Here is a 57,671-nt window from a genome sequence, read left to right as displayed (position 1 = left end):
AAATAAATCACCTCCCAGGCATCCACCAAATGGAACATCGACTTCCATTCCAGGTGGGAAGCTGATGCTAAGATAGTCTTCTTTCTTGAAAAGATCTTCTTTATGCTCCCATCGGGAAACAGTAAGTGCATGGACTTGCTTTTCTGTTGCCTCCTTTCGAAGATCAATGGCCATTTTAATTTCATTTTGCAACTCCTCTATATTCAAAACAGGAAGACGAATTTGAAAAAAAAAGCCCTTATAACTAGATGAACAATCGATTTGAACATAATTTTTATAATTAGCGTGTGCTTTTCGGACTACCCCACCCATGACAATTGGTCTTTCGGGATGAGAAAGATCTTCCTCTTTGCTTTGACAAAATAATCCCACTGATTTTGTTTTTTGGATAAACTGAAGAGAGAGCCCTCTCAAAGACAATTTATTAGAAGAACTTGATAGAAACCAGCCATCTTCAGAGATTAAGCAAGTTATCCGATTATGCGGAATAGCAAAACATTTTGCCTGATTCGACTTTTGTAGTGAAAAAACATCCTTTCTTTTTATAAGATTATTCTTAGTGCGGCTCCCGCTATTAGGAGGGAAGTACCAAAGAGAAAATCCTCTTTTTCCTATATCAGAAGAAAATAGCTTTAAATTGCATATAAGTTCTTGTTCTGTTAGTGGTCCTGGGAAAAAGAAAAGTTCATTCGGACTACTATTTAAAAGAATTTTGCAAACAATCTTTTCACCATCTTTTGAGGCATATTCATAGGCTCTTCCAAAACAATTTGACCCCTGAATACAAGCCTCTAACGTGCTAGGATCAAGCAGTGGAATCTCAAAAATCTTCGGGACTTGCGACCTAGACTCAATAAAGTAGGGGACAGATATTAATTGTTGTAAAGGAGGAGAGGGGGATCCTCCAGTTGATCTCGAACTGGGCATTGGGACAGAATCTACTGAAGAAGCAGTAGCAGATACGACTTCTTCTCTATTCGCAGAAACGAACAAACCCCAAAGACCTTTTGCTGCTGTACAAAGAAAATTTAGACAAGCACCTTGCATACGGTATTCTTTATCAGAACATGGCAAAAGTCGTACATGACGACTAGAAAGAATATGTATTTTTCCTCCAGGTAATTGAGACTGAGAGTAGGCTTGATAGCCAGTTTGCCAAATAGGGAAAACCCGAAAGGCCTTTATAGGAAGGGTCTCTCCCCTTTCAAAAGAATGTGGGAGAAACGCTATTTGAAAACAAGACTCCTCCCGATAAGAACATAAAACTTCTCCTCCAAAGGCTTCACCAGATGGAATTTGAATACCCATTCCCGGAGGAAAGTCGAAGATTCTAGGAAAAGGAGGAAATAATTGTTGCTGGTCAAGGCACTCTGTGTCTGTCAGATTAGTTCCCATTATCTGGCCACGAGCATGACAAGCTTCCTTGATTCTTTTTTCTAATTCATACTCTGTTAAAACAGGTATACGGACACAAAAAGAAAAATTTTTCCAACTGCTGAAACAATGTACTTTGATATACGACTGAGCCTGAATTGGCTTTTCAGGAAAAGGAAAGGCTTCTTCTGTTGTGCGACAAAAAAGGAATAATCCTTTGCTACTACTCCTCCGGACAAAGGTAAACTCTATCCCTTTTAAGGAAAGATCTCCTTTCTCATCCTTGGCAATCCATCCATTCTCTCCTATTAAACAGGAAACACGATTCATCGAAAAAGAAAAGAAAGGTGCCTCATGGAATCCTGGTAGACAAATCCCTTCCTCCAGGGTAGAGCTAGATGAAATCACGTCAATATTTGAATCTGGTAAAAAACAAAAAATGACTCCCCTTTGATCTGGCCCATTACAAAAAAGAGACAATTCCCCTGCTAGAGAGAACGCTACCGAATCGGCAGCTTGTCGTGCTCCAATCGGGCAAGAAAAGACTTCTCGTGAACCATCTTGGAATAACTGTCTCCCAACAGCCCATGAGCTTTCCAGCAGCCAAGAAACACGATTTCTTCGTACACGTGCAAAATCTTGAATACGTACATCGAGTGTAGCTCGATCAATTATGGGAACACGAATTGAACCAGTTTGTCCTTTAGAAGATGAAATAAAAGAAATACTTATCGAACTCACCAACAATCAACTTCTTGTAGCCCTAAGACGTGTTCATGATGCCTGAAACCAATAATAACCCACAGTATGGCTACTCAATCGTAAAACAGACTATCTTCTGTAGTCGTAGATGATTCCTCCTCATTGAAAGGCTTAGATAAGGTTTTTTGTTGTAATCCGACCTCTGGTATTCCTAAAAGCGTGAGTGTTGGTCCGCCAAGATAGGAAACCCTCTTTACAAATCGAGATTCCTCAAGTTTTATCCTACTACTTTGATCTAGCTCTAGAAGTGCTGTTACAGCTGGATCACCAGAAAAAACACCCGAGATAATGGGATATTGCATAAAAGGTATTGGACTGATCCTTTCCTCTTTAATTTGAGCTTCGTTCAAAGAACCTGTAGCCTCTTCTCCATGAGACGAAGAGATCGCCATTGTAAGTGATTCTTCACAGAATTTAAGCCTCTTAGAAGGGGGGACAAAACCTGAACTAGAACCTTTCGCTTCGTTCAAAGGGACAGTTTCTGGTTTCCTTTGCTTGGAGATAAGTAGACCCCAAAAAGAGTTTCGAGGAGCTATCATCAGCTGTAACATTGCACCTTCAACACAATATTCTGTTTTAGAGACTTGGACAAGCCGTACATCAGAGCTATCAAATAGATAGAGTCTGCTTGGGAAGCATTTCACTCTATGAAATGGTTTTGTTCCAACTTGCCACAAAGGATATTGTGGAGTTTTACGGTTATATCCACCTGACTTTCTTGTTCTAAAGACATCCGAAATCAGTGCTACCTTGAAATGAGTCCCGTCGAAAGAGAGAAACAGATCACCTCCCTGACACCCACCAAAAGGAACATCAACACCCATTCCAAATGGAAAATCTACAACAAGGCAATCTTCGTATTCAAAAAGACCTTCCTCATGTCTCAAGCAAGGAATAACAGATGCATTTTTTAAACCTTCTGCTGCATCACTACGCTGACTAATAGCTTTCTCAAGCTCACTTTTCAAGTCATACTTCGATAAAACAGGTAGACGAACTTGGCAAGAAAAGCCCTTGTGTTTCGATAAACAAGTTACCTTAACATACTTTTTGTACTGCGCATGTGCTCTCCATACCACTCCACCTGTTTCAATTGGTCTTTCGGGATTAGAAAGTTCTTCTTGAGCCTGACAAAGAAATCCTATAACTGTTTCTTCCCTTTTAACAAAATGAAAAGAGATTCCTTTTAACAAAAGCTGTCCCAAAGAGTCTGATACAAACCAACCCTCCTCATAGATTAGGCAAGTTGCAGAGTTGTATACGAGAGGGAAGCCTTTTGCCTGATTAATCTCTTTTGGAAAAAAATTTTCGTTAAAAACACATTTGAGGTTTCTAATGTAATTTTTGCTTTTTGATGGAAAATACCAAAGAGAAAATCCTCTTTTCTTTGTATTGGAAGAAAGTAGTTTCAAGTCAAGATTGAGTTCTCGCTCTGTTGATGAGCCAGGAAAAAAAAATAGTTCATGTGGTTCGTCTTGTAAAAGATTCTTGCATACAATCCTTTCTGCTTTTTCTAAAGAAAGTTTATTGCTTTTTTTGAAACCAACTGACTCTTGAATACACATTTCTAACGTCACAGGATCAACTAATGGAATATGAATGCTCCGAAGCGACTTACCTCCGGTAAAACAAGGAAAACATATGGATTTTTGAATAGGAGAAAATTCTTTTCGGGATGAACTGCCGCTCGGACCTGCATCAGTCTCTGTAAGAGAAGGACTAGGAGCTATTTTCATTTTTTCATTAGAAGAAATGAATAATCCGTATAGGCCTTCTGATGTCGTGCAAATCAAGCGCAACTCAGTATCTTGCACACAAGATTCCTCATCATTATCATGCTGAAGCTGTGCGTGATGACTAAAAATATGTATTTTATTTCCAGACAACTGCTCTTGGGAAAAGCATTGGTTCTTTAACTGCCAAGGTGGAAAGCTCCGAAAGCTTCTAACAAGCAAGGATTCCTCTCCACGTTCAAAAAAGCTTGAAAGAACTGCTATTTGGAAAGTGGGCTCACGATAAGAGCACAAAATTTCTCCACCAAAAATGTTACCAAACAAAACACTAATGCCCATACCAGGCGGCAAGTCGAATACCCTAGAAGAAGGAGGAAACAATCGTTGTCGATCAAGACATTCTTGACCTTGTCCATTATCAATACCCATAGCCTGAAAACGAGTATGACAAGCTACGCGTATTCTTTCTTCCAATTCCGTCTCTGTTAGTAAGGGAATGCGAACATAAAAAGAAAAACCCTTCCACCTGCTAAAACAATGCACTCTAATATACTTAGGTCCAGGCAGAGCTCCTGACATTGGTCTTTCTAAGGGAGGAAAGACTTCTTCTGTCTTGCGACAAAAAAGAGATAGTCCCTTACAGGTTTGAATGAAGGCCATCTCTATCCCTCTTAAAGAGGGCCCTCCTGCATCATTCTGAGCAATCCATCCATCCCAAATTAAGCAAGAAACACAGTTCGTCGGAAAAGAAAACCGATTAGCTTTGTTGCTCTCTAGTCTAGAACCTCCACCTTCTAGGGAAGGCGTGGATGAAGGAATATGAATGTTTTTTTCAGGAAAAAAACAAAAAGTAATACCCTTTCGATCTGTTTCATTGCAGAAAAGAAACAGCTCCCCTGCTAGAGGACACGTCACTTCATATATAGTTTTTTGCACCTTGGTCGGACAAGAAAAGACCTCTTGAGAACCATCCTGAAATAGTTGCCGTCCAACAACCCATGAGCTTTCTAGTTGGCTAGAAGCACGATTTCTTTGTATACGGGCAAAATCTTGAATACGCCAGTCAAGGGTCGATCGATCAATTAAAGGAATACGTATGGGGTCAGTCAACCTTCCAGGAGAAATAAAAGTAACGTGTATCGAACTCACAAATAATCAGCTTCTTGTTGTCTTGAGACGTACCAATAGCAAAAGAAAAAGTTTTTTTCTCCTTCGTGCTATTTCAACAATATTATTTGTATACTAAGAATTTGGGACTAAAACCAGTCATCCCCTGTTCGATTTCTTGCATAAAAAAGAATAAAGATAGTCTGTCTAATTCAGACTTTACGCCTCACTCTAGAACCGTAAGGCAGGTCTTCTATAACGAATCCAAGCTCTTCCAATTCTGCACGATAACGATCAGATTCTTTCCACTTCTTCCGCTCTCTTGCTTCCTTGCGTTTCTCTACAAGCTGCTGGACAGCATTTGGGATAGGATTCTGATCACGAAGGTCCAAAATGACATCACACTCTACCAGCATTTTCAAGATCTTTCCAGCTGTGACTTGATTCAAGGACTCTGTGTCAATCAAACGATTGACTTCTCGGATAAAATCAAACAGTGCCCCCAAAGCCATAGGTGTATTGAGATCATGAAGTAAAGCCTCCCAGAAACGATCAACATCACCTGCCAAAAGCTTGATCAAGTCATCTGATACAGTAGATGATTCACTTTGCACCTCTTCTAACCGAGAAAAAACAAGTCGATAACGTTCGACAGCCTGATGTGCTGCATGAAGAGACGCTTCAGTAAAGTTCATTGGAGAAGAATAATGGTGCTGCAAAAGGGCATAACGCAAGGCCGAAGGATCAGCTCCTTTCTCGAGAAGATCACGAAGAGTGTAGAAGTTGCCTGCACTCTTCGCCATTTTTTTTCCCTCTACTTGGAGATGTTCCACATGAAACCAATGTTTCGCTAAAGGAGCATTGTGACAACAGACAGATTGAGCAATTTCGTTTTCATGATGGGGAAAAATATTATCGACTCCACCACAATGAAGATCGAGAGTTGGTCCCAATAAAGCCTTTGCCATGGCACTGCACTCAATGTGCCAACCTGGGCGTCCCTTTCCCCAAGGACTATTCCAATAGATCGATCCGTCTCTATCCGCCTCAAAAGCTTTCCAAAGAACAAAATCGGCTATTGCATCTTTATCATATTCATCCTGAGACACCCTCTTGGATAAACCAGGCACTAAACCTTCTTTGTGTAAATGGCAAAGAGAACCATACTCAGGAAACTTATCCAAAGCGAAATAAACGCTCCCATCACAACTTTTATAGGCAAAACCACGTTCTTCTAAACAACGGATCATCTCAATCATTTCTTCGATGTAATCTGTTGCACAAGGATAGTACTTAGCTTCTTGGATTCGCAGAAGAGCGGCATCTTCTAAAAATGCATCTTTAAATTTTTTTGTAAATGCACCCAACGACTCTCCTGTAACAGACACCTTTTTGATGATCTTGTCATCTATATCCGTGAAGTTCATCACCTGGATGACACGAAATCCGACCCAAGTTAAAACACGACACAGCACATCTTCTACAAGAAAAGTCCGAAAATTACCTAAATGAGCAAAATCATAGACCGTTGGTCCACATGTATAAACGCGCAATACACCATCTTCAGAACCAGAAACAGGGCGGAGAGTCTTAGTAAACGTGTCTTTTAAAAGGAGAGTTTTCCTCAGCATTGTCTGTCCAACATATGATAAGCAACTTTTCCAACTTCTGTAAGCGGAATCGCCTCCAGTTTGCGAGTTTCCCCAATAATCTGCACGAGAAAAGGATACCGTTCTGTTATCTCCTGATTCACAACATCTTGATCTAGATCAAAGGTTGTAACAAGTAGGAGATTCTTAGAAAAACGCTTGTTTTTGCGAGTAAAACATAAGGCCAAGCAAGGCCCTGGAATAAAATGGGATTTTTGTTTGATCCATTGTTTCCTTAGAGCAAGCTGCATAATCATTTTTTCCAATTCTATGAGAGAAACAATGCGTGTTCCTACCTTGATCCACCTCCCATTAGGATGGGTTAAAGAAAGGACCTGGTCTCGATCTAAAGACCCTCTATCCCCCGTTTCAAACCATTTCTTATTCTGCAAATCGAAATGAAAACCTTTATGAGGATCGCTCCCTCCTAGATATCCATGAAATACGCTTTCTCCGGACAATAGGATAAGCCCCTCCTTTCCCGGCAAAACGGGTCTTCTACTTTTAGGATCCACTATAGCAACATCTACACCCTGTAAAAGAGGACCTACCCCTTTAGCTGTTGTTCCAATCCGATGAATAGCCACAACAGCACCACATTCTGTTAGGCCATAACTCATCATGGGAGTGGCCCCTAGTTCCTCAACCTTGGCCAGTAGCTCCCCTGAAGGGGATTCTCCACAAAAGATAAAATAGCGTACAGATTCGAGCTCTTTCCTCTTCGCAAACTGAAACAAGGACTCAATAATAAAGGGTGTCCCAATGAAAACGGTAGGACGGACCTGCTGGATCAAACAAGCAATCTGAACACTTTCAAACGGATAGGGATAGCAGAAAAACTTAACAGCACAGCAAATAGGCAAAACATTTAACAGTTCAAAACCAAGGGAATGAAAGGGAGGAAGAACAGCAAAAATACTATCCTGAGATGTAATGGGGATAGCCGAAAAAAGGCTGTTCGTGACGCTCAGGATGTTACGGTGCGTGAGAGGAATAACACAAGGATTCATCTCAGGATGGTTCTTACACAAAATTACAGCTGTATCGTCTGATTTAGCACACCATTCATCCCATTCATCCAGAAGAGCATCTGCCGTTCTATAAGATTCGAGATAAGACTTCATCCTCTTCCAAGGAGAGTGACGATGTTCTATGTCTTCTAGCATAAGGAGGAGCGGGGCTAACTCCTTGATAGCTACATGTTCTAGTTCATCAGAAAACCATCTCGAGCTAATCACGACATGTACATCTGCTAATCGCAGAAAGTCCCGAACAGACTGATTGGTAGCAGTCCAATCAATCAGAACGGGAGTTTTACCAGCCAAAAATGTAGCAAAGAGAACAGTAATAGCGTCTACGCTCGACGGCAGCATAACACCCAAATTATCTCCTGGGAGATATTTCATTTCCCTAGCAAGCAGCAAGACTTGTCTTTTAAGCCGTTTATAAGATACAGACCCACTTAAAAGATCAGCACACGCAATACTATTCCCTCCACGATCACAAGAACGCAAAAATGCCTCTTGCAAGATAGTCCCAACGGGGGTAGCTACAGGGACTCTTTCTCTCGAAGAAAACCATTCCCGAAAGGTTGGATCAAAGTAAGCCCCCTTTCTGCGATTAGGCAACGTTTTGATCTTTTGAGAAACAGAACGGACAAGATGCCCTACTGTGCTTGCATGGGCATCTCGGAGCCCAAGTTTGCCAAAACGTTGATGAATGGAAGCTAGAAGAGCAGCACGATCTGCTGAACCAAGGCCCAAATCGGCAACGAGATCAGCATGTGGGTCTAGAGCAAATAAAGAAACTCCAGTTAAACGAGACACTTCTTGAAAAATAGGTTCTTGTATTTCTCTAGGAATACACTCAAACGAGTCAAGCGGATCTGTATCTGCTTCTCTTTCTTGGGGAGTCTGAACAGTACGATTGTAGAAAGCCTCAGGAACAAAAGTAGGTGTTTCTCCTTTGTCCCCTTCTTTTTGCCCATCATGTTCGTACTGATTGAGCCAATCCTCAATGTACTGATTGAATTCGTCTCGAGAAAGAGAGTAGCCCGTCTTATTCATCTCTTGAAATGAGATGACGACTTGTCGTTTGATCGCAAAAAAGATCCCATTTTTAAGAATCATCTTGAGCCATTCCCAAAACATACGGAAAAAAGAGGGAGAGCGCTTTTCCCAGATGGTAGAGAAACGGCTACCCCACAACCCTGATATGCGAACAAGAACAACACGTAAACCTGGAACTTCTTGCGTCAAGCGATAAGCCCAAGAAGTCCCCTGCAGTGACTCCCTCCCTGTCATTTTAGGACGACCTGAAGGATGTAAGATAAAAATCTCCCCCATTTTGAGGGACTGAGCTAGCTTTCGAAAAGCCAGTTCACTCCGTTGTTTTTTAAGAGGATTTGCAGAAGAACTCAGATCTGGAATAGGAATACCTCGCAACCAACGCATAATGAGACGTGTCAAGGGTCTCCTACAATCTTGCTCATAGGCGAGGATACGAACGGGAACACCGTCCATGATTAAAAGAGAGTTCACAAGAACAGGGTCTAATACGGATGAGTAAGAGCACAAAAAAAGGATGCCCTCTCCACTCCTCTGTCTAATACGATCAATCCCCCGAACGTCCATGCGATAACGCAATCGCAAGATAAAGTTAAAAAGGAATGATAAAAGGGTAACGACAAACTGAAACATTTTCTTCTAACCACATGAACAAAGGATGGCAGAGACAAAGCAGACGATTTGTCCGTTTTTTCCTGATCTGTATGGTTTTTTCCTACAGTAAGGGAGAAATTTAGGCGATGAGAAGAAAACGTTTAAAGAGCAGGAAGGGGAAGGGATCAGTAGGAGGTGCTCCTTAAGAAAGCACAACCTCCTCTGTCAAATCACCCCAAAAAGTTTCGATTGAGTAATAAGACCGAGCCTCTGAAGTCAAAAGATGGATGACAACCAGTCCACAATCGAGCAAAATCCAGGAGGACCGACCTTCTACCCTCGGTCTCCTTCCTAATTTTTTCAAAGTAACAACCAGATGCTCAGCAACAGCTTTCAAATGATGGTCTACAAAAACCTCTGAAATAACCAAATAACGGCACAAAGCAGTGGGATCCTTCATATCCAGGACCCGCACGTTGAAAGCCTTCTGAGACAGAAGCTCTTCTACGATAAGACGTATAAAGGAAACAGAAACTAAAGCCCCCTCACTACCCATTTCTCGATTTTTCCTGTAGCACAAGCTCCATCTCAGAAATCACCCGCCTTAACTCGACAAGTCTCTCCTTATCCTGTTGCATCATTTGACCCAAATAAAGAGCGCGTTCAAGATCGAGACCAGAAGCCCCAACGCTCTTTTTATGGGCATCCAAACGCTCCCTTACCTCATCGCGACAAGCAACTAGTTGCTCTAACCTGCCTCGAATAGACTCAATAGACTCCCCTTCAGCAGAAGAAACCTCCATAAGAGGAGCACGACGACGATCCTCAAGGGCATGCTTGATCTGTTTCAGTAATTTGTCAAGCGTGACACGATCACTCCTCCAAATAAGAGGGGTCCTGCATCGCTCACAAAGATGACGATACTCCTCATCGAACAGTTCCAAGTCTCTTCCATTGAAGGCTAGGACACGATCCAACAATTCAGCGAGACGGACTCGAAGCTCCTGTAAACACTTCTCTCTTTCTTGGGCTGCCTGCCGATCGGCCTCCCTTCTCTGCTCCATTTCCTTCGCACGCCTTTCTACGAGGGGAATTTTCGCATCTTTTAACATCTTCTTGAGCAAAAAGACACTGTCACGATTCAGGTCCATCCCGCGCATCTCACGTTGAATCAGCCCCAACTCACGCTCGAAATTCTCGTCGGAAAGAGTGGCTCCTTGATAGGCCGAAATTAAACCCTCAATTCTTAAACGAAGAGTTTCACAGTTCGTCTTCGAGAGTTCCCGTCTTTCTTCGAACTTCTCCCTCTTTTGGGAAATAACGGCATTAAGACGGTCCCAACAAGCACTCAGAGAAACCCGAGCGTTCTTAAACGTTGTTCTGCTCAACTGAAGCTCTTTTGCAAGAGCTTGAAAACGTCGCACCTCAGAGAGTAAGTGAAGAGCTGGCTTCGCAGAGAAATGCCCATTCGTTACACCTTGGACAAAACGACCAACATCTTCCAAGAAGCGATCACCGAGAACACGGCCCAGCTCCCGTTTTTCTGGGAAAAGAATATTGCCGACTTCGGAAAGACCATCCAGGAGTTTCCTCTTTAGCTTTCCTCGCATGGAAATGGCCAAAACTTCCTCACGCAGTCCCCTCAAACGTTCAGCTAGAGCGGACAGACGCAGCAATCTCGAATGGCTTTCGAAGTAAAACCGGCTATCAGCCTCTAAACATTCCGGGAGAACTCCGGAATCCCAATCAGCAGGCACCTCAACAGCCTGGCCCAGCTCAACCTTCATGGCTTGAATAGCAAGCTCGATCTGCTGTGCTGCAAAGTTGGAAACTTCCTTGACACGATCCTTCAGGAAGAGAGCCTCCCGAGACAAATCCTTACAAATACCTTGATAATGAGTGCGATCCCCAGGAGCAAGAGAAGGGTCCGCAAACAACTCAAACAACAGCTTACGAGCTTCCCAAAAACCACGAAAGGAGGGCTTGTGCTGCTGAACAAGACACTTGCCCATTAAGTCTAGACAGCCCTCTATCTTTTCACCTACCCCAGACATCTCTTTGAATGAGGCTCGTAAGTCTGCTACCACGTCAGGAAGCCCTTTTGCGACAGAGTTCGTTGCCACGCCGCTCTCCACTCTATCAGAAACAGCACGCTCATCAACACTCACTTCAACCACGTCAATGGAGTCGACAGACTCCCCTTCTTGCCCCAGCATGAACTTCTACTCCTAAAGAAGGAGCCAAACGTAGCGAAAGGCCACGACGGCACATCGCGCAAGAATGGACTCCACCCTCTCTCGCAGAGAGTTTACTCATGCAATCCCTTTATGTAAACCTAACCAGACGAACAATTAATTTTTGCTTTTTGCTGGCTTCTTTTTCGGAAATTGTTTAGGACCCCATCAAGGCCACTTCTTCAATCGAAGAGTCTCTCTGTTCGCAGAAGGAAGAAATCTCATCCAAAAAGCCTTCTTGAGGAAGATGTTCGCTACTTTCTGCTCCAGAGTGAATACCGAGGAAGCAGACCTCTTCGGCATACACTCTTAATTTGCAACGTTTCTCTCCCTCTTTGGAAAACCAGACATCTAATTGTAAATGCCCAATGACAACAACGGATGACGAACACTCTAATCGAGAAACAGACTCTTCCGCTAAACGACCCCAGACAACAACATCAACAAAACAGGCTTCTCGCTGCTTTTTCCCACTGGAAGTTGTATATTCACGATTCAAAGCTAAAAGGAGATCTGTAACAGAAGTTCCCTTAGGGGTTCTACGTAAAACCGGTTTGCGCGTTAAATTTCCCGACAAAAACACTTTATTCATTGAAGCCATAAATCCCCCCTCCAGAGCCTGCAAAAGACAATTCGGATGTTAAGAATTTTTTATAATTCTGGCAATCAAAGAGAAGAGTCAAACACAGGTGCTCCATGAGCACATTTGCTCCATGAACCGATCTAATGCCTTGCGAGAAGCCAGAACTTCTACTGGGACGAACCGGTCCCTGGAACGTGACCAAGTTTCTTGCTTCTTGATCAATTGACAAGAAACTTGCTTAAAAAAATAGACGCTTTCGTCGAAAGAAACATGCCCATCAAGATATTCAAGAAAATGCCTATATCCAATGGCAGTACGAGCGGCCGGATTCTCCTTGATCCCCTGAGGAATAAGACCTTCCACCTCCTCAAGTAGTCCCCTTTCAAGCATGAGATCACATCGTCGTAATACTTAATGGCTTTCGAAGTAAAACCGGCTATCAGCCTCTAAACATTCCGGGAGAACTCCGGAATCCCAATCAGCAGGCACCTCAACAGCCTGGCCCAGCTCAACCTTCATGGCTTGAATAGCAAGCTCGATCTGCTGTGCTGCAAAGTTGGAAACTTCCTTGACACGATCCTTCAGGAAGAGAGCCTCCCGAGACAAATCCTTACAAATACCTTGATAATGAGTGCGATCCCCAGGAGCAAGAGAAGGGTCCGCAAACAACTCAAACAACAGCTTACGAGCTTCCCAAAAACCACGAAAGGAGGGCTTGTGCTGCTGAACAAGACACTTGCCCATTAAGTCTAGACAGCCCTCTATCTTTTCACCTACCCCAGACATCTCTTTGAATGAGGCTCGTAAGTCTGCTACCACGTCAGGAAGCCCTTTTGCGACAGAGTTCGTTGCCACGCCGCTCTCCACTCTATCAGAAACAGCACGCTCATCAACACTCACTTCAACCACGTCAATGGAGTCGACAGACTCCCCTTCTTGCCCCAGCATGAACTTCTACTCCTAAAGAAGGAGCCAAACGTAGCGAAAGGCCACGACGGCACATCGCGCAAGAATGGACTCCACCCTCTCTCGCAGAGAGTTTACTCATGCAATCCCTTTATGTAAACCTAACCAGACGAACAATTAATTTTTGCTTTTTGCTGGCTTCTTTTTCGGAAATTGTTTAGGACCCCATCAAGGCCACTTCTTCAATCGAAGAGTCTCTCTGTTCGCAGAAGGAAGAAATCTCATCCAAAAAGCCTTCTTGAGGAAGATGTTCGCTACTTTCTGCTCCAGAGTGAATACCGAGGAAGCAGACCTCTTCGGCATACACTCTTAATTTGCAACGTTTCTCTCCCTCTTTGGAAAACCAGACATCTAATTGTAAATGCCCAATGACAACAACGGATGACGAACACTCTAATCGAGAAACAGACTCTTCCGCTAAACGACCCCAGACAACAACATCAACAAAACAGGCTTCTCGCTGCTTTTTCCCACTGGAAGTTGTATATTCACGATTCAAAGCTAAAAGGAGATCTGTAACAGAAGTTCCCTTAGGGGTTCTACGTAAAACCGGTTTGCGCGTTAAATTTCCCGACAAAAACACTTTATTCATTGAAGCCATAAATCCCCCCTCCAGAGCCTGCAAAAGACAATTCGGATGTTAAGAATTTTTTATAATTCTGGCAATCAAAGAGAAGAGTCAAACACAGGTGCTCCATGAGCACATTTGCTCCATGAACCGATCTAATGCCTTGCGAGAAGCCAGAACTTCTACTGGGACGAACCGGTCCCTGGAACGTGACCAAGTTTCTTGCTTCTTGATCAATTGACAAGAAACTTGCTTAAAAAAATAGACGCTTTCGTCGAAAGAAACATGCCCATCAAGATATTCAAGAAAATGCCTATATCCAATGGCAGTACGAGCGGCCGGATTCTCCTTGATCCCCTGAGGAATAAGACCTTCCACCTCCTCAAGTAGTCCCCTTTCAAGCATGAGATCACATCGTCGTAATACTTTTTGCCTTAAGTTTTCTCTATCTGATTCCAGCCGAACAAGACGTGCACGCAGCTCTAATCCTTTTTTTTGCCTTTGCCTGCGCAAAGAACTGAGGAGCTGGCCTGTTACCTCGATGACTTCAAGGGCGCGAACAATCTTATGCCGGTCACCTTTCGACAACAGGGAAGCTGCTTGAGGATCTAAAGAGCAAAGCCTTGCGTAGAGGGAATGAACCCCTTCTTCTTCTAGCTCACGTTCTAATTTTGCGCGCGCCTCCTGATGCAGAGGGGGAGTAGGAGGAAGCCCACGGAAAAGCCCCTCGAAATAAAACCCAGACCCTCCAACGAAAACGGGAAGAGACCCACGCTTTAAAATCCCCTGAAGCACACTCTCTACCTCAGAAAGAAAAGCAGCCAAGTGATACGGGTCAGAAACAGAACGCACGTCAATGAGGTGATGCGGGACCCGTTTCCTCTCCTCTGCTGTTACTTTTGCTGTTCCAATATCCATCCCACGATACACTTGCACAGAGTCAACTGAAATAACTTCAAGGGGAATCTCTTTCGCAAGATCAAGGGCCAATTGTGTTTTACCCGAAGCAGTAGGCCCCATAATGACCAAGGCATCAAAAGTACATTGAGAAGAAGTTGGAACAAGAATCGGTTGTGACATGGGATACATTAGCCTTCCTTCCAAGTCGTCATACTGAAAAGCCAATCGCGGTACAAATGGTCCATTTTTTCTACCTGTAAAAGAGAAACTTCCGTAATTGAGTAAGGAGATTTTTCCCGAATCTTTGCGTTAATTGCCTTAAATAGAGACTGTCTGCTCTTCAAAAGAAGTTTCCATTCCTCTTCTTCTACCACTTGACCTTCCCAAAAAAAGAGGGAAGTTACTGGAAAAAGCGAAGCACACGCAATCAAATGACTTCCCAAGAGCTCTCTAATCAAAACGACCGCTACATCACGCGCAGGCAAAGTAACAAAGAGATAGACCGCAGCCTCTTCCCCTTTTTTAGAAAAAAGATTTTTTACCCAGCTAAGCATGCTTTTCTACAAAAAAATTCTTGGGACCAGCAGATTGTACACTTCGTTCCGTTTTCTTCTACAAATTGTCTACCGAGTTTAACAATTGACTTTCTCCATAGGATTAAATACATAAAAAGAATTTGAAATCTCCGAAGGAAACACCAGCGTGTACGATCTGAAACAGTTCTCCCCCACCACAAGAGACCGAATTATAACTTGGTTGGCTAAAGATGAACTCGATTTATCAATTAGAGAAAAAATTCTTCATCTCCTAAAGAGCAATACAGAGGAAATCGAAGACGCTTTTGGGTGTGATCTCTGTTTTGGAACAGCAGGTATTCGTCGCAAACTTGGTCCTGGACCAAACAGAATAAACATCTATACTATTCGTGCGATTACAAATGCCCTTCTTGAATGCTTTTCAAAAGAAAAACAAGGATGCCTTCGCTTAGCTATTGGCTACGATACACGACAGGAATCATCTCCTTTCGCGCATCTTATAGCCCAAATAGCAGTAGAACAAGGGCATACCGCTCTGCTTTTCCCTCAACCTGTTCCGACTCCTTTGCTCTCTTTCGCAATACGTTATAGGTCGTGTGATCTCGGAATTATGCTTACGGCTTCCCACAATACACCAGATTATAGTGGCTACAAAGTTTATCTGTCAGACGGCAGACAAATTCAATCTCCTCTAGATCAAGAGATCTGTAAACGTATTGAAATCACATTAGATGTACAACAGGGAAATAGTTCAAAAAAGGAATCAGGACAGTTGCTGACACTGGAAGAGGATGTTTTTGATGCTTACTTGGAGGCCATTGACGCATTGCCCTTTCAGAAAGGTCCTAAGAAAGCTCGCATCGTCTATACCAGCTTAGAGGGATCTGGATTTCCTTTTACTCTTAGAGCTTTAACCCGATGGGGTTTTCAACCCCAAACAGACCAAAAAGAACAGAATATCCTGACAAGAAAGAAAAGCAATCCAGAAGAAAGAGAAGCTTTGGAGGAGGGCATTTCTTTCCTGAAAAGAGAACATGGTCACATCCTACTGGCAAACGATCCAGATGCAGACCGAATTGGTCTTGTTTCTAGAGAGGGAGAGGAGGTCTACCATTTTTCGGGAAATGAGATTGCTCTCTTGATTCTTGACTATTTAGGGAGAACACTGGGTTCCTCTTGTCAAGGAAAGTGGATCGCCAAGTCATTTGTCAGCACAAAAATGATTGATGCGTTAGCCAAAAGCTTCCATCTACAAGTACAGACCGTTCCAACAGGATTTAAATACATTGCCCAATACATTGCCCAGTTAGAAAGGGAAGAAAAAGCCAGTCAGTTTCTCATGGGGATGGAGGAATCCTCAGGTATTTTGGTCGGGACACATGTCAGAGATAAGGATGGGGTCTCTACCTGTTGTGTATTAGCGGCTCTCACAGAAGATGCTTTAAAACGCAACAGCTCACCCCTGAAAGAACTCTATCGTATTACCGATACAATTGGTTTTTTTTTCGAGGAAACATTGTCTTTTCCTCTCTCCCCTAAACAGTCTTTCGAATCGATCCTCAATTCTTTACGAAAAAAATTGACAACACTAGGCGGACTGCCATTCACTCAAGCGACCCATGAAATTCCCCTAGGGGCAAGAAAGGATTCTTCTCTGTGGGAAATAGAAAAAAAAGGGCGCCTTATCATTCGAGCTTCAGGGACAGAGCCCAAACTGAAATGTTATCTTTCCCTCAAAGGGAAAAGAGAGAAATGCGAAGTTTTTCAAAAAGTTAAACAAGACCTAATTCAGATAATGAACTCTTGTCTTTTGTAAAGGGAGCTTTTTCCATTTCGAATCGAAGCTGTTGGCTTAACTGTTCGAATTCATCCGAACGTCCCATGGCATGCAAGCAGATTTTGATGTTGTCTCCTGTGTGTTTCTGCCCCCCGTCGAGAAAGAAGACACGCAATAAGACATCCAAAGATTCCCTCACAGCGCCCATTTCAAAAAGCGCTACTCCAATGTCTCCTAAAAGAGGATAGTCTCTTGGAGTAAGTGGAAAAAATGTTTTAGACACCCGTACCAAACAATCGATCCAAAACCGTTTTTGACTTGGAGACAGGGAAGGAAGTTCGGCCCGAAGGAAATTAAAGTGAGCAAAAAAGACCGCGGGATCGTACTCACTTAAGCGCAAAATGTTTTCGATAAAGTCTAAAGACTTGTCTTCAAACTTTGCGACATCATTGATGGTCTGCCAAAATTGAAAAATACCAAAAGAGTCGAAAAAGTGAGAAAAGAGCGGAAAGAGACAGCTAGAACTCGAGCGGTCCGTTGCCATTGCAGTCACCAGTACAGTTTGTTCACTCGACTCCGTTGTTACAACATCTTGCTGGCTAGCTTGAAGGTAATGTCTTAAAGCCAAATAATTAACAGATAAGGAGCCCATTGCAGGAGACGACACACAATGACCCCCTAAGGTCTCAAGGGCTTGCGGCACGGCAGAACCTTGATCAGAAGCAAGCAAACAATAGCCAGGTGGGGACCAACTCATAACAAGATCCAGGACGCGAAAGGCCCCAACAGGGACATTGAAGTCTTTCGTCCACTGGACTTCAGAGGTCGTTTTCAGGGCATAATTCCAAGAAAGGGAAGGGTAATAGCTATTCGGATCTACCTCTCCACCGCTTGTCAAATTCAGTCGCACCTCCCGCATCGATTCAGCCAAACTCTTCTCCCCTTGAGACCGAACGAGATCAGCATGGACCTCGTACAATTTACCTTCTGACATTGCAAAAAGATCGTGAGGCAAGCTATCAAAGAAATAATTTGAAATAATAAGCAAAGGATTTGTTAATCGATCAGCTTCCAAAGTCTCATGGCTTAGTTGCAAAACCATTTTCTCGTCTCTCATAGCATCGAAGAGGGCGACATCCGCGTAGCCCTTCTCAAAGAAGGGTTTTAAGTCTGGATGATACAAAACGAAGCTAAGATTTTCCTCTGAAATATCCACGAATACATATTTGAGACGAACTGGAAACGACTGAAACAATTCTTGCATCAAACTTAGGATAAGGTAGCCACAGCGCCCAACCCCACAACCCATATCTAGAATATAGATCACATCATCTGGGTTCAAACTTCCCATGTGTAGCCAAAACTTCAGTTGCAAATCGAAGAGGTGTGCATATCGGGAAACAAGAAAGGGAGACGTGGTCAAGTAAAAAGGCATACCCTCATGAGTCCATACTTTTGGACCCAAGTCTGAATAAACTTGCCTATGGAGTCCCCAAAATTCTGATTCTGAAAAACGTTTGTTCATAATTACTCACATTGATCCCAATATGCCCTTGAAAAATCAACCAGAAGCATGTCACTAGTATGAACACCCCTCAATCTGGGCTGCATACCAAAAACTTCACGACCGAAAGCAATGGGGATTAAAGGCATTTCTGCCAAGAAAAAATCTTCCATGATTTCGACATGCCGTTCTCTTTGTTCTCCTTTTAGGCTAAGACCCTCCTGGAACAAACGGCAAAAATAAGATGGACTCCATCCCGTATAATTACTCGGGTAGTCACTCTGGGTGAAGTTTTCGAAGAAGGTGTAGGGATCACGGTAGTCAGCAACAGAACCTACAATAGCAAAATGAAAGTCCCCATCAGACATACGAGCGAGCAAGGAACGAAACTCTATCGTTTCAATACTGACAAGAACGCCAAGGTATTCTGCCCATTGCTGTTGTAAGGCTTGAGCTAGTTTGCTCCCTGCCTCTGAACAAAGCAACCTCATTTCCCCTATATCAGCTAGAGACAGCCTCAACTCATCCATTCCCTCCTGAAGAAGTTTTTTGGCTATCTCTGGTGATTCTTGAAGAAGGCGCCGTTCTTTCCTAGGAGAAAGTGGTGGAGGCAAATAAGAATAAGCTTGTAAAGAACGTTTAAACAAAGCACGAGCCAATTCATCTCGATTTAAGCCAGCTGAAAAGGCATGACGTACCTTTTCAGAACGAAAAGGCCCTGATAAAGTATTTAAAGCAACATAAGTCACACTAGAGACATTGTAAGGGTCAGAAAGCAACCCCGTCTCCTTCATGTTTTCCGAAGCCTCGTGAGGAATATTTAAAAGCCCTCCCCCGATACAATCAATTTCTCCTCTCTCGAAAAGAATGGTTTGTGTGGAAGGTTCCTCAATGAAAAGCACTCTGATTTCCGAGAGTTTTACAGAAGCGGCATCCCAATAAAAAGGGTTTCTTTCCAGAACCATTCCTTCTCCCCATTTTGAATCTTTCAAGCGAAAAGGCCCATTGGTTACGACCTCATGACTTTTGTAATCAGGATGAACAGGAAAGAAAATAGGAAGAGTGAGGAGTTTGTCAAAATAAGGGACTGGATGCTTAAGAGAAAAAACGAGTGTCTGATCATCTTCCGCTACAAGTGCTACACTTGACCAACTTACTGCGCCCAGTCGGAATCCTTCTACTCCTGAGATCAAGTTGAAATGCATCCCATGAGGACAAATTCTCCCTTCAGGAGCAATAGCATTCCTCCAACTTCTTACAAAATCATTAGCTGTTAAAGGCAATCCATTAGACCAAAAAGATTGACGCAGCGTCACTCTGTAATGCAGGCCATCTTCTGAAAGATGCAGCTGCTCCGCCAATCCAGGCAACAAAACACCCCCTGGCCCACTACGAAACAGCCCCTCATAAAGATGGATGGCCAAAAGAGCGCTATGCGTATCACGTAAAAAATGGGGATGCGGCTCTAAAGGGACAAAGCCTAAATTGACCACAATATGATCCTTCTTCTCATATTGCTTCTTTTGAGAAGAAGCCTTTGCTAAGAAGAAAAGACCAGCACAAGCTAAGGCCCCAAATAACACCCCGAGAATGCTACGCGTCTTCAATGTCACCCTCTTATCGTCAAGTTTTTCTGTTTCCCTCCTAGCAAAAAGCCAGATCGGAGGCGAATCGTAGCAAAAGGGGCAAGTTTCAGCAACCTGGAGTCCATCTCTATTCTTCTAAAAGCTCTAATAAGCTCCGAAATGTCAACAGGAAGCATATCATTAGCTTGGCCTGAACACCAAGCCGTGTAGTTGACAACGTAATCACGTTGAGTAAAAGCTTCAAAAAAGCATAAAGGGAGCCTAAATTCACTACGATATGACTTTCATGCTCTACGTCCTTGGTACGAAAACAAGAGCAGAGATTTCAACTGCCTTTCCAGGAAGCTCTGGAAAAATCAATAGAAAATAACTCATTGACAAGTACCCCGTGTAATCCTTCCTGCATAGCATAGGTTCTGTTCCCAAAAAACAGAGGAATGACTGGTAAATGGGATAAGATTATTTTTTCCAATTTCTGAATTTGGCAGAGACGCTCCTTCTTCTTTAAGGCTAAACCTTCGTTCAGGAGATGACGAAAGACAGGAGGACTCCATCTTGAGAAATTGTTCAGCCCCACTGGATCTCTGAAAATCTCAAGGAGGGCATACGGATCAGCGTAGGAGCTGACCAAACTGCTCACAGCAAAGTCAAAATCCCCATTTTCCAATAGGGAACAAAACGAATTGAAACTAACTAACTTAGCTTTTACCCGAATGCCGAGATTTTTTAGCCACTGCCCTTGAATGGCTTTGACAAGAGAAGCTTGCGAAGGATGACACAACAAACGCACTTGAGCAAAGTCGTCACATGTACAACCTACTTCCTCTAGTCCCCTTTGTAAAAATTGCTGAGCCAAACTAGGTGATTCCTTAAGAGAAGCAACAGTCGTCCCATAAGAAAGAACTGGTGGAAGATATCTATAAGCAGGAATGAGGTGTTGATACGAGGATTGTGCTAAATAGTTTCTGTCCAAAGCCAAGGAAAGAGCTTGGCGAATTTTCTGTGAGCGAAACAGTTTGGAGACCGTATTTGTAACAATAAAATCAATAGAAGCCATTGCGCGCTCTTGAAAAGTTGCTCTAGTTTCAGCAGAATCTTGGGGGAAGGGCAAAAGGCAGATTCCAATAAAATCGAGATCCCCTCTTTCAAAAAGAGTCATTTGAACACGATCATGCTTAACAAAAAGGCACTTAACTTCTTGAAAAGATACGGAAGAACTGTCCCAATAAAACGGGTTTTTTTCCCAAAGTAAGTATTGGCCCATTTGACTCTTTTTCAGGCGGAAAGGGCCGTTCGTAATAGTTGCATCTGCTTGTCCATCCGGATGAACAGGGTAAAATACGGGCAAGGCCAAAAGACGTAAGAAATGGGGGACAGGGTGCTTCAAGGAGAAACAAAGTGTGTCTTCACTTTGTGCATAAAGGGCAACCTTAGACCAGTCTGGATGAAGCGGATCGATTTCATCAACCCCCCTAAAAAAATAAAAATGCGAAGCAAAAGGCGACCGTTTTCCGGAAGGGGAAATGACAGATCGCCAACTGCGCACGATGTCATGCGCTGTGAGAGGGGTACCATCTGACCAAAAAGATCGACGCAGTTTAATCCTGCAATGTAGTCCATCTTTTGAAAAGGCTACCTGCTTAGCTAAGCCTGGTAAAAGGTTTCCGTTTTCTCCCATACGAAACAATCCTTCGTAAAGATGAATGGAAACCAGTCCGCTGTGAAGATCTCGAATCAAATGAGGGTTATATTCTTGAGGTTTCTCCCCTATATTCAAAACAAGTTGTGTTTTCGGCATCCGAACACACTTTCTCGAATGGGTCATGAAAAGCAAGGTTCCCAAAGCCGCACAGCAAATGGTTCCTGCCAAAGCGAAAAACTTGAAACTCTTCATTCTCTCAAGACTCCCTTGCTTATTGGTTCCCATGCAAATGCTTACTCTTCCCAGTAAGCCCTTGAGAGATCAACCGTCATAAGCCCGTTTGTCAAGACCCCTTTGAGTCCCGGTTGAACCACGTAGACACAATAACCGAAAGAGAAGGGAATCACAGGAAGCTCATCCAATAACAGCTGCTCCATACGGGCAACATAGAGCATGCGACTCTCTTCATTCAAAGATAAACCTTTTTGGAAAAGGGCGTGAAGTAGGGAAGAGTCCCAGGTAGACTTACCACCTCTATCACAAACAAAAAGATCAAAAAAAGCGTAAGGATCTTCATAACTACTGATAAAACGAGAGAGAGCAAGATCAAAGTCTCCGTCGGAGATCCTCTTGAAAAAGTCTGGAAGATCTAAAAGATCGACCTTGATTGTAAGCCCTAAATTTTCCAAAAACTGCTGCTGGATAGCCTCCGCTAGGTTCTTGCAAAAATGGAGACAGCACAAACGCAAGTCGCCTAAAGCAGAAAGAACAAGTCCCTCTTCTCTCAAACCTTCCTCTAGCAGCAGTCTTGCCCTCAAGACCGACTCTTCTAAACGGACGACATGACCTTGAGGGAAGACCGTAGGCGGAAGATAACGATAAGCAGGGGGCATGAGCCCGGAAGAAAGATCCGACAGAGCTTGCCTATTTAAACACATGGAAAGCGCTTGTCGAATTTTCCGAGACCGAAGCCCTCCCTTCAGGGTATTAACACGAATAAAAGAAATAGAAGAGACATGATCCGTGCTAAAAATCTTTTTAGAAGGCAAAAGTTTTTCTTTAATTTCTTCTGCATAGAGAGGGACAAACTGAGATCCTATCACGTCAATCTCACCCTTTTCAAACAGGGAAATTTGAGCCTGTTCCTCAATGTAAACTATCTTAAGTTGATCGAGACGTACAGAAGCTTGATCCCAAAAAAAAGGGTTCTTTTCTAGGACCATTTCATGAAAATGATCGGATTGCTTTAAGCGAAAAGGACCATTACTCACAAAAGTATTCCGATCAAAAAGAACAGGATAAAACACCGGTAAGGCCAGTAATTTAAGAAAATAAGGAACACGCTGTTTTAAAGAAAAAACAAGAGTTTGTGAATCCTCCGCAACAAGTGAAGGAGAGGACCCTCCAGCAATCCAACGGAAATGAAACCCCAAGGCAGGGAAACGTTTTTTGGGCTGGAGTACTCCCTGCCAACTCCTAACAAAATCGTGTGCTGTCAAAGGGGTTCCATCCGACCAATGAGATGGGCGCAGGGTTATTCTATAGTGCAAACCATCTTCCGAGACGGAAACGTGTTGAGCTAAACCAGGCACCACTTTTCCTCCTCGTCCCACACGAAAAAGACCCTCATAAAGGTGAGAAGCAAGAAAATGGTCTCTTGATCCTTGAGCAAACTGGGGATTCAATGTTGTAGGCAAAAGGCCCAAGTTAACAACGAGACAGTCTCTTTTCTTTGAAGAAGTTCCACTCCAATTGTGAGCTGTCCAAAAGCAAAAGAAAAAAATAACGGGGATTAAAAGAAGAGGGCGCGTTTTGAAGAAAGACATAAATTTTCATCCCAAGAAATCTTCGTATCCAGGGATAGGGCAGAGCCTCCAAGAAAACAATAAATTGAGTTAACCCCTGCATTAAAACGCTACCGTTCCCAATAAGATCTTGAAAAATCAACAAGGGCTAGCTCACTTACAAGGACACCTTTGAGAGAAGGGTGCTTCCCGTAGACCTCACGCCCAAAAGCATAAGGGAGTACAGGGCATTCAGAAAGGACTATCTTTGTCTAAAGAAAAAAGATGTTCCTCTCTCTCTTTTTTATCCAAAAAAAAACTTTTTTGCAGCATCACCCTTACTTCTGGAGGACTCCATCCAGAAAAGTTCACGTCCTGGTCGGAAGAATGAAACGGATAGAATAAAGCATAAGGATCGAAATAATCCGTATCTCTGCTATAGGAGGAGACGTCAAAGTCACCTTCCGTCAATCTCCTATAAAGAGTAGATGCCTCTAGTACCTCTATCTTAATATGAATACCCAAGTGTTCTAACCACTGTTGTTGAAAAGCCTCTGAAACGTATGAAGTAACGGGCCAACAGGAGAGTGTGACTTGACCCAAATCAGAAAAGGAAAGATCTAATTCTTTCAAGCCTTCACGCAAAAGCCTTTGGGCTTCTGTTTTTGACTCTTCGATAAGCATTCTTGATTCGAAACCAGGGAACACAGAAGGAATATAACTGTAAGCAGCAAGTGCTCTTTTGAAGACTCCTTTTGCTAATTGCTCCCGATTGATTCCTATAGAAAAGGCTTTTCGAATTTTCTGAGAACGAAAAGGACCTCGTTTCGTGTTGAAAACTAAAGCATAACAAGAGGCCAAAGGGTAACGTTCAGAAAGAAGACCTGTCTGATGCATGTTCTCTTCAGACTCCTTGGACAGAGAAAAAAGGCCTCCACCAATGAAATGGACATCCCCTCTTTCTAGCATTCCAACTTGAGAATCGGCGTTGTCAACGAATATAAATCGAATGATTTCCATTTGGACATGACCATGGTCCCAAAAGAAAGGATTCTTTTTTAAAGAAATATGGTCATTCCACTTCTGACTCGCTACGAGAAATGGTCCATTCGTCACATCTTCTTGTTTCTCTTCCAGGCAATAAACAGGATAGAAAATAGGAATACATAATAACTGCAAAAAATAAGAAACCGGATGCTTAAGAGAAACACATAAGATATGATCCCCTTCAGCACGGAGACCAACATCGGACCAACTTGCTTTTTCCGACCGAAAAGCTTCCACCCCTTTAATCAAATTAAAATAAAACGCTTGAGAAGATGGATAATGCTCTGCCTCAATAACGGCTTTCCAACTTTTGACAAAATCATGAGCAGTGAGTGGTTCACCATTTGACCAGTACGATGTTCTTAGGTGAAAGCGATAGTGGAGACGGTCTTCTGAAACCTCAAAGTCTTCTGCAAGTCCAGGTAAAACCTGGTCACTCTTCCCAAGACGAAACAAACCTTCGTAAAGATGAGAGGCAATAATAACTCCGTGCCGCTCTCGTACAAAATGAGGGTGCGTTTCAACAGGTGGAGACCCCATATTCGCAACCATAGTCCTAGGCTGTCCTCTTTTCCAGTTCCCTAAAAAAAGATTTCCTAGTTTGACTAAGCCAAACAGAGCCAAACAGACAAAAGCCATTCTCCTAAAGGAGCAAAACGTCTTAGTACAATGCAAATTCATCTTTTTTCACAAAAAAAGTTTGGACCCTTCATCTAACAAGGTTATAGTTCACTTTTCTTCCAATAAGCTCTAGAAAAATCGATCCTAGAAGGAATTTGTGTGTGTGGCTGAACAAAAAAAGACAATTTTTTATGTCTGAATAAGCGTAAGAATCCAAACACATTCTAATAATAGATTTAGGATCAGCTTAGAGACATTTTGAATGACTCAGAAGAAAAAAACAGATAGGATGACCATAAAGGAGATACGGTAGTGAGATGTCCGAATCACTCTGCAGACTTTCTTATTTTCCCTTTTGATACAATAAGATCAAGCCCTTCCTCTAAGAGTGACTCGACCTCTGTCGTTAGATTGAGAGGAATCCTGTGCCCTGCATAATGATCCAAAAAAGTTTTTTAAAAAAAACGGTTTTCTTATCTAGTCTGGGACTTTTCTGGTTTTTCTGTCCTGTCTTAGCTAAAACAAGCAAGCCTCCTACCCTTTTTTTGAAAGGCATCGAAGATCCTGAGTTATCCCTTCATCTAGAAAATCAGGTTAAGAAAGACATAAAAACGTGTCAAAAAATGGCTCTTCGCCTTGGAGAGCTTGAGCTTCAACTAGCTCAAAAAAAAAACAATGGCTCGATTCTTTGTATTACTTTGGGTACTTGTCCTCGAGCTTAAACATAAACTACGATCCTAAAACACATGCCTTGCACATCACAGTCATCCAAGGCCCTCTTTATTCTGTGCACTCTTTTTCCATTTTAGAAAACGACTCTCAAGAATTAAGCACGATTCCTCCGAATTTTTCTTTTCCTTTCCCAGCACGAACGAACTTAATTCATCTTTGCCTTGATCAAATTAAAGATAGTTACTTGAATAGCGGCTTTCCATTTGCAGACCTCTCGCTGAAAAAGTTTGATCTTATTCCTAACAAGAATCAAGTCGATCTTATTGTCAATGTTGTACCAGGCACAAAGTTTTTTTTCGGAGAAACTTCTTTTTTACAGCAGAATCGTTGTTCAAATAAGTTTTTAAGAGAACATTTGACGTTCAAGAGAAATGAAGTGTACTCCGCGAAACGTGTAGCCGAAACACTTAAAAACCTTGAAAAAACTGGGCTCTTTGAAGAAGTTCGTTCAGAATTTGGACCACCTGATCATTTAACACATTCTCTCCCTATTATATTTCGAGTGCCGGAAGCATCTCCTAGATCAGCAGGACTCGGTTTTTCTATTAGTACACACAATGGCCTTGGAGCTGTCCTAGACTGGTCACACGAAAATTTATGGGGAGCACACGAGCAAGTCCATTTTTATACTATGCTCAATCAGTCTGAACAAGAATTGCACATCAGTTACTTGAACCCTTTTCGAAAAGCACAAGACCTCTCTCTCGCTGCAGCTATTTCAGCTAAAAGAAGGTTGTGTTACGACGCGCTAGAGCACTCTGGTGCCCTCTCCTTGGATCTTCTCCTGGGCCCCAGGTCCTTACAAAAAATTGGCATCAAAATAGAAAAGTTTTACGATACTCTCGTTGGGGAGTCGTTTCTTTTTAGTGTTCCCTTTGAAGGCTCACATCCTTATTTCGACCGAACAGGGCAAAGCCTCTCCACCATCCGATTTTGGTGGACAGGTGAACCTATCCTCTCTTTTGCCGCCAAACAGGTCTATTTCCTTAAACTCCAAGGTGGACTAGCTCTTCGCCTACCTCTTCTTAAAGATGGATATGTGGCGTTTCATACCCAAGCCCATTCTATAATGGGTACGGAGAGGGACCAGGTCCCCCTAGCCCTCCGTTGTTTTGGTGGATCTTCCCACATTTTAAGGGGATATGCTTATCGCAGCGTCAGCCCTCTTAGCACAGAAGGGATGCCAATTGGTGGAATGAGCCTATTAGCCTTCTCGATAGAGCCCAGGATCCCCCTGTCAAAAGATCTTGATTTCGTGTCATTCTTAGATATGGGGCAAACATACCCTCAGTCATGTCCTAATCGGAACAACTCCTTTCTTTATTCTGTGGGGGTAGGGCTCAGAAAGAGAACCCCACTTGGATTTATCCGCGCAGATGTTGGCTTCCCTTTAAACAGGAGAGCCCACTTAGACAATCCGATGGAATTATACATTCTTTTTGGAGAAAATTTTTAATCTTTACCTGATTCCACCATGAAACGCTTTTTCCAAGCTATACGCCTTTTTTTCTTCTCCCTGTGCATATCCACAGCTGCCCTTGGAACATGCTTCTATTTAGCCTTTGAGACCCGTCCTGTACAAAATATAGTGCAAAGACTCTCCCGTATCTATTTCCCTGCATTGGTTTATGAGTCTGTTCAGTGGAAACTGCCTTTTACTTTTACACTACACTGTATCTACCTAAAACATTCCCTAGAGCTATCAGCTGAGCGCGCGATCTACGAAGGACACCTTGGCCTTTCTCCAAGTAGCTTGACCTTGGAGAAACCTCACTGGACCCTTATCCACCGCTCAGGAACAAAAAAAAATCATTTCCTAGCCCTCTCGCAAACAAGATCCTTTCCAAGAAGATGGCCAGTTTCAAAAATTTATATCAACCAAGGAGATTTCTACATTCAGAGAGAAGAAGAAGATCACCGATTCTTCTCTCTACAAGCTATAAAAGGCACTATTGAATCGTCCTCCTCCTATCCCTTACTTGAGATTCAAGCAGAGTGCACATATGTCTCTCCAAGACTTCCAGGGGACATTCAAGCTCAAGTTATTCTTTCCTCAGTTCTCTCCTCTGGAGACTCTCTCTGTTCTTATTCAGGGACATTTAAAAATATTCGTCTGGGTGGCATGCAAATTGAACAAATGCCTTCTGTTCAATGTTCCTATGAGATCAAACGAAAAGGAACAGAACATACTTTACAGGTTCATCTGCAAAATAGGGAATTTGCTACTTGCCATTGGACACATCTACAAAACAAAGATCATCTACATACCATTCCCTTAAAGCTTTTCATTACAGAGATGGATGTTCAATTTGATGGAGCCCTTTGCATTCAAAATGAGCAATGGCAGAAAAACAGTGCACTTCAGGTCAAAATAGGAAGCAACTCACCCTTCTTTCATTTGATGGGAGAGGATGGTGGGAAGATTTTTATTTCAGGGAACTTATTGAGTCCTCGTATCGTATTCTCTGACAGTAGTCAACAACAAGCCCAAGCCGAAGAAAGATCTCTCTCTTTTTATCCGACCGCTCTAAAAACAAACTCGAAATCTTGGTCTTATACCCATGTATTCGACACAGCAGAGAAGAGTCATCAGCTTCATGTTCAATGGAGCTACCTCTTCCACAAAGAGAGTCGTACTTATAGACTAGAACTTCATCTCCTAGGAGAAATTCCCCTTTCTACTCAAACTCATTTTTTCCTTTGGATTGATAGTCAAACCTCTCTGGAAGGCATCTGGAATAGGAAATTGGACTGGAGCGAAATACGCTCTTCTACACAACTTTATTCCAATTTACATTCTTTCCCACGTGTGGCCTTTACTTTTTTAGGACAAAAAGACCCTTTTCAAGAGGTTCAAAATGGAGAAAGCCTTCCTCTTTTTCGGGCGACTTTGCACAGCAAAGATATGGTAACGGAGAGGTATTCCTTCAAACAGTTTTGGGTGAGCCTTTCTAATCAAACAGGAAAGATAGTACTAGACCTGTCTTCTATCGGTCGACTGAACCATTTCCCTTTCCACATCAATGGAACTTGTTTCTTAAACTCGATTCATCCATATCTTTTAAAAGCTTCTTTTTCATCATTAGAAGGATTCTTAGATGATATCTCTCTTGCTCTAGACAAACCTTTCTGTCTCTCTGTATCTCCAGGATACCTTCAGATCGAAGAGGCTGTCTTCAGACTTAATGATGGACAACTTATCCTTAAGTTGCAGAAAGATGAGGTAGAATTATCTACGCAAATCACGTTAAAGCATTTCCCTGAAAGGTTACTCTTGCCCCTTCTTGAGAAGACAAAAGAGAGCTTTCTTGAGGGTAAAGCTTCATTGCTCATCAGAAAAGACAAACAAGAACTGTACCTGCACCTAAAAGAGAAAAAAGTGGACCCTCTCATCTTTAAGGGGGCGCCCTGCGAAACAGATATTATCCTCTCTCTCTTAGGAAACTATATTGATACGACAATCGTCCTGAATCAGCAATACTACCGTCCTTTCTTTCTTAAAGGGACCCTCCCGATTCGGTTACGCCCTATTTTCCCATACTTCTTTCTAGAAAAAACTTGCCCCTTTTCGTGCAAAGCTTCTCTACCATTACCTCTTTCCCTTGTCCAAGGCCTTTTTCTGAAAGATCAGCCTTGGAGGGTTCAAGGCAACTGCTTTCTTCGATGTGAAGCACATGGGCCACTCCATGATACAAAAATCACGGGCAAGATGGACTTGGAAGACGGCGCGTTTCTCTACCCGGAAAAGGGTATTTACTTAGCTTGTCTAGCAGGCACTTTCCATTGCGAAGGGAAGCAGATCTCATGGAGATTGTTAGAAGGAAACACTTTTTGGGATGGAAAAATCTGTTCTAAAGGGGTTTTTTCCTGGAATAAAGAAGGACTCTATCTCAAAGCAACAGCAGAGGCAACAAACGCTTGTTTATTTCGTACAGATCTTTTTACTTTACAAGGTACAGGCCATCTCGTTCTCTCTCTTTCCAGCACGGAACAAATTCTTTCTGGAGATCTCACACTAACAAAAAGCAGCTTTCACCTTCCTGAGCATTCTCAAGCTCTCAATCCCCTCCTTTGCCCTCCAGAAGAGACTTATTCTACTAACCATTGGTTAGACATTCATTTAAATATTGCCTTAAGAAGTGAAGGAGACCTTTCTGTCGAGGGCGATGGTATTCGTTCTAGGTGGAAAGGGCTCCTTCAGGCCGAAGGCTCGATTTGTTCTCCCCAATTGCGAGGAACATGTCAATCCATTTACGGTACTATTCGAATAGGAGAACACTACTTCGACCTGAAACAGGGAACCATGGCCTTCGAGGGCCCCCTTGACTCTGCCTATATCCGTTTATCAGCAGAACTCCCTATCCATCGATATTTAATTGTGGCAACCTACCAGGGCCTTTTGAAGGACCCTCAATTTTTCCTCACTTCTAAGCCTTCTGGACTGTCCTCCAGGAAAATAATTTCTCTTATCCTGTTTGGCAACATGGAAACGGGAGGCATTGATCTTCTTGAGCTTTTTAGCCAGACCAGGAAACGAAATGATTCTGTGCACGATTTAGTTAGAAGTATAAAAAAATCTTTTCAAGTTGATCACATCGGCATCACAACCAGCCCGAATGAAAGGGAGGGTCATTATTTTTTGCAGGTCGGCAAACATCTTGCTAAAAACATGCTTGTAACTTTGCGAAAGAGACTAAACAGTTCAGAAGCTACAGCTGGTATCTATACACAAATCTCACCAAGTTTTTCTATTCGAGCTGAAGCTGGAGTTCCTTGGGAAGGTTGCTTGCACTTTCTGTGGCGAGTCAATTACTAATTTTAATTTGGAGGCAAATCGTTGCGTCACTTTGTCGAGTTCCTCACCTATATTGGGCACTTTTGTCGATTTGTTGGGCAAACGGTAGTCCTCTGTCTTCGCCATCCTCCACCTAGCCGAGCTCTCTGGGAACAGTTTTTCAGAATCGGAGTTGCGTCTTTACCGGTAGTCCTTTTCGCTGGGATATCTACGGGAATGGTCTTAGGAAGTCACGGTTTCTTCACTTTAGAACCTTTAGGGATGACAAGTACGGTTGGTGCCATTGTAGCTAAAACAATCGTTATAGAAATGGGCCCAGCTCTGACAGCTTTTATGATTACGGGTCGCTCAGGTGCAGCTGTAGCAGCTGAACTCGGCAGTATGACTATTTCAGAACAAATCAGCGCTATTCGATCTATGGGGATTGATCCCATCTGGTACCTTGTTTTGCCCAGAGTTGTCGCGGGTTTACTTGTCACCCCTGTTCTCACCTCTTTTTGCGATTTTTTCGGTCTCATCGGAGGATATATTGCTACAGTTCACTTCTTTGGGGTATCTTCAATGGGCTTCCTGGAAGAGATCCCTAAAACGGTCACTCTCTTCGACCTCTTCGGTGGTCTTTTTAAAGGCGCTGTTTTTGGATCGCTCATTTTTGGAATCTGCTGCTATCAAGGACTAAGAGCCAACCAAGGTGCCGAGGGAGTTGGTCGAGTCACAACACAATCTGTAGTTATTAGTTATTTGGCTGTTTTGTTCTTCAACTTTCTTATGACCTTAATGATTAACGCCATGAGGGACTTTTTCTCATGACTTCCTGCATCGATCTTGAAAACATTCACAAGCGTTACGGTGAGCATCAAGTTTTGAATGGACTGTCCCTTGGTGTAAGCCGAGGGGAAACGGTTGTCATTATGGGACGCTCTGGTGAAGGGAAGAGTGTCCTGCTTAAGCACATTTTGGGCCTAGAAAGACCTGATCAAGGCAACATCAATCTTTTTGGTGTAGACATTTGGAAATGCTCTAAATTGGAACGGGCACACTGTTTACGTCACATTGGTATGCTTTTTCAAAATAGTGCCCTTTTTGATTCTATGAGCGTCTGGGAAAATGTCGCGTTTCCGCTTACTGTTAGAAATTATCAAGGGATCCAATCTCCTCGTGAAAGTAAAAGCGGAGATCGTATTGCTTGGGCTTTAAAACGTGTAGGGATGTTACATGCAGCCGACAAACTTCCTTGGGAACTTTCTGGAGGCATGCGCAAACGAGCTGCCCTTGCCCGTGTTATTGTCTACCATCCAACAGTTATCCTCTACGATGAGCCCACAACTGGATTGGATCCTATTACAGCTATGCAGATTAACGAGCTCATACTCGATGTACAACGTGAATTTTGCGCGACTAGTGTTGTCGTCACACACGACTTGAACTCTGCTGCCACTATCGGGAACAGAATTGGCTTTCATGAAAACGGTCAAGTTCAGATTCTATTGGAAAGAGATCAATTTTTCAAATGCGAGTTGCCCTCTGTGCAAAACTTTTTGAATAACTCTTGTCCACCTATTATTAAACAAACATTTGGATTCTAAACCTATGCGCGAAGGAACAAGAAATACTCTTGTCGGACTGTTCATCGTCTCTGGAACGTTTATTCTTCTTAGTCTAGCCCTATTCCTAAGGCCCAATCTCGGAGATGGAAAACGCATCTTGCGCGTACGCTTCCATGAAATTGATCGCTTGGCCGTTGGTTCGAGGGTTTGTTTTGCAGGCAAATCGATCGGACGCATTGTCGATGTTCAATATGTTCCGGACTGTCGTTACAAGTCACGAGATAGTCAGGGTCGTATTTACCCTTTTGAGCTGACCCTTTCCGTCGACTCTGTTGCTAAAATTCTGAAAACAGATGAGATTTTCGCTCACAACATCGGGCTTCTTGGTGAAAGAGTTGTTTTCATTCGACCGATTCAAACAAATCAACCCATTGAAGAGACACAAGAGCAAGAAGTGTTTTGGGCACAACCCTCCGTTGACTTCGAAGAAGTCTTAGCCCACGCACATCATCTTTTGGAAAAGATACAGGTTCTGGAGAAAAAGTTTGTGCTTTTTCTAGAAGGAACTAACACCTTTCTTCAAACTTTCGACCTGACTGCTCAGGCTATTGACTTTCCCAACTTACAAGAAAAAATCTCTTCTCTTATTCAATTGATCTCAGACAAAGTTTTAGATCATGAAGTTCTTCAAGAAGTGCAGTCTGCTGCTCGTCAAATAACAAGTTTCTTTCAGTCTATTCAAGAGACATTAATATACCTTTCCAACATTGAGGGTATGGAAAACAGTCTTCTTTCTGAAAGTCTTCGTTTGGCCCAGCAGATCGTTGAAGGCTTAAACTCAGGACAAGGAACATTAGGCAAGCTGCTTCAATCAGATGAAGCTCACAGGAATCTTCTTGAATTGTTCGAACAAGCCACTCAACTAGTTGAAGGCATTAAGAAATACGGTGTATTTTTTCAGAATAACAGGGAGTGGAAACGTCTTCTTCAAGAACAAGAACGCGTCAAACGCCTGCAACAAACAGAAAAAGAGCAAACAGAAGAATCTGTCATACAACAGAATCTGCAATGAGAGGGAAAAACAAATGCCGCAGTCTAAATCTTTAGGGAAGGGGGTATTCCTCATTGCAACACCTGAAATAGACAGTGGGACGTTTTTCCGTAGTGTTATTCTTCTTTGTGAACACTCTCCTTCTGGTTCTTTTGGACTTATGATCAACAAGCCACTTGAACTCGATATACCAGAGGGGTTAACGCATGAACTACCGCTTGATACAGGACATCTTTCTATTCGTGCGGGTGGTCCAGTTCAAACAGATCAAGTTATGCTGCTACATGATTCTGTGGCAACACATGAAAATACACTGAAAATCTCCGACAGAATCTTTCTAGGGAGTGATCTCAAACTACTTCGAGAAAAAGCTACAGGTAACGAAAATTTGCATCTCTACTTTGGCTATACAGGTTGGGCGAGCGGCCAATTGGAACGAGAAATCTTTGAAGAAAGCTGGTACATTCACCCGGCTACACACAAGTATGTCTTTGAAGTGCCGGATAAGAAAATTTGGAAAACACTCCTAGAAGATATGGGAGGCCGCTTCGCGAGCCTCTCCACCATGCCAGAAGACATTTACCTCAACTAAAGCAAAAGCAAGGAACTATCTCTTTGAAAATTGAAAGCGCTTCCTCGCTCCTGGACGGCCGTACTTCTTGCGCTCACGACGCCTCGGGTCCCTTGTCAATAAACCGGCCTCTCTCAAAACAGGCTGAAAAGCTTCACTTTCGATAGCTAAGGCACGAGCCAAGCCCAAACGAATAGCACCGGCTTGACCAAAAAGGCCACCTCCCTGGACACGCACCAAAATATCGTACGAACCCTGTTCCTTCACGAGAACGAGAGGCGAAAGTAAAGTGTTCTTCTGTGTCTCTGTCTTGAAGTAGCCAAGCCCCTCCTTACCATTGATCGTGACACGACCTGTTCCAGGTCTCAAACGAACAGAAGCAACCGCACGCTTTCTACGTCCAGTAGCAACACTCTCCTTAATTGTCATATACCCCTAAAGCCCCCTATCCAAGATCCAATACAACGGGATTCTGCCCGGCCATGTTGTGCTCTCCTCCAGCAAAGACGCGCATCCTCTTCAACTGAGCCCGACCCTGCTTTGTTTTGGGCATCATCCCACGAACAGCATGCTCGAGAATCCTCTCCGGATGACGATCAAACAAAACCTCACAAGGAATCTCCTTCAACCCACCCATATAACCAGAGTAATGGCGGTAAACCTTCTGGGACCTTTTGTTCCCTGTTAAAACGACCTTAGAGGCATTCAAGATAATCACGCCCTCCCCACAGTCGGCATGGGGCGTATAACTTGGCATGTGCCTGCCTCGTAATACACGGCAAACCTCGGAAGCAAAACGCCCAAGAATCTTGCCAGAAGCATCAAAGACAAACCATCTGCGCTTTTTTAAAGGAACACCTTGATAAGTACGCTGCTTTTGATATCCCATAAACCCTTAATCCTGTGACCACAACGCCTAAGGAAAAGCTCAATAAAATCACAAGATGATTAGAATAACAAGGGCCTTCACGCCCTTCGACATCGAAACGGGGAAATTTTCGTGTATCAGAAGCCAAAAAGTTTTTTTATTCAAACCTATGGATGTCAACACAATGTCTTAGATTCGGAAGTGATGACGGGATCTCTTATCCGGTACGGTTTAGAAAAAAGTAAAACCTTGGAGGAGGCCGATCTAATCGTTTTTAACACTTGCTCCGTCAGACATACAGCAGAAAACAAGGCGATTGGACGACTAGTCTCTCTTGCAAAAGGGAAACGCCCCGGAACAATTATTGGTGTATCCGGGTGTGTTGCCAACCACCGCAAGGAGCTACTTTTGTCTTCTCTTCCACATGTTGACTTTGTCATGGGCACGAACAACATGCATGCTCTTACGGACATCTTGGATGAACTCCTTACCAAAGGTGAACGTGTGATTCGAGTGGACGACGTCTTCGAGCATGAGCTTGAGTACATGCTTGCAGAGCGTTCTGATCAAATCAGCGCCTATGTTTCAATTATCCGTGGATGCAACAAGTTCTGTACCTACTGCATTGTCCCCTACACTAGGGGACCAGAAGTCTCAAGACCATGGCAAAATATTATCCAAGAATGTGAAGAGCTCGCTCGCAAGGGGTACAAAGAAATTACTCTTCTTGGAGAGAACGTCAACGGATACGGAAAGGACTGTCAGGAAGAGGGCGTTCTTTTTCACGATCTTCTTGAAAAGCTGCATGCTATTCCTCGTATTGAACGTATCCGTTTTATCACCAGTCATCCCATTGACATTTCAGATGCCCTTATCGAAGCCGTAGGGCGCCTCCCGAAGGTATGTGAGTTTGTGCATTTCTGTTTGCAGGCAGGATCAAACCGAATCTTAAAGAAAATGCACCGAATGTACACACGAGAATCTTACAGAGAAAAAGTAGAAAAGTTGAGAAAAGTTCTTTCAGAAAAGCACGAGCTCCTCCGAAAAACAATTCACCCAGAACTTTTCGCTGATTGGGGCATTGGGACAGACATCATTGTCGGCTTCCCCAGTGAGACGGAAGATGAGTTTTTAGAAACTTATCGAGCTATGGAAGAGGATGATTTCACAATGGCCTTCCTCTTTATGTACAGCCCACGAAAAGGCACACCTTCCACCCGTTTTTTGGACGATGTGTCTAAAGAGAACAAACTAGATCGTCTACATCGGTTACTCGATCTTCACGAACGCACTGTGACACGACAACGAAGACAAGCCATAGGCCACGTTGTCGAAGTTCTAATTGACGGAATGAGTAGCAAAGACGACGGTCACGTAAAGGGAAGAACACGAGGATGGTGGAAAGCAATTGCACCAGGGGGAGAAGAGCTTCTTGGAACCACTCAACTCATGCGAGTGCACGATGTGAAACACTCGACACTTGTTGGAGAAATCCTTGCCTCTTAGACCGAACTTCAACGAGAACGGTTTCTAGGACGGCTATCCTGCCGGTCGGAACCGTTTCTCCTCTGACTGATAAACCCATTCACATCAGACTTCACTTTTTCAAATCCTCGAATAAGCTTGCCCTTTAGCTTAGCCATTTGTACTTTAAAGCACTGCAGCTTCTCTGAAAGCCAGTCCTTACGAAAACATTTGGGACCATGGTCATGCGTGCGTTCTCGTACCAGATGACAATGCAAAGGACACCTTTTACAAGGTGAATCATCCACGCTATCCGAGAAAGAATGCTCTCCTGTTTTTTCTATTTCCGTCTCCAGAATAACAATCTCAGAATCATTATTCCCTTCCTGTAATTCAATGAATTCCTCATGAACAACGGTCTCTGTCCTTTCACTCTGTTGTACAGCATCTGGACTCTGAACCGCTGATACTCCAAATAGGGCACCTAACAGCTTGCGAAACATTTTGATACACCTTATCCAAGGTTGGAAAACAACCATGTTTCATTAACGATATTAATCTTCAAGGCCCGAGCTTTACTTAATTTGTTTCCTGGGTCTTCTCCCACAAGCAAATAATCGACCTTGTTCGAAAGGGAGGAAAGAACACGCCCACCGTGACTGCGCACGAGATCTTCGATCTCTTTCCTTGACCCTTTTATAAATTTTCCTGTGATCACGAAAGCAAATCCACTAAAAACAGCAGAAACCGTTTGAGATTGTTGCTCTGCAACAGGTTGAACACCTGAGACAAAAAGAGACCTTACACAGCCATCTAAGTTGTCAAAAGATTCAAGAACGGACCGAGCGATCTTCTCCCCAAATCCAGGAATCTCTTGTAATTCCTCAACCGATAATGCCTTTAGATCATCCCAAGAGCTGTATTTCTTGGCCAGCATTCTGGCATTTCTACGTCCAATATGTCGCATGCCTAAAGCAGAAAGAAATGCTGGCCAGGGTACTTTTTTACTTGATTCGATTGATCGCAAAAGCTTTTGAGCAAAGACCGGACCACCTTGGGGAAGCTCCTCTAAAACCTTAGCCTCCAATTTATAAAGATCTGCCCACTCCTTAACATGCTTTCTCTTAACCAATTCTTCAAGAGTGGATTTTCCCATTCCCTCTATAGAAAGCTCTTCACTAAAATGAAGAAGAGATTGAACAAGTCTGCCTTCGCATAAGGGATTTGGGCAGCAGAGAGCTATCTGGGATCTCTCTAAAAAAGAGTTGCAAGAAGGACAATATGTGGGGACAGAAAGGGGCACTGTCTCCTCTAGGCGAGACTTAAGATCAACGTCAAGGATCCGCGGAATAATGTCACCACTCTTACAAATCCAAACCCAATCTCCTACACGAACATCTTTCTCTAGTGCATGGGGAAAATGATGAAGCGTTGCCTTAGAAACAACAGAGCCGTCTAGAGAAACAGGTTCTAAAAGCGCAACCGGTGTAATAGCGCCGCTGCGACCAATTTGTGCCGTGATAGAACGAACACGAGTCCGTACTTGGCAAGAGGGGTATTTAAAAGCAATGCCCCATCGATAATATTGACCTGTTGACCCCATCACGATTTGGTCCTGTTTTTGATCTAACTTGATAACAATTCCGTCAATCCGAAAGGGGAGCGCCTCCCTTTTCTTCTCAAGCTCCCGAACAAAAGTGAGCGCCTCCTCTATAGAGGCTTGAGTCAAAGAAGGTTCAGGCGTTGATATACCCCAGTTTCTCAAACGATGGACCATATCACTTACTGTCTCAACACCAGAACAAGAGAGAAAATAACCCAAAAACGACAACTGACGCTCCCGAACCAAATGAGGATCAAGGACTTTCAGCGTTCCTGAGGTGCAATTCCTTGTGTTAGAAAATGTTTCTTGTCCGGATGCTTTACGCGCTGCATTAACAGCTTCAAGAGCAGAAAAGGACATGTAAACTTCTCCTCTGACTTCGCATGCACCTTGTGTATAAGGTATTTGATGAGGAATACCTGAGACTTCTTTTAGATTTTCCGTAATGAGATCTCCCTCAAGACCATTACCACGCGTTAAACCATAGGTCAGCTGGCCCTTATGATACCAAAGAGAGGCAGCACAACCATCCATTTTGACCTCAACCTGATAGAAGGGGGTCTTCTTGAGGACTTTTTGACACTGTTCATCAAAATGTAACAATCCCTCATAGTCAAATACTTTGTTATAAGAAAGCATTGGCCAAAGATGCGCTTGCACAGGGAAACGTCCACTTGTTTTTTCACCTACGAAACGCGTAGGAGAACCATCATGCACCCATTCCGGATGTTCTGATTCACAATGTTTGAGTTTTTCTAAAAGGAGATCGTATTCCTCATCTGTTATCTCAGGACGATCGAGGGTGAAGTAGGCATGATTATGGTGCCAGACCTCCTGACAAAGTTCCAAATAATGTTCATACTCTTTTAGGAGCTGTCCGAGAACCAAAGGAAACCTCAAAAACTAAAGTGGAATAGGGCGGGACAAATACAGAAAGCAAAGAATGAGCTAGTTCAAAGCTAATATCTTCGTCCATTACAGTCCCGCCATAATTTGGATTCTCAGAGTTGAAGAGAAGAGAAAGCTGTGCTTCTGCGAAAAAAGGTAAAGTGTAGTCGTCCTGTGCAATAGGCGTAAAATTGTGAATACAAAACAGAGTTTGATCTGAGGATTTTCTCAAGTAAATAAAAAGGCCCTTTTCTCTTTCATCCACATCGACCCACTCGAACCCAAGACGAAAATGATCCCATTCCCATAAAGCAGGAGAACGCGAGTAAAGAGAATAAAGATCTCGAACATATCTCCATAGGCTTGCATGGTTCTTTTTCTTCTTCTCACCCCAATTAAGAGCTCGCGTAGCTGACCATTCTTGAGAGACTCCCCATTCCGAACCCATAAAGAGGAGTTTCTTGCCTGGCATGCAGACTTGATACGAATAAAGTAGGCGCAAATGAGAGAAACGCTCAGAAAGGTCCCCGAACATTTTACCCAGAAAACTCCCTTTGCAATGCACAACTTCATCATGAGACAGCGGAAGAAGAAAAGACTCCATGTAAGCGTAAAACAAAGCAAAAGAGATGTCTTTTTTATTTGACCCTCGAAAATAAGGGTCTAATCCGAAATAACGAAGCGTATCATGCATCCAACCCATATTCCATTTGAAATCAAACCCTAAACCACCTTGGTCAAGAGGCCAGGTCATTTTTGACCAATCTGTCGATTCTTCTGCCAGAGTTAATGCTCCAGGTGCTCGCAAATGTACAACGGAGTTCAAATGCTTTAGAAATTCAATCGTTTCTAAGTTTTCCTTACCACCATGTCTGTTCGGACTCCAACTTTCATACTGTCGTCCATAATCTCGATAAAGCATAGAAGAGACTGCATCGACACGCAACCCATCTACATGTAAAATATTTAACCAAAAGAGAGCACTAGCCAATAGGAAATTAGACACTTCAGGTCGTCCATAATCGAATTGTCGAGTCCCCCAGTGTGGATGAACTTGTCGTAAAGGATCGGCGTCTTCGTAAAGAGGAAAACCATCAAAATTAGCCAGTCCATGGGTGTCTGAAGCAAAATGGGCTGGAACCCAATCAAGAATGACTCCAATTCCCATTTGATGCAAAACGTCCACAAATCGTTGAAAATCCTCGATTGTTCCAAAACGGCTTGTTGGAGAGAAGTAACCCGTTGTCTGATATCCCCAAGATTCATCAAGAGGATGCTCACAAACAGGAAGCAATTCGATATGAGTAAACCCTAAGTTTAAAACATAAGATCCTAAATCCTTGGCCAATCTTTCATAGGAACAAAATTTTCCGGATGGTAAACGCTTCCATGAACCTAGGTGAACTTCGTAAATAGAAAGGGGCCTGTTTTTATAATGTGTTTGTTTTCGAGACTCCATCCATGACTGATCAGACCAACAATAGTTCTTCCATCGATTGTTAATAATAGAGGCCGTATCGGGTCTAATCTCAAATTGAAAACCGAAAGGATCACTCTTTAAATAGACTTGCTTGTGACTCGTAATAGCAAATTTGTACTTCTCTCCTTCATGGAGTCCAGGGATAAACAAAATCCACACACCAGAGGGGTGCTTGGCCATGGGAAAAATGCCTATTTCCCAACTGGAAAAGTCCCCTACAACAGACACACCATCCGCTCTAGGCGCCCAGACAGAAAAAAGAACACCTTGTGTTCCCTCTAAACAACAGAGATGAGCCCCCAGCTTTTCAAAAAGATCGTAATGAACGCCCTTTCCAAAAAGGTAGGCATCTAAGTCTGAAAAAGTTGCATGAAAAGAATAAGGGTCGAGAATCCAACGACCATCTGGAAGACAAACTTGGTACTCAAATGGGGATATGAAATCGATTGCTGAGCAATCCCATTCAAACAACCCCATTAGATCAGGGCGAGAGATCAAGTGATGTATTTCCCCACGACACCGAACCGACAAGGAAAGTTGCTTAGGGCGCCACAAGCGGACGACGCTCTGTTCACCGACAGAATGATAGCCCAGAAAAGCTTGTGGGAAATGATGGCTGCCCCGTTCTAGAGAGTTAAGGTGATCATCAGTTGACGAACCAAACAAAGATAGGCTCCCAAACATCAATGTTCGAAACGATCAAAACAGTAAACATCTCCAGCCTGAAAGGCGAATGTGACCAGTTCAGATCCGATAACATGACACATACCGGGTCCACCTCCTTTTCGGGTAGATCTAAAACCCTTTACGCCTGGAGGAAAGACCAGATTACAAACAAAGTCTTGCATCACTGTCAAAACACAGCGCCTCAAACGACGACGCGACCACATCAAACTGCAAAACCCAAAGCTACAAGGCAGATCGCGTAACCGCCCCGAGACAAACCAAGAAGGCAAAACAGGAGAAAGAACCAATTGCCCATTCTCTACTCGCACAAGCGATCTGAGAATAGCTCTCCCAAAGTAGAAAAGAATTTTCAAAGGGGACCCTTTCCCACTAAAAAAAGGTTTGGTTCCATAAAAACGTTGATCTTTCCAACTTGGCACACCAGTTCTTGAAAAGTGGTGTCTCCAAACAGAAACAAAATCGACCGAAAGAATATTTTGTTCTGAGGCAGAACACACGATTCCCCCCTCTTCAAGCTCATGAGGAAGAAGACAAGAAAGAGCATAAAGACAAGGCAAAAGCTCCTGAGGATTAGTCCTCTGATCAAAAGAATCTAAACACTTTTTTTTGCTAGAACCGAAGGAGAGTTTGGGAATTTTCACAAAAGAGCTAGCAGGTAAAGGTGTTGAACAAGGGCAAGGCGCTTGATACAAAGAAAGGCGAATCCATTCACCTCTGACAAGCTTTCCGACTTCTTCACCTTCTAGGGAGGTCACATGAAGAAAAGATCCCCTCAAAAGACAAAGGGCACAAGAAAAAGGATCTTTGTCCCTTTGTAAAGCAAAAACAGAAACTGTTTTCCCTGTTTGTAAAATGACGAGAAGGCGTTCTCTATCCCATTGACATTCGACTCGAAACGAGTCGATTGCATGAGAGAACTCCAATATCAGTGTGCTGATCTCCTTTTCCTCTGTGTTACTCACGTCGAAAAAAATGAGTCGCGTCGGGAAAATCCGTACTATCCAAAAAGTACGAGGAATCCAATATAAAAGCCCTACCTGGCTGCTAAAAGCTGTGTAGGAAAGGAAAGCAGAAACAGCGAAAGTGATCATGACAAATTTGGGAAAAAAACAAGGCCGCCCATGGTCAGGCTAAACAGAGAAATAAGGCAAGAGGCAAGATTCCAGAGCAAGTAAAATCTATGTTTGTGATACCTGGAAGAAAGCCTCTGCTCTGACTTCGGTACGCGTTCTATGTTATTGGCTACAATCGCTATCTCTGGTACACTGCGCACCGCACTTGCTGGGGTGCATAGCTCAGTGGTTAGAGCATCTGCCTTACAAGCAGAGGGTCATAGGTTCAAATCCTATTGCACCCATCTAGGTGAACACAGCAATACTTTATTACAGAGGCGGAGATTGCTTTAGTTTTTTCTATCGATTGTAGTCGTTTATGCGGGAGTAGTTCAATTGGTTAGAGCGCTGGCCTGTCACGCCGGAGGTTGCGGGTTCGAGCCCCGTCTCTCGCGAATGATTACGTCCCATGGCCTCTTTCCTTTTCTCGCACTCCGTAAGCACAGGGAGGAGTAAATCGTGGTCTCTTTCTCAGAAAAACAGGGAACGTCGAGGAAAATCTTATCAAGGGTCTCTTCTTGTTGCTTCATTGTGCTAGGGGCGCTTCTTACGGCTTTTTCGCTGCATTTCTTTCTGCTCCCTAACAAACTCATCGATGGCGGAACCGTCGGTCTGGCTATTCTTGTCACCCAATTTTTAGAAACGCCCTCCCGTCTGCCTTTGGCCGTTCTAATCCTTTCGTTTCCGTTTGTCTTGTTAGCGCACCGTCACATTGGCAGACAGTTTGTTATGCGCATGCTTTTAGCTGCGATGAGTTTCTCTTTTGGTCTTTACTTGATGGAAGGACTGGAAACCCATTTTGTTGGGGATATTCTTGAAATTGTCGTCTTCGGCGGCATTACGCTCGGGTGCGGCATCGGACTAATCATTCGCAACGGTGGTTGTCTGGACGGAAGTGAAATTGTGGCCATTCTTGTAAACAGACGCTTTGGGTATACCGTTGGCCAGGTAATTGTGGCTTTCAATGTTTTAATTTTTACTATCGCAGGTTTTCTCTATTCCGACTGGAATTCTGCTCTTCGGTCATTGATGACCTACTTCGTTGCCTATAAGATTATTGACATGGTCTTACAAGGTTTTGACGAGGTGAAAGCCGTTACGATCATTTCCAAAAGACCTAAAGAAGTCGCCGAGGCCATTATTCGAGAAATAGGCGTAGGGATCACAATCATGTACGGACGAGGTGGTTTTTCGGGTGATAACAGAGAAATTTTATACATCATTATTGAGCGTCTGCAACTCGTTGAACTCAAGTCTGTGGTCCTCCGTGAGGACACAGAAGCTTTCATTGCGATTGAAGACCTACACGAAGTCGTCACTGGTACCGGTACTGGACCTGTGCTAGGCCACCGCAAAAAGAGGAAAAAAAAAACAAGCCATTAAAGACGTGAGACCTCTACCCAGAACTGGTGTAATCTTGGGGCCATTCTTGTGGGGAAAACATGTACAAAGCCCTTTTTAGAATTCAAAGTCCTAGCACGGTCCATTATGAAAGTATCTTGCGAGAGGATATCGCCCGTCTTCCTGGGTTCCGTAAAATTGGCATTAACCCCCTTTCACACGCCTTTCTCGTCGCTTATGAAGCAGAGGCATTCGAACCTTCTTTTCTTCTGAGACTCCTCGAAGAGAAAGGGATTTTTTGCACGTTAGAGTGGGTCATTGAAGACAACTTCTATAAGACAAGCAGCTTAGCTTTAGTACGGCTACGCTCAGCTGGTTGTCGTATACTCAGCCTTATCGGGGTGAGTCTCTTCCAAGCCATTCTGGTAGGATCTCAAGAGGTCTCTTTAGGCCTTGCCTTTTTAGGATTAGGCGACCTGTACTGGACAATGTATCAGATACGGTTATCTGGATGTTTACCAGAACTGGTCCAGAGACAAATGAAGTGGCTAACCTTTTATGCCTCTCTCTGTCTCGCTCTCAGAGTAGGGGGAGAAGTGGTTTTTCCTCATCTTCTCTTTATTCATTTTCTGCTGACTATTGCGAGTGCTTCTGTTCTTCTCCATACAGATCTCATTTCTAAGATCACACATCAGCAAGATCTAGATCACCTTTGGGCACAAGTTAAAGTCATTCGTAACGGCATTCATGACCTCATTGAGATTCCTATTGATACCATTGTTGGAGGAGAATTTGTACTTGTACAAGTTGGAGACCTTTTTCCAGCTGACGGTACCATTACATCGGGAGCGACTTTAGTAGATGACTCCTGGTTAGATGGAAAAACCTATTCTTGCGCCAAGTACGAAGGAGATCAAGTCCTTTCGGGCAGCAGAAACTTGACAGCCTCTGTTCTGGTTCTAACAACGTGTTCCCGCAAGCTTTCCCTTTTCAGTCGAATTCATGATAATCTTATCCCTTTGGATAGTAGAAAAGCACCAACACGAGAATTCACCTTCTCAATCATGCCCTTCCTTTTGGGAATAGTCTTAACGTGTTGTTTTGAGTTTTTATTATTTAATATTCTTCAGTTCCCTCGACCATCTCTTGGACTTGCTTTAAGCAGAGTAATTCATGGATTCCCTTTTCTAGGTTTTTTAGGGCTTGCCTTTACAGATGCCTTAACACGCAGACAAATTTTGGAGGAACACCCTGAGATTTATGTTCCCAAACTTTTTCTGTTTTCGGAACCAATCCGTCACATTATTTTTAAAAAAGAGTTTTTAACAAGAAAGCGTTATATTCTCAGTGATCTTCTTACATTACCGTCAGCAGTCTCTATTGAATTAACTTTTCACTCCTCTTTCTCTAAAGGTGCCGTTCTCCTCATTGCCTCAAGTATCCAGAGGCATGCTAACCTCGAATTGGCCCAGGCTCTCTTCGATGTTTACATTCCTAATTCGACCCAAAAAAAACCAAAGGAAGCCATAGAGATTGTATCTTCGATGCTGTCCTTCTCGAATATCGACCCAGGAAAAGGCATTGAAACATGTTTCCGGGGTTCACAAATCTTAATGGGCTTACCTGATTGGATTGCCCAAAAAGGGAAAACAGACCTCTCTATGATCCGTGATTGGATCGACACATGCTTAATTAAAGGAGAGCACGTTGAAGTCATGTCTTTAGAAGGGGCAATCATTGCTGCCTTCTCCTTTGCGGAAGAGTGCTTGCCTAACACGCTGTCCATTTTACAGTCTATTCAACGAGCTAACTGTCAGTCCATCTTGTGTACAGAACACATTAAATCTCCCTTCATTGATGAAATTCGGCGCTTCACCGAATTAGAAGTGATGCATCCAGAAGAGATCGGGTCTTTTATCCATAAATCTGGCAAGAGAGTAGCTTGCATAGAACGACCCCTTTCACCCATGCCCCTTGAACCGTCCTATCTTGAAATTTGTACTCTCAAAGAACGGACAGGGGATGCTATCCCCATTCAAATTGTTCCACAAAAAGAAGAGCACGTAGGAGTAGCTCTACTCCTTATCAATCAGTACATACGTATAAGAAACCTTAATATCCTGTTATCCTATCTTTGGAGCGCTTTTACAATTAACTTGCAGGCCCTGATCGCTCCTCATTGGACAGAGATATTCCTTATTTTGCTCCAGCTATGTGGAGCTTTGGTGATTGGTCTCCATGCTACGCAATGGCTTCATGTACGTTGCACTAAACAATAATGTTATTGCTTTCTCAAGGATCTTCTTCAACATGAACGACAAGTCAATGCCTTTGTGTTTTGCGCACCTATCCGATCTGCATTTTTTTTCCACCGAATGGAATCTTGCCCTCTTTTCTTCTCCACGCGCTCGAAGTTTCTTGGCACAACTTCACGCCCTTTTACCCTTTTCTTCGCGCAAACAGTTCCCCGGTCATGCGAAGATCCTCTCCGAATTTTTAAAGAACCATTCCCCACCGCTCGACTTCATCCTCATTTCTGGGGATTTAACAACCAAAGGCTCTGCAAAAGAATGCGCCCTTGCTCGGAGTTGGTTGAAAACAACCGATCCTATTCCCAAAATCATTATCCCAGGTAATCATGACGTGTTCCAAAAAGGAGAGAAGCAGTTCCCCTTTGAAACGCTGCTCCTACTTAACGGATTCGGCTTCGATCCAAAAGAGTTCTCGGAAAAAAGCTGCACACTACTGACTCTTCCTCAAGGATGGCGTTTTCTTCTACTCGATTTGACGCATCCTAAAATTGGACATGCACAAGGTCTCTTTTCAAAGGAGCTTGAGAAACAAGTCGACAAGATACTAGCTGCTTCGTCTGGCCCATGTATTGTTTCTGGACATTTCCCCCTTTATGGAGGAAGAACAAAGATACGGTCTCTATTACGACATCAGGAACTTTTACAATGTTTACTCCAGCATCCTCAGGTTAAGCTCTATCTACATGGACACACACACACGTTACATCATCGTGTTTGGACAAAAGATCAACATGAACTGCTCTCCCTTGATAGCGGATCATCTCTGATTGGAGAGCAACCTACCTGGGGTATCTATACATTGACTCGAGAACAGATCATATCAAAATGGTTTGAGATAGAGCAGGCGACCCCCTGGGAACTTGGATCTTTCACGAAGGGGCTTTCCGCAGAGGATTCGCTTCCCACAGCTTGAATTTTTAGTCCGAGTTCGATAGAATGCTCCCTTTACAGTAGTTGTATTTGCCGTCTGGTGCGATTGGGAGGCCGAGAGCAGAAATGTCTCTGGATAAAAGAACAAAAGACGAAATTTTGAAACGGTTCCAACTCCACGAAAAGGATACCGGCTCGGCTGATGTACAGATTGCGATTCTCAGCGAGAAAATCACTGAGATGTCTGAGCATTGTAAAAAGAATGCTAAGGACCGCAGTGCGAGACTAGCTCTTCTTAAGCTTGTTGCTGCTCGACGTAGGCTACTTGAGTATTTGAACTCTACTGACACGAAGAGGTACCGTTCTCTTATTTCGAGATTGAACCTACGTCGGTAGTTCCTTGCATCGTTTGCCTAGGATGCAGGGAGTGGCTTGTTTCTTTTCGTTCTGACCTCTTCCTTGAGGCTTTGTCCGTAAGAACCTTTTCTTTTGTGTTCTGGGAGCATTTCTAAAAAGGTTTTCATGACTAAAAAACAAGTGCGTGTTGAAATCTGCGGGAAGGAGATTTCTTTTGAGACGGGTGAAATCGCGAGGCTCTCTGGTGGGTCGGTTATTGCCCGATGTGGGGAAACTGTTGTTTTCTCCTCTCTCTGCTATTCCAAGTCTCCGAACCCAGACGTTTCTTTTTGCCCTCTACGAGTAGATTATCAAGAGAAATTTTCCTCGATTGGCAAGACTGTAGGCGGGTTTATCAAACGTGAAGGCAGGCCTTCCGAAAGGGAAGTTCTTGTTTCTCGCTTGATTGATCGTTCCCTTCGGCCTCTTTTTCTAAAGGGTTTTACCTCTGAAGTTCAAAGTTTGTCCATCGTTTGGTCTTACGACAGACAAAATCTTCCTGAGACACTTGCTATTTGTGCAAGCAGTGCTGCTTTGGCTCTTTCATCTGTTCCCGTGCAAGCTCATGTCGGTGCAGTTCGTATTGGTTTAATCAACGGCACTCTGGTAGTCAACCCTTCCGCCTCTCAGATGATACAAGCGACTTTCGAGTGCACTTTTTCTGGTACGCGCTATGGCTTAACAATGGTAGAAGGTCACGGCAAAACGGTATCGGAGTCTCTTCTGCTTGACGCCGCTGACCTGGCAACGGGAGCTATTCACTCTATTTGTGATGCTCTGACCGAGTTGGAACAAAAAGCTGGAAAACCAAAACTCCCTTTTGAGGGAGATCAAGATGGTCTGATTGAGCAAAGCATACGTTCCTCTTGGACGCCTGCCGTTCGTCAAACGCTTGACCTTTCGAGTTCTGTAGAGAGACAAGAAGCTATTCAGGCTCTCAGACAAGAAATTTCCTCCACTTTTTCAGAGCATGATCTGACTTCTGCACGTATTGGCTTTGAGATGCTTTTACGTGAGGAAATGAAGAATCGTATTTGTTTGGAAGGGAAGCGTGTAGATGGAAGATCTCGAGAAGAGATTCGTCCTATCTCTATTCATCCTGGTTTTTTACCTCGTGTACATGGTTCGGCTCTCTTCACAAGAGGTCAAACGCAATCTGTGGCTGTCTGTACGCTTGGCAGTGAACAGATGTCGCAACGCTTCGAAACCTTAGATGGAGAGGGAGCACAGCGTTTCTACCTACACTATTTCTTTCCTAGTTTTTGTGTAGGTGAAATCGGCAAGATTGGCAGTCCAGGTCGTCGAGAACTAGGGCATGGCAAACTAGCTGAAAAAGCTCTCGAGTCCATTTTACCCGATAAGACGACTTTCCCTTATGTCATTCGTATTGAATCAACCATCACAGAGTCGAGAGGGTCAAGTTCTATGGCTTCTGTTTGTGGAGGTTGTCTGGCTTTGATGGACGCAGGTGTACCGATCCAAGAGCCTGTTGCGGGCATCGCTATGGGGCTATTTCTAGACCGTGAGACAGGAGAAGCAGAAGCTATCTTAAGTGATATCTCTGAAATAGAAGATATGTTTGGAGACATGGATTTCAAGCTCGCTGGCACGAAACAAGGCTTCACAGCTCTCCAAATGGATGTTAAGGTCAAAGGCATTCCTCTTACCGTATTAAAGCAAGCCATAGCTCAAGCTGGTAAAGGCATCCAAGTGATTCTCGGCCATATGTTAGCGGCGTGTCCTCAAATCAAGAGAGAGCTACCTGATCACGTTCCCCGAATCGAAACGGTTAAGATTCCCTTGAACAAAATTGCGACCCTCATTGGATCCAACGGTCGAACCATTCGATCTATCTGCGAGCAGAGCCATGCTGACCTTAATATTGAAGATGGAACAGGCCTTGTTTACATTTCGGCTCCATCTAAAGCAGCTATCTTGAAAGCCAAGCAAATGATCGAAGACATCACAGCCGAACTAGAAATCGGAAAAATCTACCGAGGCAAGGTGAAGTCTGTAGCTGCTTTTGGACTTTTCGTTGAGGTAATGCCTGGTAAAGAAGGCCTCTGTCACATCTCTGAATTGACACAGAGCAGTCCAGGAGCCCTCCACTCTCACAAGGTAGGGGACACAGTAGACGTTAAGGTTATCGACATCAACATGAAGGGACAGATCAAGCTGACCCAAAAAATTAGATAAAGAAAGGGGGATAGCTAATCCCCTTCTTTTTTCTCTTCTTCCTGAGCAGGTCGAGCTGTTTCTTCTCTCTTGCCTTCTGCTGGCTCTACGGGGACAACTTTTTCTAAGGTTTCCCCAGACTTTCTCTTTTTTTCTGCATCAAATGTACCAGCAATAACCTCTTCCAACTCTTGCCCATCCAGAGTTTCAAATTCAATTAAGAGATCAGACAACTTCTGGAGAAGCTCTTTCTTCTCTTCCAGGATCTTTTTGGCTGTAGACTTAGCCTCTGCACAAATAGCCAAAACCTCTTCATCTACAGCACGAAGAGTGTCGTCTGAACAAGCCGAAACAGAAGATCCCATGTAATGAGAAGACTCAGCCTTTTCTTCTAAGGCTACAGGACCAAATCTCTCACACATACCCCATTCACAAACCATCTTCCGTGCAATATCTGTTAATCGCTCGATATCATTCTGAGCTCCACTAGAGATATCACCAATGAGGACCTCCTCTGCACAACGCCCACCTAATAACATAGCCAAAATGTGCCGTAACTCCTCTTTCTTATAGCCAGTCCTGTTCTTGGTTGGAAGAGTATAGGTCGCACCTAAAGCTAAACCTCTCGGGATAATGGTTACTTTTTCGACTGGATCACAATGAGAAAGGGACTTAGCCACAATAGCATGGCCGGCCTCATGCACAGCTGTCGTCCAACGCGCTTCCTGGTCTAGTTCAAAACTTCTTCTTTCCTTACCGAAAAGGACCTTATCGCGTGCCTCTCGCACATCTGGATCTTGTACTATTTCAGAAGAGCGATGCACAGCTAGAAGAGCCGCTTCATTAAGGACGTTTTCCAGATCGGCTCCCGAGGCTCCAGGAGTCGAGCGAGCAATGCGCATTAAGTCAACCTCTGGAGCTATTTTGATCTTTTTAGCATGAAGCTGCAAGATTTCGTATCGCCCCCGAATATCAGGAAGATCAATCACAACTCTTCTATCGAAACGCCCAGGACGCAAAAGAGCTTTATCAAGAACATCCGGCCTATTTGTTGCAGCTACTAAAATGATGCCCTCATTACTTTCAAAACCATCCATTTCGACAAGGAGCTGATTCAGGGTTTGTTCCCTCTCATCGTTTCCACCACCTACACCTACTCCACGATGACGCCCAACGGCATCAATCTCATCCATGAAGACGATACAAGGAGCATGCTTTCGGGCTTGGTCAAAAGTATCACGGACACGACTCGCACCTACCCCTACAAACATCTCTACAAAGTCAGATCCCGACATCGAGAAAAAGGGTCGATCAGCCTCACCAGCAACAGCCTTGGCAATCAGGGTCTTTCCTGTTCCTGGTGGGCCAACACATAAAATCCCTTTAGGAATACGCGCACCAATAGCTAAAAAAGGCTGTGGATTCTTCAAAAAAGAGACGATCTCCTGAAGCTCGGCTTTGGCTTCTTCAGCACCTGCAACATCCTCAAAGGTCACTTTGGATGTCCCCTTTTGAAGAAGACGTGCAGGAGAACGCCCAAAAGTAATGGCACCACCACCCATTCCTTTCAACTGCTTGGAAAAGGATACGACCAAAAAGATGAGCATAATCGCAAAAGGGAAGAGAGTGACTAAATAGTTCAAATAGTTAGGCGCCACCTCTTGGCTTCTAAAGGTGCTCTCTAAAACCAAACTTCTCATTTGGTCTGGAATCTTGAATGTATGCCCTTTGTTAAAGGGAAACTGTTCCCAAACCTCACTCGCCTTGGAGAACCACAGAGAAAAGCGGGAAGGATCTTGTTCAGCCAATTCTTGACTCGATACGACGGCGTCTTCAAAGAACCAGATGACACCCTCTTCCTCTTGTAAAGCATGCTCCAGCTGCAGCTGGAGGGGTAATAGCTTCTGCCCGACCTCGATTAGACTATCTAAAGATTGATAGTAATCTCGAATGGCACGCACCTTCGACTCCCTGCCCCAACCACTCGGGTCTTCGAGACCGTGCACCACAACAGAAAGATGATCAAAAACGGAACGTAAAGCGTGCACGTGTTCTTGAAGACCACGATAGTTCACAGACTCTTCTAAGAGGGCAGAGCTAGCACGCAAATGAGCTTTAAGTGATTCAGAAGCCAATCCCAAAACAGGAGATTGCAACTCTTCATAAAAATCTTGAAGAAGCTGACAGTAATGCGGAACGTCTGAAAGGCGGGGAGAGGCAAGAAACATAGAAAACCGATCTGTCACTTGCTCGAAAGAGAGAAACTGAGGAAAAGGCTCCTGCTGACAAATAATTCCTTCAACGGCTTCTGGAATCTCATATGAGGGAGGAACAAGAACAAGTTGTCCCCTTTGTGGATGAGCAAAACGAATAGAAACAAAATAGTTCCAAGCTAAAATAGAGGCCTCCCTTGCCTGCTTTAGCTTCGAAAGCAGTCGTGTTTTCCTCCCCTGTAAATGGAAAACGTTGTTAAGCAACTGCAGAAATTGGAACCTTTTTTCAGACAGCTCGGGTAAATCGTCACGGAAGCGACCATGCAAGGTCACCAGCCCGTGATTGAGAGCAACCTTCCGAGACTCATCCGGTTGAATAAGCTCGAGATTGACCAGATGCTCCAGTTGGTGAGGAAAATAAATTTTAGCAGAGGATAAAGTGAAAAGACCCTGCATGAAGGACATTCCCAACAATGCCAAGGCAACAAGAATGAAAAAACCACTAGGAACCCGCTTCTTCACTTGTTCATTTCCTCCTCAACTAACAAATAGAGTCAAACAACGACAGAAAAGACTTACGTAAACGGCACGGATCATACAATAAACAGCTTTAAAGTTCCTCAGCACAAGAGGAAAGAAAAGCCATGAGCTAATGACAAAAAGAAGAGCCTTCCCTTCAAAAAAGAGAAGGGAAGGCAACAAAGATATTCCAGAGAGGCAACTTAATCTTCTAAACTGTTGTGTAGACTCACCAGAGCATCCAAGCTAGATTCCATTTTCTTTAGAGGCTTAGCAAAGCTCTTTTCTCTTGGGTGAAGCGACACGTAAACTGGGAAAAGACCAATAAGAGAAACCGAAAAAAGAGGTGCAAGGATAGCCACATAGGAAAGACCAAAGGCTTGCGCAGACGAACCCCTAGCTTGCAAGAGAAGGGCCGAAGTCGAGGCAATGAGCCCTAAACTCATCATAAAAATAGCCAGAGGACTCATTAATAATCTTTCAAAGACCTCTTGGTGTTGCGTCCGTAATAAAATTAAACAGACCAAGCAAGCAAGAACGCTCAAAATAGAAAAGGCCACGACGAGCCTGTCTAGTCTCTCTTGTTTTTTGTCTGGAGCAGCATGCAGCAGGTAGAAAGAGCCGTGTACAGCAAAAAGGCAAACAGCAGTTAGTCCCATCACGATAGCGTAGGGAGAGAACAAAACGATCGCATTCTTTACAAGAGCTCCAGAAGGAGCCACGGGCAAGCCAATCACCAACTGCCCAGAAAGAAAGCCTCCTGAAAAAGCCACGAGAGAACAAGACAAAGAAATCCCTATATCCAATATCTTTTGGAGACAAGCACTCTCCACTTTTTTCCTGTAAAAGACAAAGAGAGGTTTGAGAACAAGACCGGCAACAAGAGCTACCCAAATAAAACGAAAAGACTGAAAGAGTGTTGCAGAGACCTTAGGAACACCTGCAAAGAGTACCCCACCTCCTGAAACAAGCCAAATTTCGTTCCAATCCCACTTTGCGCCTACAACCCGGAGAGATTTTTTCTTGTCGGCCTCCCGTGTTCTAAAAACATGCAAAATACCAACTCCAAGATCATAGCCGTCGAGGATGACGTATCCTGCAATGAGAAAGGTGTACAAAACTAAAGAAAGCTGCTGAATACCTGACATGAAACAACCTCAATGATGCTTCGGAATGAAGGACCAAGCTCTCCAATAGGAGACTCTCCCCCCTCATGTAACAAACAAGGCCTGAATCTCGACTCGTCTATCCTCGTCTGAGTAGCGGTGATACAACGGTCTGCAAAAATGAGAAAGCTAAAAAAAAAGAACACCCAGTTTGGGGCAACAATAGGGAAGACAATAGATTTAAAAGAGGAATAAAAGATAAGTAAAAGGTAAAGATGGCCTCGGTCAGAAAAGGCAAAGGAAAAGCTTATGCTCGACAGTTTGATCATCGTCGGAATCTGTTTCTCCATCATCATCTTTCTCAACTGGAAGCAACCCAATCTCATTGCGCCGATTTATGCCATGCGCATCTTGAGTGCAATTGGCTGTCTTGCTGTCCTATCCACTCTTTGTATCCTCCTGTTTTGGAAAACAATAGACCCAATAAGAAGCCTGACCAATCGCGAGGCTGCCATTCAGTTCCTTTCGACTTTTCTCATTTGTACCCTGACAAATATTGACAACTTAGCCATGTTCCTTTCTCTCTTTGAGCTCTTTGAACTGGACAGAGAAGACGAAACAAGAGTTTTGAAAATTGTTCTTATGGGAAGGGCAATCATTCGCATGGTATTGCTGACTATGGGAATTTTGCTCATCCAAAAAGCAAGATGGGTCGTCCGTCTCCTCTCCCTTCCCCTTCTCTATACAGGGTATAACCTTGCAATAGAAGACCACAAATCGGCAAGAGGGTTACAGAAGGTTGTTCACAAGTTGCGCGTTAAAGGTTTGACCATCAAAGGTCGTTCGAGAACGGGCCCTTTAGCCCTTACCCTTTTACTGATCAGTGATACCTTTTTGGGAATAGACTCGACAGCAGCGACCTTGGCCTTCACAAACAATATTTTGATTGCCCAAACAGCCAACCTTCTTGCCCTCGCTATGCAAGTCCCTTTCTATGTTCTTTTAAAGAGAGCACAAGAAAGAAGTCCCCAAGTCAAACGCATTCTAGGCATCTTGCTACTCTGTATCGGACTACATATTCTCGCTTTCGGCTAGTACATGATTAAAAGAGAAAAGACGAATGCAAAAAGGGCAAAAGACTCAATTACCCCAATGGGAGCCCAAGCTTTCCCGTAATTTTCCGGTTTCTTAAGGGACATGTAAATACCAGAAGCGCAGATCTTACCCTGTGCTACAGCAGATATTGCAAGGGCTAAGCCACAACCTAACCCTAGAAAAACACCGCTCACGGGAGAAAAACTTCCTGCCAAAATGGCGTTTTTCATAAGCAACATCAAAATAAAGCCAAAAATAGATTGAGAGGCAGGAGCCGCGGACATAGCAATGTATTTCCCATGGCCTTCGTCAGTCTGCGTCATCACAGATAAACAAGCCGCTGCTGCAATCTGACATCCCAAACTGCTACCAATACAGCCTAAAGCTAAAGCCAGACCCGGCCCCACCATATTAAAGTCCACCACAAAAAGCCTCACTACCTTTTGATTACTCCTGTAAAGACAAAGGTCGAAATTTCCGACCCCCTCCTTCAAAGGAGTAACGATACCATTCCAAAAAATTTAACCGTAAACTGTGCACAACAGCGCCCATAATACCCAACCCAAAATTGATGACATGACCAAGCAGAAGGCAAGGCAAAGCAAAAGGAAGTGGGAGGAGCCCTGCAATAGAATTAAAAGTAGAAGCAATAATTGCACCTGAAAGCCCCAAAGCGTAAAGACGCAAGTAAGACAACACATCTGAGAAGAGCTGGATAGCATTCATCCACTCCAAAACCCCACTTAATAAGCCCCTCTCCTTAATGGCAGCCAAATGCGCTAAAACAAAACCACATCCTGTTAACCCTTTGGCGAAGAGAGCCATTCTCTTCTGTGGCAAAGAAAAGACGTAGTGGGGCAACAAAGTGGCTCCTAAAGAATCAGCCAAGACAAAATAACCCCCTATTAGAAAGAAAGCCCATCCCCAATGGGTTAAAGTACGAGCTCGTCCTCTCCACATGGAAAGCAAAAGATGTAAGACACCAATCATGAGAACAAGCTCTTTATTAGAGGAGTCTACCAAGTTGTTCTTGATAGGGGTAGAAATTTGCCCTCCTAAAACGATCTCAAAAGTTAAGGGAGACTCTCCCGAGTGTACATGTTCTTTAAGACGAGGGTAGCTTTGCAACCATCCTGCCCACGTCTCGTCTTGTCGATTTTGATGATAAACCGCTTTTTTCGAGGCAAGATAGTGGAGAGGTGAGAGAGCAGAAGAAAAAGTCATCCCAAAAAAACTACCCATCATCCCACCCCAAAAAGTGGTTGTTGCCCCTAAAAGAAGACCCAATTTTATTAAACGATAAACTAGAGGATCTACTACTCCCTTCCCCCTCAAGTAAAGGGAGGGACAGAAGATAAGCAAACCATACCCCATATCAGCCATGATTAAGGCAAAAAAACAGGCAAAAGCAGCTAGCACCCAAAGAGAAGGATCAGGGTCAAAAGCATGGGGCACATCGTAAATTTCAACTAGATCTTGTCCTACACGAGCGTAACCTTCATTGTGAAAAACGGTAGGGGCAACTTCTTTTTCTGGGGGAAGAACTTCTTCTACATAGACAGAACAGGAATGGGCAAGCCGATCTATGTCTTTTCGATGAACAGGATGAGACCAGACAGAAACTGTAAAAATACCGCACCGCTCCTGCATGGTTTCCTCAGCTTCGCACAAATGCATCGTCTCCAAGAGAGACTTTCTGGCCCCTTCAAGAAAGGGTGTCAATTTCTTTAAGCGAGAAAATTGTTCCTCTTCTATGAGAATCGCTTTTTCTAACTCGTCAAATTCTTCCTTCCATTCGTAAGGATCCACCCGGAAAGAGAGAAGTCTGCTCTGCACATCTGCATCAGGCTCCCCAAACAAGAGCCCATAACAATAGGTCGCATCGTGAAACACTTCAAGAAAACGAAAAGCCTCTCCTTCCTTGCAATGTCGTTCTTTATGTGTGAGAACAAGAAAGGAAATCTTCTTTCCCAAGGATTGAGCAAGAGCATGGATAACGGAACGCCTAAAGAGGCCAAAAGGCAAAAAAACCTCTCTTTCTTCAAGTAGAGTCTTTTTTCTCTCTAATAGCTTTTCCTTTCTAGCCTGTGACGCAACTATTTCTTTAGCGATCCGAACTGCCATCTCTATGCGACCTGCATCCCTTTCGGATTTCAAAGGGACCACTTTCTCTTTACAAAGAGAAAGAGCCCTCACAAGGACATGATACTTCTCTAAAAAAGGAAAAGCACAAGAAAAAACCCTTTCGAATTCGACGAGGCCTAAGGATTGCAAACCCTTAAGAAAGCGCTCTTTTTCTACGGAAGAACCAACAAAAATCAACCTACACGCTGGAAAACAAACCATCGTCCACCTGCATTTTTCTCTTTTTAGAGATTTTAGAGCGTCCAATAGCTGCCAATTCCACATCTCCCAAGAAGACCAAAATCTTTTTTATGTTGCCTTGCAATTTCGGTATCAACACTTTTTCGATAAGATTCGTACGAACAGAGATGCGCTTAAACTCCTCCTCTAGAAGCTTCAGCCTTTCCTGCGCATAGTGGAAACGGATCTTCGTCTCTGCACAACTTTTGAGTAAACAAACAAATTGTTCTGTACCGGCAGGCGTCCCTGCAAAAGAATAGGAGACCTCTTTCCAACTGATCGAGGAGATATAGGGCAGCTGTACACCCGCAACGTTCTCCAGAGCACGCTCTATCGAATCAACAACAAGCAAAGAAGCAACATGCGGGTTCAAAGAAAAAGAGACCTTTTGTTCTGAAACAAATTGAAATGCCCGTTCTAATTCCTCATTTAAATGAGAACAAGCAGACCGCGCTGTAAGAACTTTGCTTTGCAAAAGACTCTTCTTTAAACTCAAAATTGGCAAGTAGGCTCGAAACTCGGCTAGCTTTTGCCGCTGAATTCTCAACTCTCCCTTGGTCAGTTTCAAAGAGGCAGTCATACTGCCTCTTTCCAATGGGGACGAAACTTTTCAACAAGAGAGAACTTAATTCCTGCTTCCTGGGGAGAAAAAATAGCGGAAAGAATATCCCAAAGCAAGTCCAAGGCTTGTTCAAGAGGCAAGTCAACCTCTAAAGGCAGTAACTCCTGATCAAAGCGCTCCGCAAAAAGGAGAAGCTTTTTATCCCAAGGAGAGAGCTCAAATCCCATAGACATCTTTTCTTTGCTTTGCCTAGCACTAGCCAAAAGTCGGACTGTTACATTGGCAATTTCTCCGTGATCTTCACGTGTAGCATGTCCGATAACAAGTTGCTTCAAACGAGAAAGAGAAGAGAAGGGATCAATTCGTCCATTCTCTAAGAAAAACTGCCCTTCTGTAATATACCCAGTATTATCAGGGATTGGATGTGTGATGTCCCCCCCAGGCATCGTTGTCACCGTCACTAATGTTATAGAGCCTCCGGAAGAAAGCTCAATGGCCCTTTCATAACGAGCAGCTAAATCGGAATAGAGGGATCCTGGATAGCCCCGTGTAGAGGGGATCTGATCCATACTAATAGCAATTTCCTTTAGGGCATCGGCATAAGCCGACATATCTGTAAGCAGTACGAGGACATGCTTTCCCTGAAAAGCAAAATGCTCTGCTGCTAATAGAGCTAATTCTGGAACAAGTAGACACTCTGCCACAGGATCAACAGGCGTATGAATAAATAACACACTTTTGCTAAGTGCAGCGGAGGAAGATAATTCTTCGACGAATGTCTGAAAAGCGTCGAAGACTAAACCCATCCCTCCTAAAACAACCACATCCGCATTGGTTTGCTTTGCAATGCGCATCAAGAGAGCATTATGTGGTTCCCCTGCTGTCGA

43 protein-coding genes, 2 tRNA genes and 1 pseudogene (1 of these 46 running past the window's edge) are annotated in these 57,671 nt (G+C 43.6%); 17 read left to right on the top strand and 29 right to left on the bottom strand.

The window, feature by feature from the left end; all coding sequences use genetic code 11:
* From HAT2_RS01285 to cutA, 12 genes and pseudogenes are all read right to left on the bottom strand, one after another.
* A protein-coding gene (locus tag HAT2_RS01285) for a hypothetical protein (RefSeq protein ID WP_114544234.1) crosses the window boundary here: on the bottom strand, positions 1–2,115 show its 5' portion. The gene continues 591 nt to the left of window position 1, outside the view; the window shows 2,115 of its 2,706 coding nt (coding positions 1–2,115); its start codon is at positions 2,113–2,115; its stop codon lies beyond the left edge, outside the window.
* 74 nt (positions 2,116–2,189) lie between these two features.
* Positions 2,190–5,018, bottom strand: coding sequence for a hypothetical protein (locus HAT2_RS01280; protein WP_114544233.1), 2,829 nt, complete (start codon positions 5,016–5,018; stop codon positions 2,190–2,192).
* A 170-nt stretch (positions 5,019–5,188) separates the two neighbouring features.
* Positions 5,189–6,607, bottom strand: coding sequence for a cysteine--tRNA ligase (gene cysS / locus HAT2_RS01275; protein WP_114544232.1), 1,419 nt, complete (start codon positions 6,605–6,607; stop codon positions 5,189–5,191).
* On the bottom strand, positions 6,601–9,324 hold the full coding sequence (locus HAT2_RS01270; RefSeq protein WP_114544231.1) for an AMP-binding protein: 2,724 nt from the start codon (positions 9,322–9,324) through the stop codon (positions 6,601–6,603). The genes cysS and HAT2_RS01270 overlap by 7 nt, the downstream gene beginning before the upstream one ends.
* A 163-nt stretch (positions 9,325–9,487) precedes the next feature.
* A complete protein-coding gene (gene rsfS / locus HAT2_RS01265) occupies positions 9,488–9,841 on the bottom strand; it encodes a ribosome silencing factor (RefSeq protein ID WP_114544230.1) in 354 nt (117 codons plus the stop codon).
* Positions 9,834–11,501 carry a hypothetical protein gene (locus tag HAT2_RS01260; protein WP_114544229.1) on the bottom strand — a complete coding sequence of 556 codons (1,668 nt, stop codon included), beginning with the start codon at positions 11,499–11,501 and terminating at the stop codon, positions 9,834–9,836. The genes rsfS and HAT2_RS01260 overlap by 8 nt, the downstream gene beginning before the upstream one ends.
* A 175-nt stretch (positions 11,502–11,676) precedes the next feature.
* Positions 11,677–12,120, bottom strand: coding sequence for a single-stranded DNA-binding protein (locus HAT2_RS01255; protein ID WP_114544226.1), 444 nt, complete (start codon positions 12,118–12,120; stop codon positions 11,677–11,679).
* Between the two features lie 78 nt (positions 12,121–12,198).
* Positions 12,199–12,495: pseudogene (locus tag HAT2_RS01250) on the bottom strand (tRNA dimethylallyltransferase); the annotation flags it as partial.
* An 18-nt stretch (positions 12,496–12,513) separates the two neighbouring features.
* On the bottom strand, positions 12,514–13,050 hold the full coding sequence (locus tag HAT2_RS01245; protein ID WP_114544227.1) for a hypothetical protein: 537 nt from the start codon (positions 13,048–13,050) through the stop codon (positions 12,514–12,516).
* Positions 13,051–13,225: 175 nt separating this feature from the next.
* A complete protein-coding gene (locus HAT2_RS01240) occupies positions 13,226–13,669 on the bottom strand; it encodes a single-stranded DNA-binding protein (RefSeq protein ID WP_114544226.1) in 444 nt (147 codons plus the stop codon).
* Between the two features lie 78 nt (positions 13,670–13,747).
* Entirely contained in the window at positions 13,748–14,716 is a 969-nt protein-coding gene (miaA, locus tag HAT2_RS01235; protein WP_181860293.1) for a tRNA (adenosine(37)-N6)-dimethylallyltransferase MiaA, read from the bottom strand.
* Positions 14,717–14,724: 8 nt separating this feature from the next.
* Positions 14,725–15,090: a divalent-cation tolerance protein CutA gene (cutA, locus tag HAT2_RS01230; RefSeq protein ID WP_114544224.1), complete on the bottom strand. Its 366-nt coding sequence runs from the start codon at positions 15,088–15,090 to the stop codon at positions 14,725–14,727.
* A 148-nt stretch (positions 15,091–15,238) separates the two neighbouring features.
* Here cutA and HAT2_RS01225 point away from each other — a divergent pair, with 148 nt between their 5' ends.
* Positions 15,239–16,888, top strand: a complete 1,650-nt coding sequence (locus HAT2_RS01225) for a phospho-sugar mutase (protein WP_114544223.1) — start codon at positions 15,239–15,241, stop codon at positions 16,886–16,888.
* Here the strand turns inward: HAT2_RS01225 and HAT2_RS01220 are convergent.
* The 5 genes from HAT2_RS01220 to HAT2_RS01200 form a co-directional block, all read right to left on the bottom strand.
* Positions 16,845–18,374 carry an SAM-dependent methyltransferase gene (locus HAT2_RS01220; protein ID WP_114544222.1) on the bottom strand — a complete coding sequence of 510 codons (1,530 nt, stop codon included), beginning with the start codon at positions 18,372–18,374 and terminating at the stop codon, positions 16,845–16,847. The genes HAT2_RS01225 and HAT2_RS01220 overlap by 44 nt on opposite strands.
* A gap of 2 nt (positions 18,375–18,376) precedes the next feature.
* Positions 18,377–19,960 (bottom strand): peptide ABC transporter substrate-binding protein, encoded by a 1,584-nt coding sequence (locus HAT2_RS01215; protein WP_181860291.1) that lies wholly within the window; start codon positions 19,958–19,960, stop codon positions 18,377–18,379.
* A gap of 304 nt (positions 19,961–20,264) precedes the next feature.
* Complete coding sequence (locus HAT2_RS01210; protein ID WP_181860290.1) at positions 20,265–21,833, bottom strand: peptide ABC transporter substrate-binding protein; 1,569 nt, start codon at positions 21,831–21,833, stop codon at positions 20,265–20,267.
* A 41-nt stretch (positions 21,834–21,874) separates the two neighbouring features.
* Complete coding sequence (locus tag HAT2_RS01205) at positions 21,875–23,407, bottom strand: peptide ABC transporter substrate-binding protein (protein WP_114544219.1); 1,533 nt, start codon at positions 23,405–23,407, stop codon at positions 21,875–21,877.
* Between the two features lie 210 nt (positions 23,408–23,617).
* On the bottom strand, positions 23,618–25,051 hold the full coding sequence (locus HAT2_RS01200) for a peptide ABC transporter substrate-binding protein (protein WP_181860289.1): 1,434 nt from the start codon (positions 25,049–25,051) through the stop codon (positions 23,618–23,620).
* A 419-nt stretch (positions 25,052–25,470) separates the two neighbouring features.
* Here HAT2_RS01200 and HAT2_RS03955 point away from each other — a divergent pair, with 419 nt between their 5' ends.
* The 7 genes from HAT2_RS03955 to HAT2_RS01165 are packed head-to-tail and all read left to right on the top strand — an operon-like array spanning position 25,471 to position 33,750.
* On the top strand, positions 25,471–25,755 hold the full coding sequence (locus HAT2_RS03955; protein WP_114544217.1) for a hypothetical protein: 285 nt from the start codon (positions 25,471–25,473) through the stop codon (positions 25,753–25,755).
* A complete protein-coding gene (locus HAT2_RS01190; RefSeq protein WP_147267465.1) occupies positions 25,740–27,221 on the top strand; it encodes an autotransporter assembly complex protein TamA in 1,482 nt (493 codons plus the stop codon). The genes HAT2_RS03955 and HAT2_RS01190 overlap by 16 nt, the downstream gene beginning before the upstream one ends.
* Positions 27,222–27,239: 18 nt before the next feature.
* Positions 27,240–30,581 (top strand): translocation/assembly module TamB domain-containing protein, encoded by a 3,342-nt coding sequence (locus tag HAT2_RS01185; RefSeq protein ID WP_114544215.1) that lies wholly within the window; start codon positions 27,240–27,242, stop codon positions 30,579–30,581.
* Positions 30,582–30,602: 21 nt separating this feature from the next.
* Entirely contained in the window at positions 30,603–31,370 is a 768-nt protein-coding gene (locus HAT2_RS01180) for an MlaE family ABC transporter permease (RefSeq protein WP_114544214.1), read from the top strand.
* Positions 31,367–32,146 (top strand): ABC transporter ATP-binding protein, encoded by a 780-nt coding sequence (locus tag HAT2_RS01175; RefSeq protein WP_114544213.1) that lies wholly within the window; start codon positions 31,367–31,369, stop codon positions 32,144–32,146. The genes HAT2_RS01180 and HAT2_RS01175 overlap by 4 nt, the downstream gene beginning before the upstream one ends.
* Before the next feature lie 4 nt (positions 32,147–32,150).
* The gene (locus HAT2_RS01170) at positions 32,151–33,179 is read left to right on the top strand and encodes an MlaD family protein (RefSeq protein ID WP_147267464.1); all 1,029 of its coding nucleotides are present in this window, start codon (positions 32,151–32,153) and stop codon (positions 33,177–33,179) included.
* A 13-nt stretch (positions 33,180–33,192) separates the two neighbouring features.
* Positions 33,193–33,750 (top strand): YqgE/AlgH family protein, encoded by a 558-nt coding sequence (locus HAT2_RS01165; protein ID WP_114544211.1) that lies wholly within the window; start codon positions 33,193–33,195, stop codon positions 33,748–33,750.
* 15 nt (positions 33,751–33,765) lie between these two features.
* Here HAT2_RS01165 and rpsI read toward each other — a convergent pair whose 3' ends face one another.
* Together rpsI and rplM are read right to left on the bottom strand one after the other, a co-directional pair.
* On the bottom strand, positions 33,766–34,158 hold the full coding sequence (gene rpsI / locus HAT2_RS01160) for a 30S ribosomal protein S9 (RefSeq protein WP_114544210.1): 393 nt from the start codon (positions 34,156–34,158) through the stop codon (positions 33,766–33,768).
* A 16-nt stretch (positions 34,159–34,174) separates the two neighbouring features.
* Entirely contained in the window at positions 34,175–34,618 is a 444-nt protein-coding gene (gene rplM, locus HAT2_RS01155; RefSeq protein WP_114544209.1) for a 50S ribosomal protein L13, read from the bottom strand.
* Between the two features lie 111 nt (positions 34,619–34,729).
* Here rplM and miaB point away from each other — a divergent pair, with 111 nt between their 5' ends.
* Positions 34,730–36,103, top strand: coding sequence for a tRNA (N6-isopentenyl adenosine(37)-C2)-methylthiotransferase MiaB (miaB, locus tag HAT2_RS01150; RefSeq protein ID WP_114544208.1), 1,374 nt, complete (start codon positions 34,730–34,732; stop codon positions 36,101–36,103).
* An 8-nt stretch (positions 36,104–36,111) separates the two neighbouring features.
* On the opposite strand, the gene HAT2_RS01145 is transcribed toward miaB, so the two are convergent.
* From HAT2_RS01145 to HAT2_RS01130, 4 genes are read right to left on the bottom strand one after another with little or no spacing between them, the layout of a single operon-like run.
* Positions 36,112–36,564: a hypothetical protein gene (locus HAT2_RS01145; protein ID WP_147267463.1), complete on the bottom strand. Its 453-nt coding sequence runs from the start codon at positions 36,562–36,564 to the stop codon at positions 36,112–36,114.
* An 11-nt stretch (positions 36,565–36,575) separates the two neighbouring features.
* Positions 36,576–38,552, bottom strand: a complete 1,977-nt coding sequence (gene ligA / locus HAT2_RS01140) for an NAD-dependent DNA ligase LigA (RefSeq protein WP_220253864.1) — start codon at positions 38,550–38,552, stop codon at positions 36,576–36,578.
* Positions 38,521–40,698, bottom strand: coding sequence for a 1,4-alpha-glucan branching protein GlgB (gene glgB, locus HAT2_RS01135; RefSeq protein WP_181860287.1), 2,178 nt, complete (start codon positions 40,696–40,698; stop codon positions 38,521–38,523). The genes ligA and glgB overlap by 32 nt, the downstream gene beginning before the upstream one ends.
* A gap of 17 nt (positions 40,699–40,715) precedes the next feature.
* On the bottom strand, positions 40,716–41,810 hold the full coding sequence (locus HAT2_RS01130) for a hypothetical protein (RefSeq protein ID WP_114544204.1): 1,095 nt from the start codon (positions 41,808–41,810) through the stop codon (positions 40,716–40,718).
* Positions 41,811–42,003: 193 nt separating this feature from the next.
* On the opposite strand from HAT2_RS01130, the gene HAT2_RS01125 reads away from it, so the two are divergent.
* From HAT2_RS01125 to pnp, 7 genes are all read left to right on the top strand, one after another.
* Positions 42,004–42,076: transfer RNA gene (locus tag HAT2_RS01125), tRNA-Val, on the top strand.
* A gap of 76 nt (positions 42,077–42,152) precedes the next feature.
* Positions 42,153–42,226, top strand: a tRNA-Asp gene (locus HAT2_RS01120).
* 64 nt (positions 42,227–42,290) lie between these two features.
* Positions 42,291–43,214, top strand: a complete 924-nt coding sequence (locus tag HAT2_RS01115) for a YitT family protein (protein WP_114544203.1) — start codon at positions 42,291–42,293, stop codon at positions 43,212–43,214.
* A gap of 59 nt (positions 43,215–43,273) precedes the next feature.
* Entirely contained in the window at positions 43,274–45,451 is a 2,178-nt protein-coding gene (locus HAT2_RS01110; protein WP_114544202.1) for a P-type ATPase actuator domain-containing protein, read from the top strand.
* A gap of 31 nt (positions 45,452–45,482) precedes the next feature.
* Positions 45,483–46,397: a metallophosphoesterase family protein gene (locus HAT2_RS01105; RefSeq protein ID WP_181860286.1), complete on the top strand. Its 915-nt coding sequence runs from the start codon at positions 45,483–45,485 to the stop codon at positions 46,395–46,397.
* Between the two features lie 83 nt (positions 46,398–46,480).
* Positions 46,481–46,750: a 30S ribosomal protein S15 gene (gene rpsO, locus HAT2_RS01100; protein ID WP_114544200.1), complete on the top strand. Its 270-nt coding sequence runs from the start codon at positions 46,481–46,483 to the stop codon at positions 46,748–46,750.
* A gap of 126 nt (positions 46,751–46,876) precedes the next feature.
* Positions 46,877–48,946: a polyribonucleotide nucleotidyltransferase gene (gene pnp, locus HAT2_RS01095; RefSeq protein WP_114544235.1), complete on the top strand. Its 2,070-nt coding sequence runs from the start codon at positions 46,877–46,879 to the stop codon at positions 48,944–48,946.
* A gap of 14 nt (positions 48,947–48,960) precedes the next feature.
* Here pnp and ftsH read toward each other — a convergent pair whose 3' ends face one another.
* Together ftsH and HAT2_RS01085 are read right to left on the bottom strand one after the other, a co-directional pair.
* Positions 48,961–51,660, bottom strand: a complete 2,700-nt coding sequence (ftsH, locus tag HAT2_RS01090) for an ATP-dependent zinc metalloprotease FtsH (RefSeq protein ID WP_114544199.1) — start codon at positions 51,658–51,660, stop codon at positions 48,961–48,963.
* Positions 51,661–51,860: 200 nt separating this feature from the next.
* On the bottom strand, positions 51,861–52,805 hold the full coding sequence (locus HAT2_RS01085) for a cytochrome d ubiquinol oxidase subunit II (protein WP_114544198.1): 945 nt from the start codon (positions 52,803–52,805) through the stop codon (positions 51,861–51,863).
* A 267-nt stretch (positions 52,806–53,072) separates the two neighbouring features.
* Between HAT2_RS01085 and HAT2_RS01075 the strand changes: the two genes are divergently transcribed.
* Entirely contained in the window at positions 53,073–53,858 is a 786-nt protein-coding gene (locus HAT2_RS01075; protein WP_114544196.1) for a TerC family protein, read from the top strand.
* Here HAT2_RS01075 and HAT2_RS01070 read toward each other — a convergent pair.
* The 4 genes from HAT2_RS01070 to HAT2_RS01055 form a co-directional block, all read right to left on the bottom strand.
* On the bottom strand, positions 53,855–54,283 hold the full coding sequence (locus HAT2_RS01070) for an ATP synthase subunit C (RefSeq protein ID WP_420885374.1): 429 nt from the start codon (positions 54,281–54,283) through the stop codon (positions 53,855–53,857). The genes HAT2_RS01075 and HAT2_RS01070 overlap by 4 nt on opposite strands.
* A 22-nt stretch (positions 54,284–54,305) precedes the next feature.
* Complete coding sequence (locus HAT2_RS01065) at positions 54,306–56,204, bottom strand: V-type ATP synthase subunit I (RefSeq protein WP_114544194.1); 1,899 nt, start codon at positions 56,202–56,204, stop codon at positions 54,306–54,308.
* Positions 56,182–56,802, bottom strand: coding sequence for a V-type ATP synthase subunit D (locus HAT2_RS01060; RefSeq protein ID WP_114544193.1), 621 nt, complete (start codon positions 56,800–56,802; stop codon positions 56,182–56,184). Before HAT2_RS01060 ends, HAT2_RS01065 begins: the two co-directional genes overlap by 23 nt.
* Positions 56,799–57,671 (bottom strand): V-type ATP synthase subunit B (locus tag HAT2_RS01055; protein WP_114544192.1); only part of this gene is annotated, 873 nt, incomplete at its 5' end. The genes HAT2_RS01060 and HAT2_RS01055, both read right to left, overlap by 4 nt.

The organism is Candidatus Similichlamydia laticola, assembly GCF_003339615.1.
GTDB classification, from domain to species: Bacteria; Chlamydiota; Chlamydiia; order Chlamydiales; family Parilichlamydiaceae; genus Similichlamydia; species Similichlamydia laticola.
This window is presented reverse-complemented; position numbering and strand designations above follow the sequence as displayed.

Bases quoted from the DNA above. Each gene is read 5' to 3' on its own strand.
- HAT2_RS01145 (WP_147267463.1), bottom strand. From the start codon at position 36,564: ATGTTTCGCAAGCTGTTAGGTGCCCTATTTGGAGTATCAGCGGTTCAG.
- HAT2_RS01105 (WP_181860286.1), top strand. From the start codon at position 45,483: ATGAACGACAAGTCAATGCCTTTGTGTTTTGCGCACCTATCCGATCTG.
- HAT2_RS01185 (WP_114544215.1), top strand. From the start codon at position 27,240: ATGAAACGCTTTTTCCAAGCTATACGCCTTTTTTTCTTCTCCCTGTGC.
- HAT2_RS01130 (WP_114544204.1), bottom strand. From the start codon at position 41,810: ATGATCACTTTCGCTGTTTCTGCTTTCCTTTCCTACACAGCTTTTAGC.
- HAT2_RS01270 (WP_114544231.1), bottom strand. From the start codon at position 9,324: ATGTTTCAGTTTGTCGTTACCCTTTTATCATTCCTTTTTAACTTTATC.
- HAT2_RS01210 (WP_181860290.1), bottom strand. From the start codon at position 21,833: ATGAAGAGTTTCAAGTTTTTCGCTTTGGCAGGAACCATTTGCTGTGCG.
- HAT2_RS01065 (WP_114544194.1), bottom strand. From the start codon at position 56,204: ATGGTTTGTTTTCCAGCGTGTAGGTTGATTTTTGTTGGTTCTTCCGTA.
- miaA (WP_181860293.1), bottom strand. From the start codon at position 14,716: ATGTCACAACCGATTCTTGTTCCAACTTCTTCTCAATGTACTTTTGAT.
- HAT2_RS01240 (WP_114544226.1), bottom strand. From the start codon at position 13,669: ATGGCTTCAATGAATAAAGTGTTTTTGTCGGGAAATTTAACGCGCAAA.
- rplM (WP_114544209.1), bottom strand. From the start codon at position 34,618: ATGGGATATCAAAAGCAGCGTACTTATCAAGGTGTTCCTTTAAAAAAG.
- HAT2_RS01165 (WP_114544211.1), top strand. From the start codon at position 33,193: ATGCCGCAGTCTAAATCTTTAGGGAAGGGGGTATTCCTCATTGCAACA.
- HAT2_RS01220 (WP_114544222.1), bottom strand. From the start codon at position 18,374: ATGAACAAACGTTTTTCAGAATCAGAATTTTGGGGACTCCATAGGCAA.
- HAT2_RS01205 (WP_114544219.1), bottom strand. From the start codon at position 23,407: ATGTCTTTCTTCAAAACGCGCCCTCTTCTTTTAATCCCCGTTATTTTT.
- HAT2_RS01175 (WP_114544213.1), top strand. From the start codon at position 31,367: ATGACTTCCTGCATCGATCTTGAAAACATTCACAAGCGTTACGGTGAG.
- HAT2_RS01060 (WP_114544193.1), bottom strand. From the start codon at position 56,802: ATGACTGCCTCTTTGAAACTGACCAAGGGAGAGTTGAGAATTCAGCGG.
- HAT2_RS01245 (WP_114544227.1), bottom strand. From the start codon at position 13,050: ATGCTGGGGCAAGAAGGGGAGTCTGTCGACTCCATTGACGTGGTTGAA.
- rpsO (WP_114544200.1), top strand. From the start codon at position 46,481: ATGTCTCTGGATAAAAGAACAAAAGACGAAATTTTGAAACGGTTCCAA.
- HAT2_RS01255 (WP_114544226.1), bottom strand. From the start codon at position 12,120: ATGGCTTCAATGAATAAAGTGTTTTTGTCGGGAAATTTAACGCGCAAA.
- HAT2_RS01085 (WP_114544198.1), bottom strand. From the start codon at position 52,805: ATGTCAGGTATTCAGCAGCTTTCTTTAGTTTTGTACACCTTTCTCATT.
- HAT2_RS01075 (WP_114544196.1), top strand. From the start codon at position 53,073: ATGCTCGACAGTTTGATCATCGTCGGAATCTGTTTCTCCATCATCATC.
- pnp (WP_114544235.1), top strand. From the start codon at position 46,877: ATGACTAAAAAACAAGTGCGTGTTGAAATCTGCGGGAAGGAGATTTCT.
- rsfS (WP_114544230.1), bottom strand. From the start codon at position 9,841: ATGGGTAGTGAGGGGGCTTTAGTTTCTGTTTCCTTTATACGTCTTATC.
- HAT2_RS03955 (WP_114544217.1), top strand. From the start codon at position 25,471: ATGATCCAAAAAAGTTTTTTAAAAAAAACGGTTTTCTTATCTAGTCTG.
- HAT2_RS01260 (WP_114544229.1), bottom strand. From the start codon at position 11,501: ATGCTGGGGCAAGAAGGGGAGTCTGTCGACTCCATTGACGTGGTTGAA.
- cysS (WP_114544232.1), bottom strand. From the start codon at position 6,607: ATGCTGAGGAAAACTCTCCTTTTAAAAGACACGTTTACTAAGACTCTC.
- HAT2_RS01110 (WP_114544202.1), top strand. From the start codon at position 43,274: ATGTACAAAGCCCTTTTTAGAATTCAAAGTCCTAGCACGGTCCATTAT.
- HAT2_RS01170 (WP_147267464.1), top strand. From the start codon at position 32,151: ATGCGCGAAGGAACAAGAAATACTCTTGTCGGACTGTTCATCGTCTCT.
- HAT2_RS01200 (WP_181860289.1), bottom strand. From the start codon at position 25,051: ATGGCTTTTGTCTGTTTGGCTCTGTTTGGCTTAGTCAAACTAGGAAAT.
- rpsI (WP_114544210.1), bottom strand. From the start codon at position 34,158: ATGACAATTAAGGAGAGTGTTGCTACTGGACGTAGAAAGCGTGCGGTT.
- cutA (WP_114544224.1), bottom strand. From the start codon at position 15,090: ATGCTTAGCTGGGTAAAAAATCTTTTTTCTAAAAAAGGGGAAGAGGCT.